This window comes from Enterobacter sp. 301B (genome assembly GCF_003850715.1).
Classification (GTDB): domain Bacteria; phylum Pseudomonadota; class Gammaproteobacteria; order Enterobacterales; family Enterobacteriaceae; genus Enterobacter; species Enterobacter intestinihominis.
The window spans coordinates 57,672-105,592 of sequence record NZ_PQTC01000017.1 but is presented as its reverse complement, the minus strand read 5'-3'; the positions used below and the strand labels follow the sequence as shown (position 1 = coordinate 105,592).

The window sequence follows — 47,921 nt, the reverse complement described above, 5'->3', positions numbered from 1 at the left end:
CGGGTCTGACGGCGCTTAGTGCTGAATTCACTATCGGCGAAGGTGAGTTGATGGCTCATGATGTCCCTCTGGGATGCGCTCCGGATGAATATGATGATCTCATATCAGGAACTTGTTCGCACCTTCCTTAGGGAAAGTGATCGGATAAATTACTTCAAGCGCCCCACCTGCCGGTATTCCGTTAACCCCAGCACATTGGATAATTATCCCGTTTGGAAGTTTGCAATAACCACTAACCCCGCTAAAAGCGTTAGCGAAAAAGCTCATATCCGGCAGCTGGTTGGCTGCCGTCCCAACTTCCCTTTTTGCCGCTTCCCCCAAACGAACGTTTAATACCCTATAGCCATCCAGTAAATAGAATTGGAGGTAGGAGTAACGTAAGTAAATCTGGCCTTAGTTGTAGACGTATTGCCAATATCGAATCCAGTAAAACGCATGGATGGATCGTTTGTAGACATTAAAGCGCTGAGATGTCTGAATGCAGTAGGGAATGCAATTGGGAAAGAAATGTCAGTGGTTCCTACTGCCCCAGATGTGCCGTTGACGTTAAGCGCCCCCCATTGAATGATCAGCCCAGTCGGTAATTTTTGATACCCATTGAAACCTAAAGAACCGGCAAAGTTGCTCATATCAGGAAGCTGGTTTGCACCATTGCCGACCCCCCGTTTAGCTGCTTCCCCCAAACGAAGGTTTTTTCTTCACCACGGTCATGATTGTCCGTGTTGGCCATTCTCTGCAGTACAGTCAGAAATGACCATGCTCGATAAAATGGTGGCATCATTCACCACTTTTTTATGGGCGAAAAATCATGCAAATCGGTTACGTGAGGGTGTCAACAAATGACCAAAACACGGCTTTACAACGAAATGCGCTGGAGTGCGCAGGATGTGAGCTGATATTTGAGGACAAAATGAGCGGAAAAACCTCAGATCGGCCAGGGCTAAAGAAGGTCCTGCGCACACTCTCAGAAGGTGACACGCTGGTAGTTTGGAAGCTGGACAGATTAGGCAGGAGTATGCGGCATCTTGTTACTCTGATTGAAGACCTGCGAGGGAGAGGAGTAAATTTCCGCAGCCTGACAGATAGCATTGATACATCAACTCCGATGGGGCGTTTCTTTTTCCATGTTATGGGTGCCCTGGCAGAAATGGAGCGAGAGCTGATCGTAGAGCGAACCCGTGCCGGGCTGGCTGTAGCGCGTGCGCAAGGGAGGATTGGTGGCCGACGGCCAAAGCTATCAGAGGATGAGTGGGCGCAGATTGGCCGGTTGCTGGCTGCCGGAGAAACGCGAAAACGCGTTGCTCTGATTTTTGATGTGGGTATATCAACGCTGTACCGCAAATTTCCCGCGTCTGCCGTGGCGCCATTGTCTGAACGCTCAGACACTCCTGTATAAATGAACATGATTTCTCATTTATGTAACCTGAAATCAGGCACATAAGAGAGGCAAGGCTATGCAAAAAGCAGTTATTGGCGCGGCAACTATTTACTGTGGTGACAGCCTGGAAATTTTGCGCGAACTCACTGGCGAATTTGATGCAGTAATTACTGATCCGCCTTATTCCAGCGGTGGCATGACACGCAGTGATCGGCAGGCCAAACCCTCCGGGAAGTATGTAGGCAATAACAACTACCATGAGTTTTTCGGCGATAACAGAGACGTGCGCTCCTGGGCGTTCTGGATGACGCAGTGGATGAGTCAGGTTAACCGCCTGGTTAAGTCAGGCGGCTATGCCATGGTTTTCACTGACTGGCGGCAGCTTCCAACGCTTACTGACGTTTTCCAGGCTGGCGGTTTTGTGTGGCGGGGGCTGATTCCGTGGGATAAAACGCTTTCAACCCGTGCGCCTCATACCGGTTATTTTCGTCATCAGTGCGAATACGTGGTTTGGGGAAGTAACGGACCATTGCCTAAAAGTCTGCATGGTGGACCCTGGCCGGGTATGGTGACTCGTCGGGTTATTCCGTCTCAAAAACTCCATATGACCGGCAAACCGATTGAGCTTATGGAGAGCCTGGTTGCTCCCGTTCCTCCTGGCGGCCATATTCTTGATCCATTTATGGGGAGTGCATCAACTGGCGTTGCCGCGCTGAGGAAGGGATATAAATTTACCGGGATTGAAATGAGCCAGCAGTATTTTGATATCTCATGCGAACGCCTGGAAAAAGAAAACGCAGATATCCGCGCGGGCGTATTGTGTGATTAAGGGAACAATGCCGCGTAGCTGTCTGCGCGGCCCATTCAATTCACCATAGGGCGAAACCTAAACACCGGAGGGTTCGCCGTATGGCTCAGGATTATCACCACGGTGTGCGCGTCGTTGAGGTCAACGATGGCACCCGCCCCATTTCAACAGTAAGCACGGCAATTGTCGGTATGGTCTGTACCGGCGATGATGCAGATGCGTCCGTGTTCCCCCTCAATAAACCGGTCCTGCTCACCGACGTGCTGACCGCCAGCGGTAAAGCAGGCGAGTCCGGCACGCTGGCCCGCTCGCTGGATGCAATTGCCGACCAGGCTAAACCCGTGACCGTTGTTGTGCGCGTTGCACAGGGTGAAACCGAAGCGGAAACAACTTCCAACATTATCGGCGGCGTGACAACTGACGGTAAAAAAACGGGCATGAAAGCGCTGTTATCTGCGCAGTCCCAGCTCGGCGTTAAGCCGCGCATACTTGGCGTGCCGGGGCATGACACGCAGGCGGTTGCCACTGAGCTGCTGAGCGTGGCGCAGAGTCTGCGCGGCTTCGCCTATCTGTCAGCCTACGGCTGCAAAACGGTAGAGGAGGCCATTGCCTACCGCGCTAATTTCAGCCAGCGCGAGGGGATGCTGATCTGGCCTGATTTCATCAGTTTTGACACCGTGCTGAACGCTGACGCAACGGCTTACGCCTCAGCCCGTGCGCTTGGCCTGCGTGCCAAAATTGACGAACAGACCGGCTGGCACAAATCCCTGTCCAACGTAGGCGTGAACGGCGTCACCGGCATTTCTGCTGATGTGTTCTGGGATTTGCAGGACCCGGCAACCGATGCGGGGCTGCTGAACCAGAATGATGTCACCACGCTGATCCGCAAAGACGGTTTCCGCTTCTGGGGTTCCCGCTGCCTCAGTGACGATCCTCTGTTTGCCTTTGAAAACTACACCCGCACCGCTCAGGTACTGGCTGACACCATCGCAGAAGCGCACATGTGGGCGGTGGATGGCGTGCTTAACCCGTCGCTGGCCCGCGACATTATCGAAGGTATTCGCGCCAAACTGCGCAACCTGAAAACGCAGGGCTACATCATCGGCGCCGACTGCTGGCTGGATGAGTCCGTAAACGATAAAGATTCCCTGAAAGCCGGGAAGCTCACTATCGATTACGACTATACGCCGGTACCGCCTCTGGAAAACCTGATGCTGCGCCAGCGCATCACCGATCAGTATCTGCTGGATTTCTCCAGCCAGGTAAGCGCGTAAGGGGACAATATGGCTTTACCACGCAAGTTAAAACACCTGAACCTGTTTAACGACGGGAATAACTATCAGGGGATCGTTGAGTCCCTGACCCTGCCTAAATTCGGCCGCAAGTTTGAAAAGTATCGCGGCGGCGGTATGCCCGGTTCGGCTGATGTTGATCTGGGGCTGGATGATGGCGCGCTGGACACGGAATTTTCAATTGGTGGCACTGAACTGCTGTTATTCAAACAGATGGGTAAAGCCACTGTTGACGGTATCCAGCTGCGTTTCACCGGCTCCATTCAGCGTGACGATACCGGCGAAGTGCAGGCCGTTGAGCTGGTTGTGCGCGGGCGACATAAAGAAGTCGATTCCGGCGAATGGAAAACCGGCGAGAGCAACACCACAAAAGTCAGCAGCACCAACAGCTACGCGAAGCTGACCATTAACGGCGAGGTGCTCTATGAGGTTGATGTGATCAACATGATTGAAATCGTTGATGGCGTGGACCTGATGGAAGAACACCGCAACGCCCTGGGCCTCTGATCTACTTTAAAGGCGCGGGCAGCCGCGCCAGTACCTTATTAACAGGAAATGACAATGAGCGAACAACTGACTGAAAAAACCGTACAGCTGGACACCCCAATCAAACGCGGTAAAACCGAAATTGCCGAAATTGTGCTGCGCAAGCCGCAGTCCGGCGCGCTGCGTGGCACCCGTCTGCAGGCGATCATGGATATGGACGTCGGCGCGATGATGACGATTATTCCCCGCATCTCCACGCCCGCGCTGACCGCTCAGGAAATGGCTGAAATGGACCCCGCAGATCTCACCGCGCTGTCGGTTGAGGTGGTCACTTTTTTGTTGAAGAAATCGGTGCTTGCCGGTTTGCCGACAGCCTGACGGTAGAAGACCTGGTGGCTGATATCGCCACCATTTTTCACTGGCCGCCGTCCGTCACTGACGTTATGCCGCTGACCGAAGTGCTGGAGTGGCGGCATAAAGCGATTCAGAGAAGCGGGGCCAGCGATGAGTGACACTAACCTGCGTTTGCAGGTAATTCTAAATGCGGTTGATAAGCTCACCCGCCCATTCAGATCAGCGCAGGCCAGCTCTAAAGAGCTGGCTACCGCCATTCAGCAAAGCCGCGCAAGATTAAAAGAACTGGACGCCCAGGCGGGCCGTATTGACGGTTTCCGCAAGGCAAGCGCGCAGCTCGCCGTCACCGGCAACAGTCTTAAAGCCGCACGAGAAGAAGCGGCGAAACTTGCCACGCAGTTCTCGGCCACTAACCGCCCGACGGCGGCGCAGGCTCGTCTGCTTGAGCAGGCAAAAAACCGCGTTAACGAGCTGCAGAGCAAATATAACGGCCTGCGTCAGTCGGTGCAGCGTCAGCGTCTTGCGCTCAATGAGGCCGGGCTGGACACCAAAAAGCTGAGCAGTGCACAGCGGGAGCTGCGGCAGAATGCCGACGAAACCCGGCAGGCCCTGGACCGACAGCAGAAATCCCTTAAACGCCTGGGCGAGCAGCAGGCCCGAATGAACGCCGTCCGCGATCAGTATTCCCGGCGTCTTGAGGTGCGGGATCGTATCGCGGGCGCCGGAGCAACGACTACTGCCGCCGGGCTGGCAATGGGCGCGCCGGTGATGGCAGCCGTTAAAAGCTATGCCAGCATGGAAGATGCGATGAAAGGCGTGGCAAAGCAGGTTAACGGGCTGCGGGACGACAACGGCAACCGCACAAAACAGTTTTACGATATGCAGGATGCCATCAAGGCCGCCAGTGAACAGCTGCCGATGGAGAATGGCGCAATTGATTATGCCGCGCTGGTTGAAGGTGGCGCTCGCATGGGCGTGACAAACCAGAACGATTCTTACGAAGACCAGAAGCGTGACCTGCTGGCCTTTGCATCCACTGCAGCAAAGGCCGCAACGGCATTCGAGCTGCCCGCTGATGAGCTGGCGGAGGGGCTGGGTAAAATCGCGCAGCTGTATAAAGTGCCGACCCGAAATATTGAACAGCTTGGCGATGCCCTGAACTACCTGGACGATAACGCCATGTCTAAGGGCGGCGATATCATCAATGTGCTGCAGCGTATGGGCGGCGTGGCTGACCGGCTTGATTTCCGCAAGGCGGCCGCGCTGGGTTCCACCTTCCTGTCTCTGGGCGCCGCGCCTGAAATTGCCGCCAGCGCATCAAATGCGATGGTGCGCGAACTGTCGATTGCAACCATGCAGAGCAAGCGGTTCATGGAAGGTATGGATCTGCTGAAACTCAATCCAGAAGAGATTGAAAAGCAGATGACAAAGGACGCAATGGGGACCATTCAGCGCGTGCTGGAGAAGGTCAACAAACTGCCGCAGGACAAGCGCCTGTCCGCCATGACGATGATATTTGGCAAGGAGTTTGGCGATGATGCGGCGAAGCTTGCAAACAACCTGCCGGAGCTGCAGCGACAGCTGAAACTTACCTCAGGCTCTGAGGCTAACGGCTCCATGCAGAAAGAATCCGATATCAATAAGGATTCACTTTCCGCGCAGTGGTTGCTTGTTAAAACGGGCGCGCAGAATGCTTTCAGTAGCCTGGGTGAAACCCTGCGCCAGCCGCTGATGGATATCATGGGGTACGTCAAAAGCGTTACCGGGGCACTGCGTCGATGGGTTGAGGCTAACCCGCAGCTGGCGGGCACGCTGATGAAAGTGGCGGCGGCCGCTGCTGCGATCACCGTTGTACTCGGCACGCTGGCGGTAGCCGTGGCTGCCGTGCTGGGGCCACTGGCGGTGATCCGTTTAGGCCTGTCCGTGCTGGGTGTAAAAACACTCCCCTCCGTTATGTCTGCAGTGACCCGCACCGGCGGTGCGCTGTCCTGGCTGGCGAATGCGCCGCTTTCCCTGTTGCGCCGTGGCATGGCGGCATCCGGTAGCAGCACCGGATTGCTGACGACTCCCCTAAACTCCCTGCGACGTTCTGCCGGGCTGGCTGGCAATGCGCTGAAAGCGCTGGCCGGTGCACCGCTTGCTGTTCTTCGCAGCGGAATGTCTGGTATTCGCAACATTATCGGCATGGTAATGAATCCGTTGACCGCGTTGCGCGGGGGATTATCCGCAGCCGGTGGCGTGCTGCGTTTTCTGGCGTCCGGCCCGCTGGCCCTCCTTCGCGTTGCGCTGTACGGGATTTCTGGATTGCTGGGCGCCCTGCTTAGTCCGATAGGTCTGGTCGTGGCGGCGCTGGCTGGCGTGGCGCTGGTTGTCTGGAAATACTGGCAGCCGATAAGCGCATTTTTAGGCGGAGTGGTTGAAGGATTCAAAGCTGCAGCTGCGCCTATCAGTGCGGCGTTTGAGCCACTGCAGCCTGTTTTCCAGTGGATAGGTGACAAGGTCCAGGCGTTATGGGGCTGGTTTACTGATCTGCTGACGCCGGTTAAATCCACCTCTGCAGAACTGCAAAGCGCAGCGTCGATGGGGCGGCAGTTTGGCGAAGCGCTGGCGGCAGGGCTGAACATGGTCATGCACCCGCTGGATTCGCTTAAATCGGGCGTGTCCTGGCTGCTTGAAAAACTCGGCATTGTCAGCAAGGAGGCGGCCAAAGCGAAGCTTCCTGAACAGGTCACGCGGCAGCAGCCAGCTACGGTCAACAGAGACGGTAAAGTGGTGCTGCCGCCTGGCGGATTCCCGACGATGGGTTTTGCTGGAATGTACGACAGCGGCGGTACCATTCCGCGCGGCCAGTTCGGCATCGTGGGCGAGAATGGCCCAGAGATTGTTAACGGACCCGCCAATGTCACCGGCAGGAAACGGACTGCTGATCTGGCGAGGGTGGCGGCAACGCTCAATCCTTCCCGGACGGAACCGGCCAGCGCTAAACAACGTCCTGAACGCGGGATAGTTCTGCCGCCTGATAGTGTGAACGGTCCGGCAAATATTCCGGTAATCAATAGCACTACTGAACTGGTGAAACTGGCGGCAACAGTAAGCCCCGTTCGTGATGTAACAGCCAGCCCGGAGCAACGGCCTGAAAGCAGGTTAATACTGCCTCCTGAGATTGTTAACGCCCCGGTAAAACTTCCTGGTCGAGATCGTGCTGCGGAGCTGGCTGATATCGCTGCTGCCGTCATGCCAGCACCGGCCATTAAGGAAATCACGGATAACAGGACTGACCCGATGGCTATGCGCCAGAAGGTGTTCGCTTCCGTGGTCGCTGGCGTAATGGGCCTGGCAGCTGCCCCGGCAGAAGCCGCACCACTTCATCCGTACAGTGTGCCTGTCAGGACGCAACCGGCGCCGTCTCCGAAGGAAGAGAGACAGCCGCAGGTAATTAAGTACGAGATAAGCGCGCCAATTCATATTGTCGCGCAGCCAGGGCAAAGCGCGCAGGATATCGCCCGCGAGGTGGCCCGGCAGCTTGATGAGCGTGAGCGCAGGGCCAGGGCAAAAACACGCAGTAATTTCAGTGATCGAGGGGGTTACGAATAATGATGATGGTGCTGGGGTTGTACGTATTCATGCTGCGAACAGTGCCCTATCAGGAGCTGCAGTATCAGCGCAGCTGGCGGCACGCAGCCAACAGCCGGGTTAACCGGCGCCCGTCAACGCAGTTTCTTGGACCGGATAACGATACGCTTACTCTGTCCGGTGTCCTGCTGCCGGAGATTACCGGCGGCAGGTTGTCTTTGCTGGCGCTGGAGCAGATGGCGGAGCTGGGAAAAGCCTGGCCTCTGATTGAGGGGAGCGGGACGATTTACGGCATGTTTGTGATCGAGAGTCTGAGCCAGACAAAAACAGAATTTTTTGAGAGCGGTATGCCCCGGCGCATCGAATTTTCGCTGAGCCTGAAACGGGTGGATGAGTCGCTGTCTGATATGTTCGGCAGCCTCAGCGACCAGCTCAGTAATTTGCAGGAATCTGCCACCTCTGCAATAGGCAATATGAAAAATACGGTTGGAGGGTTACTGCAGTGAATTTCAGCTCTGATCTCCTGAACCTGAACAGCAAAACTCCCGGTTTCAGTATCATCATTGAAGGTAAAGATGTGACTACCGTGCTGGATGCGCGCCTGATAAGTCTGACGCTGACGGATAACCGGGGCTTTGAAGCGGACCAGCTTGATCTGGAACTGGACGACTCGGACGGGCTAATCGTTCTGCCTCGTCGGGGGGCCATTATTCAGTTTGCGCTGGGGTGGAAAGGTCAGCCGCTTTTTCCGAAAGGGGCGTTTACTGTCGATGAGATTGAGCACAGCGGCGCGCCTGACCGTCTCACAATCCGCGCGCGTAGTGCAGATTTCCGTGAAACCCTGAATACGCGGCGTGAAAAGTCCTGGCACCAGACAACGGTGGGCGAAGTTGTGAAGGAAATCGCGGGCAGGCATAAATTAAAGATGGCGCTGGGAAAGGACCTGTTGGACAAGCCTGTCGATCATCTTGACCAGACTAATGAAAGCGACGCCAGCTTTTTGATGAAGCTGGCGCGGCAGTATGGGGCGATAGCCTCAGTTAAGGACGGCAATCTGTTGTTTATCCGCCAGGGGCAGGGCAGAACGGCAAGCGGTAAGCCGCTGCCGGTTATCACCATAACCCGCCAGGCCGGTGACGGTCATCGTTTTACTCTGGCTGATCGCGATGCCTATACGGGGGTAATTGCCAGCTGGCTCCATACCCGTGAGCCAAAGAAAAAAGAGACTGCAAAGGTTAGGCGCCGTCGAAAAAAAACCACTGCGGCAAAGGAGCCGGAAGCAAAACAGGGAGATTACCTGGTTGGAACGGATGAAAACGTGCTTGTACTCAACAGAACTTATGCAAACCGCAGCAATGCAGAGCGAGCGGCAAAGATGCAGTGGGAGCGCCTGCAGCGCGGGGTGGCAACATTCTCCCTGCAGCTCGCAGAGGGAAGGGCTGATCTGTATACCGAAATGCCGGTGAAGGTGAGCGGCTTTAAACAGCCCATTGATGATGCCGAATGGACCATTACCACCCTGACGCATAGTGTCAATGCAGATAATGGTTTCACTACGACTCTGGAGCTTGAGGTAAAGATAGATGATTTAGAAATGGAATGATAATGTTCACAAAATGGATGTTCGTGTATCATTATGGGATTGCGGGTAATGACTTGGGGAGAAACGGATATGATGAATTGTCCGAAATGCGGACACGCGGCACATACTCGCAGTAGCTTTCGTGTATCAGATAATACGAAAGAGCGTTATTGCCAGTGCCAAAACATAAACTGTGGAACCACTTTTGTTACTCATGAAACCGTAGTGCGCTTTATCGTAACTCCCGGACAGGTCGATCATGTGCCTCCGCACCCTCTAAACAGTGGTCAGGGACACATGAATTTTTGACAAACTAACCCGCTTCGGCGGGTTTTTTATTGGTGGCAGCTTATTTCCTGCTGCCATTTTGCTGCCAATGATGAAACTATAAACAAAAAAGCCACTCATGTGAGTGGCTTAATTATATGATTCTAAAGCTAAAATTTGGTGGCCCCTGCTGGACTTGAACCAGCGACCAAGCGATTATGAGTCGCCTGCTCTAACCACTGAGCTAAGGGGCCGTGGCGGTGAATTATAAAGTAACTCCCCTCATCAATCCAGCCATTCACACCTGCCTGCTGTTTTTATAAACAACGCATAATCAATCCTTTATACTTATCTTAAGATGCATAGACAGGAGTAGAGATGATCAACGATATTCTGGCCCCTGGCCTGCGGGTGGTGTTCTGCGGAATCAACCCGGGCAAGTCCTCGGCGCACACCGGTTTTCACTTTGCTCATCCGGGAAATCGCTTCTGGAAGGTGATCCACCAGGCCGGTTTTACCGACAAACAGCTTAAGCCGGAAGAAGAGCAGCAGCTGCTGGATACGCGCTGTGGCATCACCATTCTGGTCGAGCGTCCAACGGTGCAGGCGAGCGAAGTAAATCTGCATGAGCTGCGTACTGGCGGGCGGGAACTGGTGAAGAAGATTGAAGACTACCAGCCCGCGGCGCTGGCGATCCTCGGCAAGCAGGCCTACGAGCAGGCGTTCAGCCAGCGCGGTGCGAAGTGGGGTAAGCAGAACATTACCATTGGCGTAACGCAGGTTTGGGTGTTGCCGAATCCGAGCGGGCTGAACAGGGCGACGCTGGACAAGCTGGTGGAGGCGTATCGGGAACTTGATGAGGCGCTGGTGGTGAGGGGGCTTTAGCTCCTCTGCGGCCTGATGCCCTCACCCTGGTCCTCTCCCACAGGGAGAGGGAATAAACAAAAAAAAAGCTCCCGATTGGGAGCTTTTTGCGGTTTACATGGGTTAGTCGTCCAGGAAGCTACGCAGTACTTCAGAGCGGCTCGGATGGCGCAGCTTACGCAGCGCCTTCGCTTCGATCTGACGGATACGTTCGCGGGTCACGTCAAACTGTTTACCCACTTCTTCCAGCGTGTGGTCGGTGTTCATATCGATACCGAAACGCATACGCAGCACTTTCGCTTCACGGGCGGTCAGGCCAGCCAGCACGTCGTGCGTAGCGGCACGCAGGCTCTCGGTGGTGGCAGAGTCCAGCGGCAGCTCGAGGGTAGTATCCTCGATGAAATCACCCAGATGCGAATCTTCATCATCACCGATTGGTGTTTCCATGGAGATTGGCTCTTTAGCGATTTTCAGCACTTTACGGATCTTGTCTTCCGGCATCAGCATGCGTTCAGCCAGCTCTTCCGGCGTCGGCTCGCGACCCATCTCCTGCAACATCTGGCGAGAAATACGGTTGAGCTTGTTGATGGTCTCAATCATATGCACCGGAATACGAATGGTACGCGCCTGGTCTGCGATAGAGCGGGTGATCGCCTGACGGATCCACCAGGTAGCATAGGTGGAGAACTTGTAACCACGACGGTATTCAAACTTATCTACCGCTTTCATCAGACCGATGTTGCCTTCCTGAATCAGATCCAGGAACTGCAGGCCACGGTTGGTGTATTTCTTGGCGATAGAGATAACCAGACGTAAGTTCGCTTCAACCATCTCTTTCTTAGCACGGCGGGCTTTCGCTTCACCGATAGACATACGACGGTTGATGTCTTTCACCTGCTCGATGGTCAGGCCGGTCTCTTCTTCAATCTGATGCAGCTTTTGCAGGCCGCGCTGTACGTCTTCTTTCACGTCGTGCAGCTTTTCAGACCACGGCTTGTTCATCGCGATAGCGGCGTTGAACCAGGTTTCGCTGGTTTCATTGCCGGTGAAGAGGGTGATGAAATTCTTCTTCGGCATTTTGCACTGTTCAACACACAGCTTCATGATGATACGTTCCTGGGTACGTACGCGATCCATCATCACGCGCATGCTGTTCACCAGGTAGTCGAACTGTTTTGGCACCAGGCGGAACTGTTTAAACACTTCCGACAGCTTCAGGATCTCTTCCTGAGCGGCAGCATGGCTGCGGCCTTTCGCTTTGATGGTGTCACGCGTCACTTCGTACTGAGTACGCAGCTCGGCAAACTTCTCGCGCGCCAGTTCAGGGTCGATGCTGTTGTCGTCGTCGCTGCTGTCGTCGTCTTCTTCTTCATCTTCGTCTTCGTCGTCATCCATCTCTTCCTGAGACAGCTCAGAACCGACGTGAGTGGCGGTTGGCGCCATATCTTCTTCAGCGTTCGGGTCGACAAAGCCAGTGATCAGATCGGACAGACGCGCTTCTTCCGCTTCAACGCGATCGTACTGCTCCAGCAGATAGGTAATCGCTTCCGGGTATTCGGCAACAGAGCACTGAACCTGGTTGATCCCGTCTTCGATGCGTTTTGCGATGTCAATTTCGCCTTCGCGGGTCAACAGTTCAACGGTACCCATTTCACGCATGTACATGCGGACCGGGTCAGTGGTACGCCCGATTTCAGATTCCACGCTGGACAGTACCTGTGCAGCAGCTTCTTCCGCATCTTCGTCAGTGTTGTTGGAGGTTTCAGCCAGCAACAGATCATCGGCATCCGGTGCTTCTTCCATCACCTGAATGCCCATGTCATTGATCATTTGGATGATATCTTCGATCTGATCTGAATCGACGATATCTTCCGGCAGATGGTCATTGACCTCGGCATAGGTCAGATAGCCTTGCTCCTTACCGCGTTGGACAAGAAGTTTCAGCTGTGACTGCGGGTTTTGCTCCATAAGACGGTATCCACACTTAATTCGTTTGATTGGTGTCGGCGATAGGGCTGCCAACCTTTAAAGCGAGGGCGTACTTATATTTTTGCCGCTGCCTCTCAGTGCGGCTGCCGGGGGCTTCCCGATCGATATTCGGCACTTAAGCCGTTAAATTTTTTATTTCTTCGCCAGTTCCTGGTTAATCATCCAGAGCTCCCGGCGTTCTTCGCTGCTTAAGCCATGGGTGCGCTCGCGAGCTATCAACTCTTCCTGGCGCAACTCAAGCATCGAATCAAACATATGGTTGAGTGAGTCGGTGAACGTTTTTTCTGCGATATCCTTATCTGCTATATCGTCCCACATCGACAGTTTTTCAAGGGTAGCGGCCTCTTTTGTGCCGCGATAATGCTCTAAAAGTTGTCCGGTGGTCAGACCTGGCTGAGACAAACAAGTGTTGACCAATTCTGAAAATAAGCCAAGTCCGGGCAATTTTTCGTGGTTCAAACCCGCCAGTGACGGCACTTGCGGAGCAAGTTCGGGGTTTTGCACCAGCAACCCTATCAGTATACGCATGGTTGTGCGTTTTAGCTGAGGCGCGGGGCGTACCGTGCCGTTTTCAGCCTGTTTAGGCATTAAACGTTCAAGCTGGCTGTCATCCAGAATGCCGAGCTTGTTGCCTAACTCCTGACGCAGATAGATGCGCAGCGTTTCGCCGGGCACCTGGCTGATTAACGGCAACGCCAGCGTGCTGAGCTGCGCGCGCCCGTCAGGGGTACTCAAATCCACCTGCGGCATCAGGCTGTTAAACAGAAACGTGGAGAGCGGCTGTGCCTGCTCCATCCGCGCTTCAAATGCCGCTTTGCCCTCTTTACGCACCAGCGTATCCGGGTCTTCACCGTCGGGCAGGAACATAAAGCGTAGCTGACGCCCGTCGGTCATATACGGCAACGCGGTTTCCAGCGCTCGCCAGGCGGCGTCGCGTCCTGCGCGGTCACCGTCGTAACAGCAAATCACGTTGTTGGTGACGCGGAACAGCAACTGGATATGGTCCGCCGTGGTGGACGTTCCCAGCGACGCAACGGCATAGTTAATGTCGTACTGCGCCAGCGCAACAACATCCATATAGCCTTCGACGACCAGAAGACGCGGAGGTTCCGCATTATCCTGCTGTGCCTCATAAAGACCGTAAAGCTGGCGGCCCTTATGGAAAATATCGGTTTCCGGGGAGTTAAGGTATTTCGGCAGGGCATCACCCAGCACGCGACCACCAAAACCTATCACCCGGCCACGCTTGTCGCGGATCGGGAACATCACCCGTTCACGGAAGCGGTCGTAGCTTCGTCCCTGGTCGTTGGTGACCAGCATGCCTGCGTCGATGAGGGATTTACGATCTTCGCTATTGCCGCCAAAACGCTTTAACACGTTGTCCCAGCCGGGCGGGGCGTAACCAATAGCGAAACGCGCAATCACATCGTCGCTCAGTCCGCGCTTGTTCAGATACTGACGCGCAGGCTCAGCCGCAGAGTGCTTAAGAGACTGTTGGTAAAACGAATTCAGGCCATCCATCAACTGATATAGCGTTTGCCGCTGATGGCGCTCGATCTGACTTGGCCCACTGCCTGCTTCATACGGCACTTCAAGGTTATGCATCGCCGCCAGCTCTTCGACGGTTTCAACGAACTCGAGCTTATCGTAGTTCATCAAAAAATCGACGGCATTACCGTGTGCGCCACAGCCGAAGCAATGGTAGAACTGCTTTTCACCGTTTACGGTGAAAGAGGGGGTTTTTTCGTTATGGAACGGACAGCACGCATGGTAGTTCTTGCCCTGCTTTTTTAGCTTCACCCGCGCGTCGATGAGATCGACGATGTCGGTTCTGGCAAGCAGGTCATTGATGAAAACGCGTGGGATTCTTCCGGCCATATGCCCCAAAAATTTAAGCGACTTATAAACGAAAACAAGCCGCGCATTCCTTCCGGAAGCACGGCCTTACGACTACAACTCTGTCTGTCAATTGAGGGCTGTGGCCCTCAACAGATTAGTACAGACGAGTACGGCGTGCGTTTTCGCGAGCCAGTTTCTTCGCGTGACGTTTCACAGCGGAAGCTTTAGCGCGCTTACGTTCGGTCGTTGGTTTTTCATAAAACTCACGACGACGAACTTCAGCCAGAACACCTGCTTTCTCGCATGAACGTTTGAAGCGACGCAGTGCTACGTCGAACGGCTCGTTTTCACGTACTTTAATTACCGGCATGTAACTCTCACCTTTAATAAATTCGGTTTGCCGCTGGCATCAACGCCAGCTTATTTCAAAATGGTGCGGAATTTTACTGCAAATGCTGCTGCTTTGTAAAGCACCGATGCGATTTTGAAAGGGACTTTTATAAGGGGGAAGAGTATACACGAGGCTTCTTCCTGGGGCGAACAAAGTTTTACATCAACCCGCCCAGGCTCTACACTGCGCGGTATTGAAACGAGGTAAAACAAGTCATGCGTGTACTGGGTATTGAAACATCCTGCGATGAAACCGGCATCGCGATTTACGACGACGAAAAAGGGCTTCTGGCCAACCAACTGTATAGTCAGGTGAAATTGCACGCTGACTACGGCGGCGTCGTGCCTGAACTGGCCTCTCGTGACCACGTGCGTAAAACGGTTCCCCTGATTCAGGCGGCACTGAAAGAGGCCGGGTTAAGTGCAAAAGATATTGATGCCGTGGCCTATACTGCAGGACCGGGCCTGGTTGGCGCGCTGCTGGTCGGCGCAACGGTAGGGCGTTCGCTGGCCTTCGCGTGGGACGTTCCGGCCATTCCGGTTCACCATATGGAAGGACATCTTCTGGCTCCGATGCTGGAAGCCAATCCGCCAGCGTTCCCGTTTGTGGCGCTGCTGGTCTCCGGCGGTCATACGCAGCTGATTAGCGTAACGGGCATTGGCAAGTATGAGCTGCTGGGCGAATCAATCGACGACGCGGCCGGTGAAGCCTTCGACAAAACTGCCAAGCTGCTGGGCCTGGATTATCCTGGCGGCCCGATGCTGTCGAAAATGGCCGCGCAGGGAACGGAAGGGCGCTTTGTCTTCCCGCGTCCGATGACCGATCGTCCGGGGCTGGATTTTAGTTTCTCCGGTCTGAAAACCTTCGCGGCGAACACCATTCGCAATAACGACGACAGCGAGCAGACGCGTGCCGACATCGCCCGCGCGTTCGAAGATGCGGTGGTGGATACGCTGATGATCAAGTGCAAGCGTGCGCTGGATCAGACGGGCTTTAAGCGCCTGGTGATGGCCGGTGGCGTGAGCGCCAACCGTACGCTGCGCGCGAAGCTTGCCGAAATGATGCAAAAGCGTCGTGGGGAAGTGTTCTACGCGCGTCCGGAATTTTGTACCGATAACGGGGCGATGATCGCCTACGCCGGGATGGTGCGCCTGAACGCTGGCGCCACGGCTGACCTGAGCGTGTCCGTGCGTCCGCGCTGGCCGCTGGCGGAGCTGCCTGAGGCGTAAGTCTTTTGCCCGGTGGCGCTGCGCTTACCGGGTCTGCAAAAATCGTAGGCCGGGTCAGGCGAAGCCGCCACCCGGCAATAAACCGCACTACATCCGCAGCATCCCTTTCTCTTCCAGAAACGCAATAATCGTCGCCAGCCCGTCACCCGCCTTCAGGTTGGTAAAGGTCCACGGACGCTCGCCGCGCATGCGATTAGTGTCGCGCTCCATTACCTCCAGCGACGCCCCCACGTACGGCGCGAGGTCGGTTTTATTGATCACCAGAAAATCGGATTTGGTGATCCCCGGCCCGCCCTTGCGCGGGATTTTTTCCCCCTCGGCCACGTCGATCACGTAGATGGTGAGGTCCGCCAGCTCCGGGCTGAAGGTCGCGCTCAGGTTATCCCCGCCGCTTTCGACGAAGATCAGATCCAGATTGCCGAACTTCTCGCTCAAGGCTTCCACCGCTGCCAGGTTCATTGAGGCATCTTCGCGGATGGCGGTGTGCGGACAGCCGCCCGTTTCCACCCCTACGATGCGCTCTGGCTCAAGCGCACCCGCCTCGGTCAGGATGCGCTGATCCTCTTTGGTGTAGATATCGTTAGTCACCACCGCAAGATGATAGGTGTCGCGCATCGCCTTGCAGAGCGCTTCCAGCAGGGCGGTTTTGCCCGACCCTACCGGGCCGCCCACGCCAACGCGCAGGGGATGTTTGTAATCAGCCATATTGACTCCTCAGGAACGGAATAGTCGTGAATATTGGGTTTCGTGGCGTGCGGAGGCGATGGCGGACAGCGGTGTAGCTGCCCCCAGCGCGTCGTCGCCACGTAAAAATGCCTGTTCAAACCCGGCGGCAAAATGGTCGCTCAGGTCGATAATCAGCTGTTGTGCGGCCTGCTGCCCAAACGGCACCAGCTTGACGCCCGCCATCACCGCGCTCTCAATCCAGCTGTAGCCGAGGCTCAGCGCCAGCTCGCGCGCGCTAATGCCCCAGCGCACGCCGAGCCACGCCATACCGCCGAGCTGGCTCTGCATCAACAGCGGCAGCCATTCTGCCGGGCAGGCGGGTTCCCAGCTTTTAACCAGGCGCGTAAAGGCCGCGCCGCGGTTGCGTTCTTCCTCGCGCAGTTCGCGCGTTTCCCGACAGGCGAGGAGGTATGCCGTCCAGCGTTTTGCTGCCGCGACGTCCTGCTGCTCGCAGGCACAGTACAGGCGGATAAACAGCGGCAGGTCGACGCAGAAAAAGCTCTGCTCCATCTGCTGGATCTGCCAGCGCCTGAAGGCCTCAGCGTCCGTGATCCACCCGGCCTCGACAGCCCACTCCAGCCCCTGTGACCAGGTATACGATCCGACCGGCAGGCTACTGCTGGAGAGCTGCATCAGGCGCAGCCGCTGGCGGGCATGCTCCATCAGCTCATCAACGCCAGCAGGGCAGAGACGATCAGCCCGCCGCCGAAGGTTTTACGCAGGCCGTCGTGACGGCGCAGCAGCAGCCCTGCCGCGAAGCTGGCGCACAGCACCGTGGCACTGGCTAACATAAATCCGCTGGTAAAGAGCCAGAAGCAGTGGCCGGACATCTCCACGCCGTGCGCCCAGCCGTGGAACATCGCCAGGGCTGGCACTGCCAGCAGCAGGCGATTTTCAGTCTTAAACATCATCACGCCGCAGACCGCCAGCGAGGCGATAATCAGCATCTCCATGCCGCTAAAGCCGCCGAGCAGGCTGCCCGCAACGGCGCCAGCAAGCATCATGCCGAGCGTTGCTAACGGCAGCAGCAGCTTGCGGCCGCTCAGGGCGGACAGCACGCCAGCCCCCGTCAGCATCAGCAGGTGATCCAGCCCGGTCAGCGGATGGAGAAAACCTGCCTGAAAGCTGTCGGTCCCGTGACCGGGATGGGCAAGCGCCGGAACGGAAAAGGCCAGCAGAAACAACGGCAAATACTTACGCATGATGAGTCCTTAATGTGAATGAGCGTGGGAGTGGTCATGGCTGTGGGCATCGCTGGTGTAAGCGCCCGCTTCCGGTTCAAAGGGCAGGCTGGCGAAGGTCACCTCCAGCCCGAACTGACGTAGCATGTCGTCGAGAACGTGATCGTGGTGGTAGCGCAGTTCGCCGGGCATGATTTGCAGCGGCACGTGGCGGTTGCCCAGGTGATAACAGGCGCGGGCGAGCAGGAACGGGTCGGCGCAGCGCACCACGGAAACCGACTCCGGGGCGGCGATCACTTCGATCACTTCGCTGCCGTCGTCGGTAGTCAGCAGGTCGCCCCCGCGCAGCAGCAGGCCGCGCGGCAGCATTAGCCCGGCTTCGCGGCCGTCGTTCAGCGCCACGCGGGCGCGGCTTTTTACCCGCACGTCAATCGGCAGCGTAACGCTGGCGGTGACGGGGTGCGCGTGGTCCAGGCGTTGGGTTAAATAAATCATCATCACTCCTCAAAACAGAAAATAGCGTTGCGCCATCGGCAAAACTTCTGCCGGTTCGCTGGTGATCAATTCGCCGTCGACGCGAACCTCATAGGTTTGCGAGTCAACGGTGATATTCGGCTGTAAATCGTTGTGGATCATGTCGGCCTTTTTCACCGTCCGGCAGCCTTTCACCACCGCAGTGGCGCTTTGCAATCCGAGCCGCTGCGGAATGCCGCTGGCATCAGCGGCCTGCGAGACAAACGTCAGCCGCGTGGCGTGGCGTGCGGCACCAAGTGCACCAAACATCGGGCGGTAATGCACCGGCTGCGGCGTGGGGATCGAGGCGTTGATGTCGCCCATCGGCGCGCAGGCGATCATCCCGCCTTTGACGATGGTGGCCGGTTTGACGCCAAAGAAAGCGGGGGACCAGACCACCAGATCCGCCAGCTTGCCCACCTCAATAGAACCGACCTCATGGGCGATGCCGTGGGTAAGAGCCGGATTAATGGTGTATTTGGCGACATAGCGCTTCACGCGGAAGTTGTCGTTCTCGCCGGTCTCTTCCGGCAGTGCGCCGCGCTGCACCTTCATGCGGTGCGCCACCTGCCAGGTGCGGATAATCACTTCCCCCACGCGGCCCATGGCCTGTGAATCTGACGAGGTGAGCGAGAACGCGCCGATATCGTGCAGCACGTCTTCGGCGGCGATGGTTTCCCGACGAATACGGGATTCCGCAAACGCCACGTCCTCGGCGATATCCGGGTCGAGATGGTGACAGACCATCAGCATGTCCAGGTGCTCGTCGATGGTATTCACCGTGTAGGGCAGCGTCGGGTTGGTGGAGGAGGGCAAAATATTCGGGTGCGCGCAGGCGGTGATGATATCCGGCGCATGGCCGCCGCCCGCCCCTTCGGTGTGGAAGGTGTGGATGGTGCGCCCGGCGATGGCAGCCAGCGTGTCTTCGACAAAACCGGACTCGTTCAGCGTGTCGCTGTGTAGCGCCACCTGAATATCCATCTCTTCAGCGACCTCCAGCGAGCAGTTGATTGCCGCAGGCGTCGCGCCCCAGTCTTCGTGGATCTTAAGCCCGATGGCGCCAGCCGCGATCTGCTCGCGCAGCGCGTCCGGGTTTGAACCGTTCCCTTTGCCCAGCAGGCCAATATTCACCGGCAGCGTATCGGCGGCCTGCAACATGCGGGCGATATACCACGGCCCCGGCGTGCAGGTGGTGGCGTTTGTACCTGCCGCAGGGCCGGTGCCGCCGCCGATCATGGTGGTGACGCCGGAGACCAGCGCCTCTTCCGCCTGCTGCGGACAGATCCAGTGGATATGGGTGTCGATCCCGCCAGGGGTGACGATCTTCCCTTCGGCGGCGATCACTTCCGTTGCCGCGCCAATCGGGATCGTCACGCCGGGCTGAATGTCCGGGTTTCCGGCTTTGCCGACGGCGAAGATCCGCCCATCTTTTATGCCGATATCCGCTTTCACAATCCCCCAGTGATCGACAATCAGCGCGTTGGTGAGCACCAGATCCACGCAGTCGTCGGCGGTCATCTGCCCCTGTCCCATGCCGTCGCGGATCACTTTTCCGCCGCCGAATTTAACCTCTTCGCCGTAGATCGTGAGATCGTCCTCCACTTCGATCCACAGCTCGCTGTCGGCCAGCCGCACTTTATCCCCGGTAGTGGGGCCGAACATATCGGCATACGCCTGGCGTGAAATCTCAGCCATGTTTCACCTCGCCCATGACCTCGCCGCGAAAACCGAAAATGCGCTGCGCGCCCGTCACCTGCACCAGCGTCACTTCCCGCTTCTGGCCGGGTTCGAAGCGCACGGCAGTGCCGGCCGGGATGTTGAGTCGGTAGCCTCGGGTGGCTTCGCGATCGAATTTCAACGCCGGGTTGACCTCGTAAAAGTGGTAATGCGAGCCGACCTGGATCGGCCTGTCGCCGTGGTTTTCCACGATCACACTTCGGGTTTCGCGCCCGACGTTGAGCGCAATGTTGCCGGACTGGATCCGGTATTCGCCTGGGATCATCACGCGCTCCTTACACGATCGGATTGTGGACGGTGACGAGCTTGGATCCATCCGGGAAGGTGGCTTCCACCTGGATATCCGGGATCATCTCCGGCACGCCCTCCATCACCTGATCGCGCGTCAGGACGTGGCGGCCGGCTTCCATCAGCGAGGCGACGGTTTCGCCATCGCGCGCGCCTTCCATAATAAAGGCGCTGATCAGCGCGACCGATTCCGGGTAGTTGAGCTTTACCCCGCGCGCGAGGCGGCGTTCGGCAACCAGCGCGGCGGTGAACAGCAACAGCTTGTCTTTTTCTCTGGGAGTCAGTTCCATAGCGTTTCTCTTATGTCTGCCAGATACGCGGCGAACAGGCGGTTTTGGGGGTTAAAAGCGGGCGAAGCGACTGCCAGATATCGCGCATCACCCGCTGGCAAATGAGGTTGTCGTGGGAGAGAAAACGCACCGACAGCAGGTCGTCGGTGAGCGTCGCCCCGCCAAAGTTTTCCAGTGGGGCGAGCCGCTCGCGCACTTTATCAAGATGAGCTTCCCGGGCCGGGTAGAACAGCAGCGTGCCGACCCACGGATGGCCTGCGACGGGCGACAGATCGCCATCGTTAAGATGCAGTCGCTCAATCAAACGCGGCTCGCCATCCACCCACACCTCAAGGCGGCTCTCCAGCGTGCCGTGGCTGAAGGATTCGTTTATCACCGGACGGCCCAGACAGTACAGCTCCCACGCCAGCAGCGTGCTGGTGGCCTTAAGATGGAAGACGGAACGCAGCGCGGCGTTAGCGCCGGGGAAAACTATGGTGTCCTGCGGCAGCCACTCCAGCGTGGCCTCTTCGTCGAGGTAAAAATGCTGATTCAGACAGGCCAGCGGGCCGCTGCTGCGATAGAACTTGCTGGCGCCGGGCATGGTGATGAGGGCATGGCTTTTGGCGTCGAGCCGCACGGAAATATCCAGCGTATCCCCGCCCACAATCCCGCCTGGCGGATGCAGCAGGTAAAGGTGACAGGTTTCCCCTTCGGGATAAAACGGGCGCTGAACGGTGAGCGGCCCGGTGTGACGCGCGAAATGGAGGAGGGTTTTCTCAGGGGTATAACAAAACTGGAGGGCAAGCGTGGCCTGCCAGCCTTTGTATGAATTATCAGTGACCTGAGTTGCTAACATGGTGCTTCCATTTCCACACTATCGGGGTACGTTTCAGTATGCCCTGGCGGAAATGAAGGCTGTCATATGAGTCGCTTATGGATAAAAAAACCGGTTCATGTGAGCCGGTTTCAGTAATGTAGGCCGGGTAAGCGCAGCGTCACCCGGCAAGAAAGGTTAACGATAATCCTCTGCATCCACATCATACCCCGACGGCTCCCAACGGATCGCCAGCAGCGATACCAGGCCGATAAACGGCGCCAGCGCAATCACCCAGAACACGGCGGTATCCAGCGACGCGACCAGTAGCGGGAACAGAAACAGTGACAGCGTTGAACTGCTGCGCATCAGCGTCTGGTTAAGCCCCACGCCCACGCCGCGCAGCGAGGTCGGGTAGCTCAAGGAGGCAAACGTCATGGTATGCGCACCCGGACCAAAACCCTGGCCAAACAGGAACAGCGCCAGCATCGCGACGGCGACCACGCCTTCCGTGGCCCCGTCAGGGCGGCCAATCAGCGCCAGACCGAGCAGCGCCACCAGCTGGCAGGCGTAACCCGCCAGTGACATCCGCCACGCGCCGAAGCGCGGAACATAGCGCACTGCCAGCAGCCCGCCGACAAACGCGAACAGCAGGTTAAGCGCCAGCGAGATCAGAATGGTGGTCAGCATCGACTGCACAAAGAAGCTGGAGATGATCACCGGCAGGCCAAAGGCTACGGCGTTATAGGCGAACGAGGAGACGACCGACAGCAGCGTGGCGAGCGTGGTACGCCGCAGATAGATACCGCGGAACAGGTTCAGGTAGTTCGACCATTTTGCCTTATTGACCACCGGCGCGGGCTGGTCAAGCGCATCCTGTGGCACGTGGGCATTAATGTTGTACGACTGCCGCAGGATGGACGCCGCCTCTTTCAGATTGCCCTGATTCGCCGCCCAGACCGGGGATTCGCTCATATAACGGCTGCGGATGGCGATAATCACCAGCGCGGGCACCGCGCCGAAGCCAAGGATCAGACGCCAGAGCCAGTCGCTGTGGCCTTCCGGCAGCACGGCGTAGAAGAAGAGCACCAGAAGATAAGAGATGCTGATGGCCGCATACCAGGTGGGGCACCACATTGCCACGCTGGAGGCTTTATTCCCCGGGCCTTTCAGCCTGGCGAACTCGCTGAGAAACGCCATCGCCACGGGAAGGTCGATCCCGACGCCAAGACCCATCACAAAGCGCGCGCCCGCCAGCACATATTCGTTCGGAGCCAGCGCACAGGCGATGGCGGCGACGACAAAGAACACCATGTCGGCCATAAAGACGCGGTAGCGCCCGATTTTATCCGTAAGATAGCCGCCGAGCAGCGCCCCGACAATGGCACCAAAGGTAATGGCTGAAGCCACCATGCCGGTACCAGCGGGCGTCAGGTTAAATTCGCGGGTGATGTCTTTGATGCCGAATGCCAGCGCGCCGAGATCGTAGGCATCGAGAAAAATTCCCCCGAGCGCGATACCGACCACGATGCGGGCATTGGCCCGGCCCTGAGAGCCGTCATTAACGAGACGTGAAACGTCCGATGCGCTGCGTACCCACTTGATGTCGCCATCCGGGGTGTTTCCTGCCGTTGGGAGGGGAGTTGTGTCTGTGATTTCTGCCATTTTCTTTTTGTGTGGTTGTGTCGTGTCTCTAACAGTTACCACAGGCAGAAGGTGACAAAAATCACATTTGGTTATAAGGCATAACGAACGGTTTACTGAGCGTCTTTCTTTTTACGCTTGAGCTTCGTCCAGATCTTGGTTTCCTGGCGACGCCACAGGCGCTGAATGTTGTCATGATGACGCAGCAGGATCAGGCACGAGAGCATCGATACCGGGAAGGTAAACTGCGGTTTGAACCACCAGACATAAAACGGAGCGATCAGCGCGCTGACGATGGCGCCCAGCGATGAATAGCCGCTCAGCAGGATGGTCAGCAGCCAGGTGCCCGCCATCACGCCAGTGAGATCCCAGCCGATCGGCGCAATCGCGCCAAACGCGGTTGCAACGCCTTTACCGCCTTTAAAACCAAAGAAAACGGGCCAGATATGGCCGACGCAGGCGGCGATAGCAATCAGCCCCAGCCAGAAGGGTGTGACGCCCAGCGCATACGCACCCCAGACGGGGAGCATTCCTTTCAGAACATCAAAAATCAAAACCGCTACGGCTGCTCCCTTGCCGCCAATTCGTAGTACATTGGTCGCCCCCGGATTCCCGGAACCACTTTCACGCGGGTCAGGCAACCCGGCGATGCGGCAGACCAGAATGGCGCTGGAGATTGAGCCGCAAAGGTAGGCGAGGATAATCATTCCAGGCGCGATTGCACTCATAACGCTGTTCCGTTTTGAAAATGTATCTGTATTCTCAGCATCTGTGGATAATACGCATAATTCGCCGGAAGTGGTATCCGGTTTAGCCAAAAAGCAGGCAGGTCGTGATGGATATTGTATTTATAGAGCAACTTTCGGTAATCACCACAATTGGTGTTTACGACTGGGAACAGACCATCGAGCAGAAACTGGTGTTCGATATCGAAATGGGCTGGGATAACCGCAAGTCAGCAAAAAGCGATGATGTGAATGACTGTCTGAGCTACGCCGACATCAGTGAAGCGGTAGTTGGCCACGTGGAAGGGCAACGATTTGCGCTGGTGGAACGCGTGGCGGAAGAGGTAGCGGACCTGCTACTGAGCAAATTTAACTCCCCGTGGGTGCGCATCAAACTAAGCAAGCCGGGCGCGGTGGCGCGCGCCGCCAATGTGGGCGTGATTATCGAGCGTGGCACAAATCTGAAAGGAAAAGATTTAACGTCATAATAGCTAAACCATTTTAGGTTATATCGGTCTTAAAGCTGTATCTTTCACGGTTGTCCGCGTGGGACACCGTTTTTTTATATCTTTTTAGGGGTTTATAGATGAGCGATATGCACTCGCTGCTGGTGGCGGCAATTCTGGGTGTGGTCGAAGGATTGACGGAGTTTTTGCCGGTGTCCAGTACGGGCCATATGATTATCGTTGGCCATCTCCTGGGCTTTGAAGGCGATACCGCAAAGACGTTTGAGGTGGTGATTCAGTTGGGCTCTATTCTGGCGGTGGTCGTCATGTTCTGGCGTCGTCTGTTTGGTCTGATCGGCATCCACTTCGGGCGTTTGCCGCAGCGTGAAGGAGAGGGCAAAGGGCGCCTGACGCTGATTCATATTCTGCTCGGGATGATCCCGGCGGTGGTGCTGGGGCTGGTGTTCCACGACACCATTAAATCGCTCTTCAACCCGATTAACGTGATGTACGCGCTGGTTGTCGGCGGCTTCCTGCTGATTGCCGCCGAAGTGCTGAAGCCAAAAACCCCGCGTGCAGAAGGTCTGGACGATATGACGTATCGCCAGGCGTTTATGATTGGCTGCTTCCAGTGTCTGGCGCTGTGGCCGGGCTTCTCCCGTTCAGGGGCAACCATTTCCGGCGGGATGCTGATGGGCGTGAGCCGTTACGCGGCGTCTGAGTTCTCGTTCCTGCTGGCGGTACCGATGATGATGGGCGCCACCGCACTGGATCTCTACAAAAGCATTGGCTTCCTGACCGTAGGCGACATTCCGATGTTCGCCGTGGGCTTTATCACCGCCTTTATCGTGGCGCTGATTGCCATCAAAACCTTCCTGCAACTGATTAAGCGTATCTCGTTTATTCCGTTCGCGATCTACCGCTTTATCGTCGCGGCTGCCGTGTACGTGGTCTTCTTCTGATGACCGACCGCCCTCAGTCTTTCGGCTGAGGGCAACGTTTTTCCTTCCACGCCGCAACCGCATCAATCCGCCGTTTCGTCAGCTCTTCGCGGATCTCCGGGCCTTTAAACCCTGCCTCCACCACCTCTTTCGTTGGCACCGCTTTTGCGATTTCCCACGCCTCGCGCAGCAAACGACCCTGCGGATAATCGGACGCTTCAAACCCGGTACGACCGCGCACGTCCGCTTCGCTGGTCAGCGCAATTTGCTCCACGCGCTGCGGCTTGCGCCAGGCGTCGATGTTATCGAACAGCCTGACGATGGTGGCGGGTTTCAGGATCGGAAAGGTGTGGATCAGGTCGTGGAACTCGGCGACCAGTTTTGCCAGATCGCGAATGTCATTCGGCACGCGCAGGCGCTGGCAAAGCCCTTCAACCAGCTTTACGCCAGCCGGACCGTGCCCGTGGTGGCGTGGCCACAACTCCTTTGGCGTTAAACCTTTGCCGAGGTCATGGCAGAGGGTGGAAAAGCGCACGTCCACTTCAGGGCTGAGCATAGCGGCCATGCTAAGCGTCATCAGGGTGTGAATGCCGGTATCAATTTCCGGGTGCCATTTCGCCGGGGCGGGCACGCCAAACAGCGCGTCTATTTCCGGGAACAGCACTTTCAGCGCCCCGCAGTCGCGCAGAACCTGGAAAAAGACCTGTGGGTTGCGGGTGGTCAGGGCGTTTTCGGTCTCTTTCCAGACGCGTTCTGGCGTCAGGTGTTCCAGCTCGCCCGCGTCGGTCATGGCCGTCATCAGCGCCATCGTCTCGTCGGCGATACGGAAGCTCAGATGGGCATAACGGGCGGCAAAACGCGCCACGCGCAGTACGCGAAGCGGATCTTCAGAAAAGGCGGGGGAAATATGGCGTAAAAGACGATCGCGCAGATCGTTCTGGCCGCCGTAGGCGTCGATGATATGTCCGTTTTCGTCCTGCGCCAGGGCGTTAATGGTGAGATCGCGGCGCAGTAAGTCCTGCTCCAGCGTGACATCCGGCGCGGCATAGCAGGTGAAGCCGGTATAACCGGAACCCGATTTCCGTTCGGTACGCGCCAGGGCGTACTCTTCGCGGCTTTTCGGATGGAGGAACACAGGAAAATCGCGGCCTACCTGCTGGTAGCCCGCGTCAATCATCGATTCGGGCGTGGCACCGACCACGACCCAATCTTTATCTTTGACCGGCAGACCTAATAACGCATCACGTACCGCACCACCGACCAGATAACTCTTCACGCCAACACTCCCGTTTTCTCTTTTCGCAAGATGATACGTAAGTGTGGCAGAGAAGACGAGTTAGTTCATCCAGCGGTCTTTACGTTTACGGCTTGGGATAAGGTGAGGAAGCACCAGACCCAGCACCAGACCGACGCCCAGTACGCCGCCGCCATACATAAACCACTGCATGATGATGGTGCGTTGTTTGTCATCCAGCTGTAGATTAGCGGCGTTTACTTTCTTCTGTGCGACGATCAGCTCATTTTTCAGCTTCTGATTTTCGTCTTTCAGACCGGCGATCACGCTGTCGCTTTGCGCCACTTTCTGCTGCATCTCTGCGGTGCGCTGGTTCCAGGTACCGTCAATGTTGTTCAGCTTATCGGTCAGGGTTTTCACCTGATTTTCCAGATCCGGCACGCGGGTGCGCAGGCTCGGCACCGTGCTCAGCTCTTTCAGCGGGATCCATGAGGTGCGGCCAGAGCTGTCACGAACCTGACCGTAATTGGTGTCTGCATTGGTTTGCAGCAGAGTCACTTCCTCGCCGGCATTTACCGTACCCACGAGGCGATAATTGTCTCCAGGGCCGCTGCGTACCCAGGTATTCAGTTCATCAGAAACGTAACGTTTCTCTTCAGCGTGGACCGCGGTTGCGGCGCTAAAAGCGAGTAAAGTAAGTCCAATCAGGCGTAATTTAAGCATATCAGTCGTTATTTTCATAAAAAGTGGAACGATAGTAGTGGTATCAGTGTCGCTACGCAAAGGATTCATCATCAATCGGAATCATCTGTGTCATGATTTCCACCGCTTTAAACTTTTACGCCCGTCAAATTGCTCATTGCGTGGCAATTTGGCGCAAAATACTATGTACTGACAAACAAATGGCGAGGAAGTTCGCCTTCATCGACGCGTCTGTGACGCACGCAAAAGTACAAGGCTATGGCACAAGAGATCGAATTAAAGTTTATCGTCGAAAAAGACAGCGCTGACGCGCTCCGCCAGCATCTGAACACGCTGTCCGGCGAGCACCATGAACCCGTACAGCTGCTCAACATCTATTACGAAACGCCGGACAACTGGCTGCGCAACCACGATATGGGCCTGCGCATCCGTGGTGCGAACGGGCGCTACGAGATGACGATGAAAATCGCCGGTCGCGTGGTGGGCGGTTTGCACCAGCGTCCGGAATACAATATCGACATCAGTAAGCCAGAACTTGAGCTGGATCGTTTTCCGGCGGAAGTGTGGCCGGAAGGGACGCTGCCCGCAACGCTGTCGGCAGAGGCGCAACCGCTTTTCAGCACCGATTTCTGGCGCGAGAAATGGCTGGTGACGGAAGGCAAGAGCCGCATTGAGATTGCGTTTGATCGAGGTGAAATTAAGGCTGGTGAAGAGCAGGAGCCGATCTGCGAATTGGAACTCGAACTGCTGGAAGGTGAGGCGAGCGACGTGCTGAAGCTGGCGCACAAGCTGGTGAACCAGCCTGGCCTGCGTCAGGGCAGCCTGAGTAAAGCGGCACGCGGCTATCACCTGGCCGCCGGGAATGCGCCGCGCGTGCTGCGAGAAACCCCGATTCTGCGCGTTGTGCCGAAAGCCTCCGTTGAGCAGGGCATGGAAGCGGCGCTGGAGCTGGCGCTCTCTCAGTGGCAGTACCACGAGGAGCTGTGGGCGCGTAACGTGAAAAATGCCAAAAAACAGGTGCTCGCTGCTATGGGGCTGGTGCGTCACACCCTGGCACTGTTCGGCGGTATTGTACCGCGTAAAGCCAGTGCTCACTTACGTGATCTGCTCACTCAAACCGAAACGCTGATGCTTTCTGACGTGTCGGCACAAACGGCGATCTACAGCCCGCAAAACGCCAGCGCGAAACTGGCGTTGACCGAATTTCTGGTGACGCGCGGCTGGCGCATTTTCCTCGATGCGAAAGGGCAGACTAAAATCGCGGAAAACTTCAAACGTTTTGCGGATATCCACCTCTCCCGTCACGCGGCCGAGCTGCGAACCACCTTCGCGCATCCGCTGGGCGATCAGTATGGCGATCAGCTTCCCCGCCTGGCGCGTAACATCGACAGCATGTTGCTGCTGTCAGGTGCGTATGAGGGCGTGAAGGCGCAGGCCTGGCTGGAGAACTGGCAGGGGCTTAAGCATGCCATCGAGACCCGTCAGCAGATTGAGATCGAGCATTTCCGCAACGAGGCCATTTCGCAGGATCCGTACTGGCTGCACAGCGGAAAACGTTAATTCTGGCAAGGAACCCCTGATATGCCGCTTTCTTCGCAGTTACAGCAGCACTGGCAGACCGTTTGTGAACGCCTGCCTGAGTCGTTACCCGCGTCATCGTTAAGCGAGCAGGCGAAAAGCGTGCTCACGTTCAGTGATTTTGTGCAGGAGAGCGTCAGCGCTAACCCGGACTGGCTGGCAGCGCTGGAAAGCGCGCCGCCGCAGGCTGACGAGTGGCGGCATTATGCTGGCTGGCTGCAAACCGCGCTGGCAGAGGTGGCAGATGAACCCACGCTGATGCGCGTTCTGCGTCAGTTCCGCCGCCGGGTGATGGTACGCATTGCCTGGGCGCAGGCGCTGGAGCTGGTGAGTGAAGAGAGCACCTTGCAGCAGTTGAGCGAGCTGGCGCAGACGCTGATCGTCGCCGCGCGGGACTGGCTCTACGCCGCCTGCTGTAAAGAGTGGGGCACGCCGTGCAGCGAAGACGGGGTTCCGCAACCGCTGTTGATACTGGGGATGGGCAAGCTGGGCGGCTGCGAGCTCAATTTTTCCTCAGACATCGACCTGATTTTTGCCTGGCCGGAGAACGGCACCACGCGCGGCGGTCGTCGCGAGCTGGACAACGCCCAGTTCTTTACCCGCCTCGGCCAGCGGCTGATTAAGGCGCTGGATCAGCCCACCCAGGATGGTTTTGTCTACCGCGTGGACATGCGTCTGCGTCCGTTTGGCGACAGCGGGCCACTGGTGCTGAGCTTTGCCGCGCTGGAAGATTATTACCAGGAGCAGGGGCGCGACTGGGAGCGTTACGCGATGGTCAAAGCGCGGATCATGGGCGACAGCGACGATGCCTACGCCAACGAGCTGCGCGCCATGCTGCGCCCGTTCGTGTTCCGCCGCTACATTGACTTCAGCGTGATCCAGTCCCTGCGAAATATGAAAGGGATGATTGCCCGCGAGGTGCGTCGCCGTGGCCTGAAGGACAACATCAAGCTCGGCGCGGGCGGTATTCGTGAGATCGAATTTATCGTCCAGGTCTTCCAGCTGATACGCGGCGGGCGCGAACCTTCTCTGCAATCCCGTTCGCTGCTGCCAACGCTCAGCGCTATCGATCAGCTGCATCTGCTGCCGGAAGGCGACGCGCAAACGCTGCGTGACGCTTATCTCTTCCTGCGTCGTCTGGAAAATTTGCTGCAAAGTATCAACGACGAACAGACCCAGACGTTACCGGGCGATGAGCTGAACCGGGCGCGTCTGGCCTGGGGGATGCGGGTGGATGACTGGGCGGCGCTGACGGAACGGCTGGAAGCGCATATGGCGGGCGTGCGCCGCATCTTTAACGATCTGATCGGCGACGACGAAAGTGAATCGCAGGACGATGCGCTCTCCGAGCACTGGCGCGAACTGTGGCAGGACGCGCTTCAGGAAGATGACACCACGCCGGTGCTGGCGCACTTAAGCGACGATGCCCGCCATCGCGTGGTGGCGTTGATTGCTGATTTCCGTCTCGAACTGAACAAACGCGCCATTGGCCCGCGCGGTCGTCAGGTGCTGGATCATCTGATGCCGCATCTGCTGAGCGATGTCTGCTCCCGCGAGGATGCGCCGGTGCCGCTGTCGCGCATGATGCCGCTCCTGAGCGGGATCGTCACGCGTACCACCTACCTTGAACTGTTAAGTGAGTTTCCCGGCGCGCTGAAGCATCTGATTTCCCTTTGCGCCGCCTCCCCGATGGTGGCGAACAAGCTGGCGCGTTATCCGCTGCTGCTCGACGAACTGCTCGACCCGAATACGCTCTATCAGCCGACGGCGACGGATGCTTACCGCGACGAGCTGCGTCAGTATCTGCTGCGCGTGCCGGAAGAGGACGAAGAGCAACAGCTTGAGGCGCTGCGTCAGTTTAAGCAGGCACAGATGTTGCGCGTGGCGGCGGCAGATATCGCCGGTACTCTGCCGGTAATGAAAGTGAGCGATCACTTAACCTGGCTGGCGGAAGCGATCATCGACGCGGTAGTCCACCAGGCGTGGGTGCAGATGGTGGCCCGCTACGGGCAGCCGAAGCACCTTGCTGACCGTGAAGGCCGCGGTTTTGCGGTGGTGGGTTACGGCAAGCTGGGCGGCTGGGAGCTGGGCTACAGCTCCGATCTGGATCTGATTTTCCTCCACGACTGTCCGGTTGACGTGATGACCGACGGTGAGCGTGAAATCGACGGGCGGCAGTTCTACCTGCGCCTGGCCCAGCGCATCATGCACCTGTTCAGCACTCGCACCTCATCCGGCATTCTGTATGAAGTGGATGCGCGTCTGCGCCCGTCCGGCGCGGCAGGCATGCTGGTTACCTCCACGGAGGCTTTTGCCGACTATCAGAAGAACGAAGCCTGGACGTGGGAGCATCAGGCGCTGGTGCGCGCCCGCGTGGTGTACGGCGATCCGCAGCTCAAAACGCAGTTCGATGCGATCCGCAAGGCGGTCATGACGACCCCGCGCGAAGGCTGTACGCTGCAAACCGAAGTGCGGGAAATGCGTGAGAAAATGCGCGCGCACCTTGGCAACAAACATCGCGATCGCTTTGATATCAAAGCTGATGAGGGCGGGATTACCGATATTGAGTTTATCACTCAGTATCTGGTGCTGTTGCACGCGCACGATAAGCCGAAGCTGACCCGCTGGTCGGATAACGTGCGCATACTGGAACTGCTGGCGCAGAACGACATTATGGATGAGCAGGAGGCGCAGGCATTAACCCGCGCCTACACCACGCTGCGTGACGAGCTGCACCATCTGGCCTTACAGGAACAGCCGGGCCATGTGGCGCTGGACGGTTTCACCGATGAACGCGCGCAGGTGACCGCAAGCTGGCAGAAGTGGCTGGTGGAACCGTGCGTAACAAAACAAGTGTGATATTATCGCGCGCAAATTGTGAATCTTTCTGGAGTCAGGAATGAAAGTAACACTGCCAGAGTTTGAACGTGCTGGAGTTATGGTTGTCGGGGATGTGATGCTGGATCGCTACTGGTATGGGCCGACCAGCCGTATCTCTCCGGAAGCGCCGGTGCCGGTAGTTAAGGTCGACACCATTGAAGAACGTCCAGGCGGCGCGGCAAACGTGGCGATGAACATAGCCTCGCTGGGCGCGCATTCGCGTCTGGTGGGCCTGACCGGCATTGACGATGCGGCGCGTGCGCTGAGCCAGTCGCTGGCGGACGTGAACGTGAAGTGCGACTTCGTTTCTGTTCCGACCCACCCAACCATCACCAAGCTGCGCGTGCTGTCGCGTAACCAGCAGCTGATCCGCCTCGACTTTGAAGAAGGGTTCGAAGGCGTTGATCCTGAGCCGCTGCATGAGCGCATTAGCCAGGCGCTGGGCAATATCGGCGCGCTGGTGCTGTCTGATTATGCCAAAGGTGCGCTGGCGAGCGTGCAGACCATGATCCAGCTGGCGCGCAAAGCCAGCGTTCCGGTGCTGATCGACCCGAAAGGCACCGATTTCGAGCGCTATCGCGGCGCAACCCTGCTGACGCCCAACCTCTCTGAGTTCGAAGCGGTGGCGGGCAAGTGCAAAACTGAAGAAGAGCTGGTTGAGCGCGGCATGAAAATCATCGCTGATTTCGAGCTGTCTGCGCTGCTGGTGACCCGTTCAGAACAGGGCATGACGCTGCTGCAACCGGGCAAGGTGCCGCTGCATATGCCAACCCAGGCGCAGGAAGTGTACGACGTGACCGGTGCCGGTGATACGGTGATCGGCGTGCTGGCAGCGACGCTGGCGGCGGGGAACTCCCTGGAAGAAGCGTGCTACTTCGCGAATGCCGCGGCGGGCGTGGTCGTCGGTAAACTCGGAACCTCCACCGTTTCGCCAATCGAGCTGGAAAATGCGGTGCGTGGGCGTGCGGATACCGGCTTTGGCGTCATGACCGAAGACGAGCTGAAAGTGGCCGTTGCCGCCGCGCGCAAACGCGGTGAAAAAGTGGTGATGACGAACGGCGTGTTCGACATCCTGCATGCGGGTCATGTCTCGTATCTGGCGAATGCGCGCAAGCTGGGCGACCGCCTGATTGTGGCGGTCAACAGCGATGCCTCAACCAAACGACTGAAGGGTGAAACGCGTCCGGTGAACCCGCTGGAGCAGCGCATGATAGTGCTCGGCGCGCTGGAAGCGGTGGACTGGGTGGTCTCATTTGAAGAAGACACCCCGCAGCGCCTGATTGCCGGAATTCTGCCTGACCTGCTGGTGAAGGGCGGTGATTACAAGCCAGAGCAAATCGCAGGTAGCGAAGAGGTCTGGGCGAATGGCGGTGAAGTGATGGTGCTCAACTTTGAGGACGGGTGTTCAACCACCAACATCATTAAGAAGATCCAGAAAGACAGTCAGTAAAAAACGGGCCAGTTGGCCCGTTTTTTTATGTCGGGTGGCGGCTGCGCCTTACCCGACCTACGCGTTCATGTAGGCCCGGTAAGGCGTAGCCGCCACCGGGCACAACAGACCGCACTATGCCTGGTCATCCACCGGTGGAATAGCTGGCGCTGGCTTCACCTCTTCCGGCGCATTGCGGCTCTCCAGCTCGCTCAGACGCTGTTCCAGCAGCGCCAGCTTCTCGCGGGTGCGCAGCAGCACCTGCGTCTGCACGTCAAACTCTTCGCGGCTGACTAAATCAAGGCGAACCAACTGTGCCTGCAACGTCTGGCGAATTTTCTTCTCAACGTCATCACCAAACTCACGAATACCTTTCGGCATGGACTCATGAACCTGACGCGCGATCTGCTCAATTTTCTTTGGGTCAATCATTGTCGTTTCCCTTGATGAAAAGGTGTTAGTGCCTATTGTAGCGCGTCATGCCGCGGGTTAAACAAAATTGTTTGAAGCTTATGCATTGCCCAGGGTAATCAATAGCGTTATAGTTATCTCGCTTATTCTCAGGGCGGGGCGAAATTCCCCACCGGCGGTAAATCAGCTTAACGCTGAAAGCCCGCGAGCGCTTTGGGTGAATTCTCAAAGGTCAGCAGATCCGGTGTAATTCCGGGGCCGACGGTTAGAGTCCGGATGGGAGAGAGTAACGATCCAGTCGGGCAAGGCCCGCTCACGTTATTTTTTTGCCGCTTGTACGGCGCTCCTAAGACTGCCCTGATTCTGGTAACCATAAAGTTAATGAGGTTTTTTTACCATGAATCAGACGCTACTTTCCTCTTTTGGCACTTCAACTCAACGTGTTGAACATGCACTGGATGCACTGCGCGAAGGCCGCGGTGTGATGGTGCTTGACGATGAAAACCGTGAAAACGAAGGCGACATGATTTTTGCCGCCGAGAACATGACCGTTGAGCAGATGGCGCTGACCATCCGTCACGGTAGCGGCATCGTATGCCTGTGCATCACCGAAGACCGTCGCCAGCAGCTTGATCTGCCGATGATGGTTGAAAACAACACAAGCGCCTTTGGTACCGGCTTCACCGTGACCATTGAAGCGGCACATGGCGTCACCACCGGGGTGTCGGCGGCTGACCGCCTGACTACCGTGCGTGCAGCGATTGCTGATGGTGCAAAACCCTCCGATCTGCACCGCCCTGGTCATGTCTTCCCGCTGCGCGCGCAGCCGGGCGGCGTGCTGACCCGTGGTGGTCATACCGAAGCGACCATCGATCTGGTGACGCTGGCTGGCTTCAAACCCGCAGGCGTGCTGTGCGAACTGACCAACGATGATGGCACCATGGCGCGCGCGCCGGAGTGCATCACCTTTGCGCGTCTGCACAATATGCCAGTGGTGACGATTGAAGATCTGGTTGAATACCGCCGGGCGCATGAGCGTAAAGCCAGCTGAACATGCTGATGTGAAAAAGCCGGGGAAACCCGGCTTTTTTGTTTCTAGTGGTAGTTAATTTTGAACAGTACCACGGTTTCAAACGGCCCGGACTGAATCGCTTTTCCTTCATCCCGCGAAAGTTCAGCCGTGTAGTTTTGCTCAAGATTCATCATATCGCCCGTAAAATCGGCGTATTCCTTGTACTGGTTGAATGTGTAAGGCTCCGTTCCGTTAAGAATACGCAGCTTTAACCCATTCCCTATCAGTACCGCGGTGTCGTCTGCGCTGAGCGTTTCGGTTGTGTAAAATGACGAGTCCATCTTAAATCCGTCCGAGCACTGGGCATCCTGCACTTTGGTGGTTCGAATTGAAAACGTGCGAATACGCTTCTGCTGATTCACAATGTCGCGCGCACTGAAGGTGCCGAAGTCGATCTCCTGATTCTCAGGGTAAATGCTAAACGTCGCCCCGCAATCCAGTACCGTAATGTTTTGCAGCCCGTTGATGTGATACTTCAGGTTCTTCGCGTCGGCCATCTGATTAACGCCACCCTTACCGTCAAATTGCACAACGATGTAATCGCTGAGCGAACTGACATAGCCATGCGGCGGCACAGCCTTTATTCTCACGAAAAGTCGTAATCGGGCGACGAACGTGCGCGAAATATGGATATCATCCGGATTACCAGAGCAAATGCGATTCTCCCACCCCATCTGGCGGATTTGAGCAGGGGTGTAAATAGTGATGTTATTGTTGTCCAGACACTGGCGGGTATCCACGCCGTTGGGCTGACCTGTAGCATCGTAATCTATACCTTCATAGGTGACGCCCAGCTCATAATAGGGATCGGTTGCGACAGGATAAGGATTTACCCAGGCAAAGACATCTTCCGGCTTAAAATTGCTCGAGACGTTGTTGTCACACGTCACCGGAATCCTAATGTCATCAGACTCCCATATTTTTTGGCCAATTTGGGCGTTGCTGGGTATGGCAAAGGGGGAGATCGTTTTTGTCTCCTCGACGGAACCGCCAGAGCCACCCAGATAACAGTTAAGCGCCATCGCATCTTCCAAAGGTAGCGCTGAAAGCAGCAATGTAAGCAGGACACTAGCGAGCTTTCGCATCTTTATCGATTTTCCGTTCGGTAAGTTTACATTGCGCCGTTCCGGTGCACTGCACGTCGACTTTTTTCAGGGCACCGTAATCGTCGATATAGCCGATGCTGTAATAACTACCGTGGTAATCGCCGGTAGACGCGGTTGCCGTGGCGAAAGGCGCAATCATCAGACTGTCAAAACCCGGCAGCATGGTTTTAGCATTTTTGCTCAGCCACGCCAGCGTGATGTAGTACGGCGTAGGGTTGTGGACCGTGAGCCCATCCGCGTTGGCGGAAATTTCCATTCGCATTTCAGTCAGTTCGCCGGATTTTTTGCTAATCGCTTCTGGACGCCAGAACAGCTTAATTCGGCTCTGCATTGCTACCTGCATCACGCTGCGCTCCTCGCTGGCGCTGGTGTTTTTTGGCGGTACTTCACGCAGGTTGAAATAAAACAGCGATTCCCTGTCTCCTGGCAGCTGGCGAGTAGCGGCTTGTTTAACAATCCTTATCTGCGACGAGGTGCCCGCTTCGATACGTTGAATGGGGGGAAGCGCCATAAAGTGCGTATCTTCTTTTTGTCCCTTTTCATCTTCAATCCAGGAGAGCGCCAGATAAGGCAGCACCTTGCTCTGATTGTCCACTTTCAGGCTGCTGGCCTTGTCGCTTTCTGGAAAAACAATGCGCGTGCGGTCCAGATTAATGGCTGCGTGGGTAGCAAATGCTGTGCTGGTTAGCATCAGGCACAGGCTTTTAAACGGCGTTAATTTCATGATGATTTCTTACTGACACGGCAGTATCAACTGCATACTGTTTTCTAAGTGAGAAGGTAACGAGAAGCGACACTGTTGGTTGTCGCCCCATGTCACGCGAAACTGCTGTTCTGGCTCAACGGCGGCCAGCCAGACGCGGCCTTCATCGGCCACCATCCCAACCTGCAAATTGCTTGCTTCCAGGCGAACAATCGCCCCGAGAGGTGGCGCTCCTGATGACATTCGCAGAACGCCTGTCACGTCCTTACCTGCGCGCGTGGCAATCTGACGATAACCAATGGCTCCCTCAGTCCAGGTTGAGGTCACGACGCGGTTGTCTACGTCCACGCCATCAGGGAGGTTGTTCAGATTGACCTGCACGCTGGAGGGGGAATAGCTGGAGAATGACGGTAAAACGCCGATGCCAAAACGGTTGGTCTCATCTCGCGACATGTTCAGCGGGATATTGCCTACCCCGTCGGTGCTGACCATCACACGAGGTTCATTACCGTAGCTGCGCCGGTGCAGCGCGGCGCCTTTCGCCGTTGAGGTGAAGGAACCACTCCAGCTCGCGCTGAGGGAGTTATATTCGTCAGCTTTATAGCTGCCTGAGAGATTGAGATCGCCGTACGTAGAATAATGCTGATAATTCCCGCTGACCTGCGCGCCGGAATCTGGCTTTCCGCTCTCCGCGCCTGCGGAAACGCCCCAGGTATTATTGCGATCCGACGTGTCATACCACGACACGTTATGACTCAGCGTGTCGCTGTTACGCAGGTCATAGTTAAGACGATGATCGGGATCGAGCGGTACGCTGAGCGAGAGATAGAACTGAGTATCGTCACTTTCGTCTTCCTCATCGTAATGCGTTTTACTCCAGGACAGGGTTACGCCGAGGTTCTTCCAGCGGCCCATATCAAAGTTGTAGCCCGCCGTGATGCTGCCGGTCGTGGAAGGTGAATCATTCCACCATGTCTGACGCAGCATGTTGACGTACAGGTTCAGGGATAACGCTGAAATGTACTGGCTTGCCGTCACGCTCAGGGTTTGTTTCTCCGACTGGCGGTCACCGTCGTCATAATCAAGGTAGCGGGCGTAGCTCAAAAACTGGGGGTCTGAGTAGCGGTAGCTGGCAAGCGTAAGCTGACTGCCGGTGGTATCGAAACGCTTGCTGTAGTTAATGCGATAGCTGTAACCCGTCTGACTGCGCTGGTGTGGCAGCTGGCTGGTGGCCTGCGTGACGTCAAAAGAGAGCGCCCCCAGCCAGGCCATATTCTGGCCGATCCCGGCAGCGACGGAACGATAACCGTCGCCATCAGTCAGCGTGCCGCCATACAGGGAGGTATGTGACAGCATGCCCCAGGAAAATTCGCCGCTCATGAAGGCGTTATCTTCAACGTCATGGGAGGCACCCTGGCGCGCTTTACCCGCCGCGAACTTGTAGCGAACCTGACCCTTGCGCGTTAAAAACGGCACGGACTCGGCAGAGACCTGGAAGGTGCTGACGCGGCCGTCCTCTTCCGTGACTTTGACGTCCAGCGTGCCCTGAACCGACTGGTTAAGATCCTGAATAACAAACGGGCCTGGTGGCACTTTACTTTGGTAAATCACGCGATCGGCAAGGCTTACAGTCACCGTGGCGTTGGTTTGCGCTATCCCGGTAATCTGCGGGGCATAGCCGCGCAGCGACCATGGCAGCATACGTTCTTCGCTGATTAGCGATGCGCCGGTATAGGTAAAGGCGTCAAAAATTGCGGACTGGAAATCCGTTTCACCCAGCGTCAGTTTCGCTCCGATTGAGGGCAGAGGGCGGAACATATATACGCGTGAAAAACGGCCATCCTGCTCTGAGCCTGCTTCAGTATCGCTTCGCGTGTACTGGTAATCGCTTCGCAGGCGCCACGCGCCCATGTTCGCACCGACGGTGCCATAGGTATTGGCGTTGTTATTGCTGCTGCCGCTATTGGGCTGATAATGGCTGGCAAAAAGATTGTAATCCAGCAGTACGCCCGGCACGCCGTTGTCCCAGGTGGATGGCGGCATCCAGTCCACCGCACGGTATTGCAGCCATGCCTGGGGGATCGTCACATTCAGGGATTGGCTATCTTGCTCAAACGTAAATCTGATGTCTGGTCTGGCGGCGAAATCAACGCATCCCTCTTTTTCTGGCAAAGCGTGACGAACCTCATCCTGTAACGCAAATGTATCGGCCAGTTCGTGAGGAATACACACTTGAACTGCATTATTTATTTCTCTCCAGCGAAGGAGCCAGCCATTTGCCAGCGGAATATCATTAACTGAAACGGTAACGAAATAGCTTCCCGGCGTAACCGATATTTGATCTTTAAAACGTGATAAATCGACGCTGCCGCGCTGATCTTTATCAATGGCATTTATATTAAATTCAGTGGCAGAGGTAAGTCTCGTCATTAACAGGGATGCAATGATGATTATCCATTGTAATTTGTATGTCATCATCCTGTTACTCGAATATATAAAGGATGCCGACCGGCATGAATTACCAGTCGGCTAATACTGTTACGTAACAGAACTATTTGTACAACAGGACGTAGTTAGCCGTGGCTTCAACCTGGCCTGCCGTCGCAGTTTTACCCGTGGGGACTTCCATAACCGCTTTGAAATGCAGCGTCTGGGTGGTTGATCCTGCCAGCAACTCAACCTCGTTGGATTCTCCCAGCGTGATAGCAGCCTCCGCATTATCCAGCAGACGTACACCCACGTTCTGCGCACCACTTGCATAGGTGTTACTCATCAGGCTGGTGTCTGTCGCGTCTGTCGCTGCGCTGGTGAAGGTGACATCCACTTTGGTAATTGGCGTGTCGGTTTCGTCTGCCGGATCGTCAAGCTGGCAGTTTTCCAGATTAATATCGACCGGAACCGGCGTGGATTTTTTGTTGGCGTTGATAACGGCCGTAGTCACTTCACCCAGATCGACTTCTTTATCAACGCTGTCTGGTGCGATGCTGCACGGTGCGTCAATAACAACACCTTTGAATTTGATTTTGCCAGAGCCTTGATCTTCAGCAAAAGCAGAACCCGACACAATGCCAGCCATAGCCGCTGCTAACAGTAATTTCTTACCCATATACATGGAAATATCCTTTTTCAGAGTGATTCATAATGTGAATATTAATTTCAGAATACTTGCAAAGTATACGGATTGGGGTGGGAATACGCGATTAACGTGACTTAAATATATTTGTAGGTGCTTTTAATTAATATTTTCAGGCTATCTTAAGAGACGCCTTTTTTTGAAATTCTAATGGGTTTATATTTGGTGGGTTATTATAGGGTAAATATATAGGATTGTTATTTTGAATAATATAATGCCTCCGTATGAAACGGAGGCATTAATTCTTAACCAATACCTGCCGTTTGTAGCAGAACCAGACTCATCCCCATCACTGACATTCCACACAGCACGCCGTAGCTTGGGTTATTGTTGGGATCGATCTCTTTTGCCAGCGGCATCAGCTCATCGACAGAGAGCGCGACCATAATTCCGGCCACGGCAGCCATAATTGCAGCCATTACAACCGGGGATACGAGGCTACCGAGGATCAGCCACGCCAGCACGCCGCCGAGAATTTCAGCCATCCCGGAGATACCCGCCCAAAAGACAGCTGTACGTTTTGAACCCGTGGCGGCATAAACGGGCCCGGCAACGGCAAGTCCTTCAGGAACATTGTGCAAAGCAACGGCCAGCGCGACACCAAAACCCATTTCCAGGTTGCTGCTGGCCGTGACATAGGTGGCGATACCTTCCGGAAAGTTATGCAGGCTGATACCCAGCGTCAGCAGAATGGCCGTGCGTTTGATATTGCCAGGGATGGGGGCAACGCTTTTTTGCATTAGATCCTGCGGGTGCGCGTGAGGAAGGATACGGTCGAGTGCAAAATAACCCAGCAGGCCAATGATAAACATGCCATAGCCCAGAACAGGCGACATCCCTTCGGCGTGAAGCGCGGCGGGCAGCATCTCCATCAGCGAGATAAGCAGCATAATCCCGGCGGCGAAACCCAGCGAGAAGGCCAGCAGGCGATTAGAGGGTTTTTGACCGAGTACCCCAAGGAACGCACCGATAAAGGTCGCGGCGCCCGCAAGTAAGGTCAAAATCAAAGGTACTGACATGCATTCTCCTTAAGCGATATCTGGCATTCAAATTTCCTGATGATGATCTTCACGGTTATCTACGTTCATCTTCACCTGAATGCGCGTAATGTAGGCCCATCACTTTGTCACTTCCTCTAAGGATATCACCATGTCTCCTTCTCGTATGCCAGCACTGTTTTTAGGCCATGGCAGCCCCATGAACGTTCTGGAAGATAACGTCTATACCCGCGCCTGGTGTCAACTGGGTAAGACGTTACCGCGTCCGAAGGCAATTGTGGTGGTCTCTGCGCACTGGTTTACCCGGGGTACCGGCGTGACGGCCATGGAAGCGCCAAAAACGATCCATGATTTTGGCGGTTTTCCGCAGGCGCTGTACGATACGCATTATCCGGCCCCCGGTTCGCCTGAGCTGGCGCAAACGCTGGTGGATTTGCTGGCACCTTTCCCGGTCACCCTGGATAAAGAGGCCTGGGGCTTTGACCATGGCTCGTGGGGCGTGCTGATTAAGATGTATCCTGATGCGGATATCCCGATGGTGCAACTGAGTATCGACAGCACCAAACCGGCTGCCTGGCATATGGAGATAGGGCGTAAGCTGGCTTCGCTTCGTGATGAGGGCATCATGCTGATTGCCAGTGGCAACGTGGTACACAATCTGCGTACGGTACGCTGGCACGGTGAAAATACGCCGTACCCTTGGGCAACAGCCTTTAATGACTATGTAAAAGACAACCTGACCTGGCAAGGGCCGGTCGAACGGCACCCTTTGGTGAACTATCTGGATCACGACGGCGGTTCGCTCTCTAACCCGACGCCGGAACACTTCTTGCCATTGCTGTATGTATTAGGCGCATGGGACGGTCAGGAGGTTATTACAACACCGGTCGACGGTATTGAGATGGGGAGCTTGAGTATGCTGTCGGTGCAGGTGGGGTAAAACATGCCCGGTGGCGCTGCGCTTACCGGGCCTACGCTCGACATGTAGGCCGGGTAAGGCGAAGCCGCCACCCGGCAAGTCTTATTCAATAAAAATATGCGGGTAGAAACGCGAAAGATCCTGCGTAATCAGCGCGCGATCTTCGCGAATACCAATCCCGGCAGGCTGATCGTTAATAAGCCAGCTGCCGATCAGCGTATAGCTGTCGCCAAACTTCGGCAGTTGATAAAACGCCTGGACGATCATCCCTTCCTCACCGTACGGCCCTTCAACCGCTTCCAGCGTTTTACCGTTTTCGATAATCGAGACGTTCGCGCCTTCACGGGAGAAGATTGGCTTAACGACGTATTTCTCCATCGGCGGGAAATCATCTTCGGCAAAGTAAGCAGGCAGCAGGTTCGGGTGGTTCGGGAACATCTCCCACAGCATCGGCAGCAGGGCTTTATTGGAGATAATGCTCTTCCAGGCTGGTTCCAGCCAGCGCACACCGGCGTCTTCCAGCTTGGTAGAAAACATTTCGCGCAGCATGTATTCCCACGGGTAGAGCTTGAACAGGTTGCTGATCACCTGATCCTGCGTGTCCGTAAACTGACCTTTTTCACCTAAACCGATCTCTTCGATATAGAGGAATTCCGTCGCCACTTCCGCTTCGGCTGCGCAGTCCTGCAAATACTGAACCGTACCGCGATCTTCTTCGGTATCGCGACAGCAGGCGAGGTGCAACAGGTTGAAACCGTGCTGTTCACGCAGTTCGGCGAAACGCTCAATCAGTTTTTCCTGAAGGCTGTTGAACTGGTCGCTGCCTTCCGGCAAGTTTCCGGCATTCGCCTGATCTTCCAGCCAGATCCACTGGAAGAACGCGGCTTCGTACAGGGAGGTTGGCGTATCTGCGTTGTTTTCTAAAAGCTTCGGTTCACCCACGCCATCCCATGCCAAATCGAGGCGAGAGTAGAGCGAAGGCTGGTTCGTTTTCCAGGACTGACGAACAAAGCTCCAGGTGTGCTTCGGAATGCGGAATTTGGTCATCAGCTCATCGCTGTCGATGACTTTCTCTACCACCTTCAGGCACATCTGGTGCAGTTCTGCGGTCACCTCTTCAAGCTTTTCGACCTGCGCGAGCGTGAGCTTATAGTAAGCGTCTTCACACCAGTACGGCTCGCCGTACATGGTGTGAAAGTTGAAACCGTATTCGGTGGCTTTTTCGCGCCAGTCCGGGCGCTCGACAATACTGACTCGTTCCATGATCAGCCGCCCATTGAGCGAGTCGAAGAGCCGGTCGCACTACGCTGCATGGTGGTTTGTTTCGCCACAGACTCACCGAAGCCGCCACGGGTAATGGTGCTGGTAGTGGCTGGTTTCGGTGCCATCGCGGTTTTCGGTACGGTCATCGTACGGCCAGGCGTTGCCGCACCGTAACCCTTGCCGGTGGCATCGGTGTATTTACCGTACGCCGGGCTGTTTGGGTTTTTAGAACTAAACAGCGGTTGCTGCTGGTAGCCCGCGCCGCCGCTCATCAGACGGCCCATCATATAACCCGCCATCAGAGGCATCCAGAAGCTACCGCTGGACTGTGCCTGCGCCTGGTTTTCCGGCGCCATACCTGCCTGAGCAGGAGCCTGCTGGCACTGGCCTTCGCCGAATTCGGCTACACAGTCTTCGCGTGAGGCATATTTCGGCGCGGTACGTTCTGCCTCTTTCAGGGCGTTGTTATAGGCCGTCGTACACTCGGCGGCTTTACCGGTTGCGCTCGCACAATCGTCAGCGTTTTGATAGAGCGACACCGTTTCGTCGCTTTGCTCACAGCCTGCCAGCATAAAGACGGCGGTGACCGCCAGCGCGACAGGTGTCAGGTGGCGTGCGTTCCAGCTTTTGCGGAACGACGCGTGATTCATCGTTTTTGTCCGTTTCATATTTGTCTTCCAGGACCCAGGGGTATTAACGCTCAGGATAGAGGATGAGTGGTTGAAAATGAAGCGAAGAGGGGCGAAATCCGGGGGATCTTTACGTTGGCTTACGTTCGGGGGGGATTAATGTGCTCCCTCAGCCCTGTGGGAGAGGGCTGGGGTGAGGGCATCAGGCCGCACTGGGCCTGATGACACACTTAGTTGCGGAACGGATTCGTGCCGCTGCTGGCAGGTGAGGTGCTGCGTGCTGCCGCTGGCTGTGCAACCGGGGCGCTGCCGTTAGCGTTGAAGTTATCAACCGCGGCATCCTGCTCTGGATTTTCCGGCGCCACGCTGTCAGGCGACGTGGATACCGGTTTACCCAGCGTACTGTTCAGCATTTGCAGATCCTGCTCGTTCAGCGTACCCAGCGCCTGCTTGATGTTCAGCTGGTTAATCAGGTACTGGTAACGTGCGCTGGAGAGCTGCTGTTTCGCGTTATACAGCGTGGTCGTTGCGTCTAACACGTCAACGATGGTACGCGTACCGACGGAGTAGCCTGCTTCCATCGCGTCCAGAGAGCTTTGCGCAGAGACAACGGCCTGTTTGTAGGCGTTGATGCTACTGATAGAGGCATTGACGTTGTTAAAGGAAGAACGCACGGTCTGCACCACGTTGCGGTGCGCGCTTTCCAGCTGCTCGCTGGCACCCACAAAGTTGTATTGCGCCTGTTTCACCTGAGAGTTAACCATCCCGCCCTGGTACAGCGGCAGAGAGAAGCTAAGGCCCACTTTGTTCTGGCCAACGTTGCTGTCGTCATAGGCCTGAGACGTCGTTTTAGACCCGCTGTAGCTGGTATCCGATACGCCGGTAGAGGCGCTCAGGCTCAGGGTTGGCAGGTGACCATCCTGTGCAAGGCGGATCTGCTCGCGTGCCAGATCCTGGCTCAGGCGCGCCTGCAATAAGGTCAGGTTACGGTTTTCCGCTTCTTTCAGCAGAGCATTAACCGCCTGCGGTTTGTCCGTTTTGAAACTGTCCACGTTCAGAGAGGCCAGCTCAGGATAGTAGTTACCGGTGACCTGACGCAGTGCTTCCAGTGCGTTGTCGAGGTTGTTACGTGCGGTCACTTCGTTTGCCAGTACGGTATCGTACTGTGAACGGGCGTTCTGCACGTCAGTGATCGCAACCAGACCCACATTAAAACGCTGGGTGGTTTGATCTAACTGACGGTAAATCGCCTGTTTCTGCGCTTCGGTATAGGAGAGCGCGTCAATCGCGCTCAGTACCTGGAAATAGGCGGTCGCGGTATTCAGGATCAGCGTTTGCTGATCGGTCTGATAGGTGACATCCTGAATGCCTGCGCTCTTTTCCTGCAAACTCAGTTCACGCCATTTGGACATGTCGAACAGGGTCTGTGTAAGCTGTAAAGAGGCGCTGGTGGCATTCGAGTCGATGCCATTGTTATCGCGAAAACCGTTAGTGTAGGTATAATCTGCACCTAAGCCTAACTGCGGCAGCAGTGGACTACGTGCTTCGTTAATCTTTTCAAACGCAGCATCACGATCGGCCGCTGATTTACGTAAATCAGGGTTGCCCAGACGTGCCTGCTGGTAGACCTGTAACAGGTTCTCTGCCTGGCTCATTGCACTGAAGCCCGTCAGGCTCAGGCCGATAAGGATGGGGAGCAATTTCTTCATTTGCATTCCTTGTTGTGAAGCAGTATTAGCGCTGATCTAATTAAAAATAATTGCCGATTCTAACAGAATCATCCACACCAAAAGGTTGGCGTAACGTGCCATCTGGCGGTAATTTGCTCCAATCTACCATATAGCCATACAAACGGCAGCCAAACAGCCTTGAAATTCACAATTTCATCACCATTGCTACCAGGACTCGACCGATGCAAAAACCAGAAAACGTGCCTGTCACCTTCGCCAAAAACGATGTAGAAATTATTGCACGAGAAACGCTTTATAGCGGTTTTTTTTCAATGGAACTTTACCGTTTCAGGCATCGCCTGTTTAACGGTGAAATGAGCGGTGAAATCAAACGCGAAATTTTTGAGCGCGGGCATGCGGCAGTCTTGCTACCCTTTGACCCAGTGCGTGATGAAGTCGTGCTGGTCGAGCAGGTCCGTATTGCGGCGTATGATACCAGCGAAACGCCGTGGTTGCTGGAGATGGTGGCCGGGATGATCGAGGAGGGTGAGTCGGTCGAAGACGTCGCTCGCCGCGAGGCGCTGGAAGAGGCAGGCCTGGCGATCGGTCGGACGAAACCGGTGTTGAGCTACCTGGCAAGTCCGGGGGGAACAACGGAACGCTCATCTATTATGGTGGGCGAAGTGGACGCCACGACAGCGAAAGGGATCCACGGTCTGGCAGATGAAAACGAAGATATTCGGGTTCATGTGGTGAGTCGGGAGCAGGCTTACCAATGGGTAGAAGAGGGTTTAATCGACAACGCAGCGTCTGTCATCGCCTTGCAATGGCTGCAACTGCATCATCAGAATTTACGAAACGAGTGGAAAAAATGAAGCGCTATACACCTGACTTCCCAGAAATGATGCGCCTGTGCGAAACCAATTTCGCCCAGCTGCGCCGCCTGCTGCCGCGAAACGACGCGCCCGGCGAAACGGTAAGCTATCAGGTGAGCAACGCGCAGTATCGGTTAACGATAACAGAATCAACGCGCTACACTACGCTGGTGGAGATTGAGCAAACGGCGCCGAGCATCAGCTACTGGAGCCTGCCGTCGATGACGGTACGTCTTTATCATGATGCGATGGTCGCTGAAGTGTGTTCAAGCCAGCAGATCTTTCGCTTCAAAGCGCGGTATGATTATCCGAATAAAAAGTTGCATCAACGCGACGAAAAGCATCAAATTAACCAGTTTTTAGCCGACTGGCTAAGATATTGTTTAGCACATGGAGCAATGGCGATTCCGGTTTGTTAGCGTCATAAACCTACCTAAGGACACCATTTGGAAAGCCTGTTGAACCTGACTGTTGCTGGTGGGGCGCCAGTCAGGATATTACAAATCACCGACACCCACCTTTTTGCCGAAAAGCATGAGACGCTTCTGGGCGTGAACACCTGGGAGAGTTATCAGGCGGTTCTTGACGCGATCCATGCTGAAAAGCGGCCATGCGATCTGATCGTCGCGACAGGCGATCTGGCGCAGGATCAATCCTCCGCAGCCTATCAGCATTTCGCCGAAGGAATTGCGAGCTTTAGTGTGCCTTGCGTCTGGCTACCGGGCAATCACGATTTTCAGCCCGCCATGTACAGTTCGCTTCAGGAGGCGGGGATTTCGCCGGCAAAATGTGTCTTTACGGGGGACCAGTGGCAAATTCTGCTCCTCGACAGTCAGGTGTTTGGCGTTCCGCACGGTGAGTTGAGCGACTATCAGCTTGACTGGCTGGAGACAAAACTGGCCGCCGAACCGAATCGTAATACGCTGCTGTTACTGCATCATCATCCGCTGCCGGCGGGCTGTAGCTGGCTTGATCAGCACAGCTTACGCAACTCTGCGGCGCTGGATAGCGTGCTGGCGAAATTCCCGCGCGTGAAAAATTTGCTGTGTGGGCACATTCACCAGGAACAGGATCTCGACTGGAACGGTCGCCGCCTGCTCGCGACGCCGTCCACCTGCGTTCAGTTCAAGCCCCATTGCGCTAACTTCACGCTGGACACCATCGCACCGGGCTGGCGATGGCTGGACCTGCATGCCGACGGCTCGCTGACCACCGAAGTGTGCCGTCTGGCTGGCGCGCAGTTCCGCCCGGATACCGCTTCAGAAGGCTATTGATGTCGACGCTCCTCTATCTGCACGGGTTCAACAGTTCTCCGCGTTCCGCAAAGGCGACGCAGTTTCGCCAGTGGCTGAGCGAACATCATCCGCACGTGGAGATGATTATTCCGCAGCTGCCCCCTTATCCGGCGGACGCGGCAGAAATGCTGGAATCGATTGTGCTTGAACACGGCGGCGAATCGTTTGGCGTTGTCGGCTCGTCCCTCGGCGGCTACTACGCCACCTGGCTGTCGCAATGCTTTATGGTGCCCGCTGTCGTCGTTAACCCGGCGGTCCGGCCATTTGAGCTGTTAAGGGACTTTCTTGGCGAAAACGAGAACCCCTACACCGGCCAACAATATGTGCTAGAGTCACGCCATATTTACGATCTCAAAGTTATGCAGGTCGACCCGCTTGAAGCGCCCGATCTTATCTGGCTGCTGCAACAGACGGGAGATGAAGTGCTGGATTACCGCCAGGCAGTGGCGTATTACGCATCCTGCCGCCAGACTGTAGAAGAGGGCGGAAACCATGCTTTCACGGGCTTTGAAGATCATTTCACCCAGATTGTCGATTTTCTTGGACTGCACAGCCACTGACAATCAATGCGAATTGCTAGCTTAAATCATGACGCAAACCTATAACGCTGATGCCATTGAGGTACTCACCGGGCTTGAGCCGGTTCGCCGCCGCCCGGGGATGTACACCGATACGACGCGCCCAA

Annotated in this window: 48 protein-coding genes, 1 tRNA gene, 1 pseudogene and 1 riboswitch (1 of these 51 only partly in view); of the genes and pseudogenes, 24 read left to right on the top strand and 26 right to left on the bottom strand. The window is 56.1% G+C overall.

Features of this window, described 5'->3' with window-relative positions; translation table 11 throughout:
- Positions 1-329: 329 nt before the first annotated feature.
- Positions 330-683, bottom strand: coding sequence for a hypothetical protein (locus C3451_RS18050; protein WP_081396745.1), 354 nt, complete (start codon positions 681-683; stop codon positions 330-332).
- 125 nt (positions 684-808) lie between these two features.
- Here C3451_RS18050 and C3451_RS18045 point away from each other — a divergent pair, with 125 nt between their 5' ends.
- The 10 genes from C3451_RS18045 (at position 809) to C3451_RS18000 (ending at position 9,782) form a co-directional block, all read left to right on the top strand.
- Positions 809-1,396, top strand: a complete 588-nt coding sequence (locus C3451_RS18045) for a recombinase family protein (RefSeq protein WP_047726000.1) — start codon at positions 809-811, stop codon at positions 1,394-1,396.
- A 58-nt stretch (positions 1,397-1,454) separates the two neighbouring features.
- On the top strand, positions 1,455-2,207 hold the full coding sequence (locus tag C3451_RS18040; protein WP_015386375.1) for a DNA methyltransferase: 753 nt from the start codon (positions 1,455-1,457) through the stop codon (positions 2,205-2,207).
- Between the two features lie 80 nt (positions 2,208-2,287).
- On the top strand, positions 2,288-3,460 hold the full coding sequence (locus C3451_RS18035; protein ID WP_032634572.1) for a phage tail sheath protein: 1,173 nt from the start codon (positions 2,288-2,290) through the stop codon (positions 3,458-3,460).
- 9 nt (positions 3,461-3,469) lie between these two features.
- Positions 3,470-3,985 carry a phage major tail tube protein gene (locus tag C3451_RS18030; RefSeq protein WP_007848874.1) on the top strand — a complete coding sequence of 172 codons (516 nt, stop codon included), beginning with the start codon at positions 3,470-3,472 and terminating at the stop codon, positions 3,983-3,985.
- A gap of 54 nt (positions 3,986-4,039) precedes the next feature.
- Positions 4,040-4,342 (top strand): phage tail assembly protein, encoded by a 303-nt coding sequence (locus tag C3451_RS18025; protein ID WP_007848877.1) that lies wholly within the window; start codon positions 4,040-4,042, stop codon positions 4,340-4,342.
- Between the two features lie 14 nt (positions 4,343-4,356).
- Entirely contained in the window at positions 4,357-4,476 is a 120-nt protein-coding gene (locus tag C3451_RS18020; protein WP_007848878.1) for a GpE family phage tail protein, read from the top strand.
- Positions 4,469-7,912: a phage tail tape measure protein gene (locus C3451_RS18015; protein ID WP_124304366.1), complete on the top strand. Its 3,444-nt coding sequence runs from the start codon at positions 4,469-4,471 to the stop codon at positions 7,910-7,912. The genes C3451_RS18020 and C3451_RS18015 overlap by 8 nt, the downstream gene beginning before the upstream one ends.
- A complete protein-coding gene (locus tag C3451_RS18010; RefSeq protein WP_014884887.1) occupies positions 7,912-8,397 on the top strand; it encodes a phage tail protein in 486 nt (161 codons plus the stop codon). Before C3451_RS18015 ends, C3451_RS18010 begins: the two co-directional genes overlap by 1 nt.
- A complete protein-coding gene (locus C3451_RS18005; RefSeq protein WP_124304365.1) occupies positions 8,394-9,494 on the top strand; it encodes a phage late control D family protein in 1,101 nt (366 codons plus the stop codon). Before C3451_RS18010 ends, C3451_RS18005 begins: the two co-directional genes overlap by 4 nt.
- 69 nt (positions 9,495-9,563) lie before the next feature.
- Positions 9,564-9,782, top strand: coding sequence for a DNA-binding transcriptional regulator (locus C3451_RS18000; protein WP_015386379.1), 219 nt, complete (start codon positions 9,564-9,566; stop codon positions 9,780-9,782).
- A 136-nt stretch (positions 9,783-9,918) separates the two neighbouring features.
- Here the strand turns inward: C3451_RS18000 and C3451_RS17995 are convergent.
- A tRNA-Ile gene (locus C3451_RS17995) sits at positions 9,919-9,994 on the bottom strand.
- A 124-nt stretch (positions 9,995-10,118) separates the two neighbouring features.
- Here C3451_RS17995 and mug point away from each other — a divergent pair.
- On the top strand, positions 10,119-10,625 hold the full coding sequence (mug, locus tag C3451_RS17990; RefSeq protein ID WP_124304364.1) for a G/U mismatch-specific DNA glycosylase: 507 nt from the start codon (positions 10,119-10,121) through the stop codon (positions 10,623-10,625).
- Positions 10,626-10,727: 102 nt separating this feature from the next.
- On the opposite strand, the gene rpoD is transcribed toward mug, so the two are convergent.
- From rpoD to rpsU, 3 genes and pseudogenes are all read right to left on the bottom strand, one after another.
- Positions 10,728-12,572, bottom strand: coding sequence for an RNA polymerase sigma factor RpoD (gene rpoD / locus C3451_RS17985; protein ID WP_006812010.1), 1,845 nt, complete (start codon positions 12,570-12,572; stop codon positions 10,728-10,730).
- 95 nt (positions 12,573-12,667) lie between these two features.
- Positions 12,668-14,471 (bottom strand): annotated as a pseudogene (dnaG, locus tag C3451_RS17980) (DNA primase).
- 115 nt (positions 14,472-14,586) lie between these two features.
- Positions 14,587-14,802 (bottom strand): 30S ribosomal protein S21, encoded by a 216-nt coding sequence (gene rpsU, locus C3451_RS17975; protein WP_001144069.1) that lies wholly within the window; start codon positions 14,800-14,802, stop codon positions 14,587-14,589.
- Positions 14,803-15,038: 236 nt separating this feature from the next.
- Here rpsU and tsaD point away from each other — a divergent pair, with 236 nt between their 5' ends.
- Positions 15,039-16,052 (top strand): tRNA (adenosine(37)-N6)-threonylcarbamoyltransferase complex transferase subunit TsaD, encoded by a 1,014-nt coding sequence (gene tsaD / locus C3451_RS17970; protein ID WP_022649449.1) that lies wholly within the window; start codon positions 15,039-15,041, stop codon positions 16,050-16,052.
- Between the two features lie 87 nt (positions 16,053-16,139).
- On the opposite strand, the gene ureG is transcribed toward tsaD, so the two are convergent.
- The 10 genes from ureG to plsY all read right to left on the bottom strand — a co-directional run bounded on the left by ureG (position 16,140) and on the right by plsY (position 23,955).
- A complete protein-coding gene (ureG, locus tag C3451_RS17965; RefSeq protein WP_023298635.1) occupies positions 16,140-16,757 on the bottom strand; it encodes an urease accessory protein UreG in 618 nt (205 codons plus the stop codon).
- Between the two features lie 9 nt (positions 16,758-16,766).
- Complete coding sequence (locus tag C3451_RS17960; protein ID WP_032626324.1) at positions 16,767-17,441, bottom strand: urease accessory protein UreF; 675 nt, start codon at positions 17,439-17,441, stop codon at positions 16,767-16,769.
- Positions 17,441-17,980 carry a HupE/UreJ family protein gene (locus tag C3451_RS17955; protein WP_045622951.1) on the bottom strand — a complete coding sequence of 180 codons (540 nt, stop codon included), beginning with the start codon at positions 17,978-17,980 and terminating at the stop codon, positions 17,441-17,443. Before C3451_RS17955 ends, C3451_RS17960 begins: the two co-directional genes overlap by 1 nt.
- 9 nt (positions 17,981-17,989) lie before the next feature.
- Positions 17,990-18,454, bottom strand: a complete 465-nt coding sequence (ureE, locus tag C3451_RS17950; RefSeq protein ID WP_045622949.1) for an urease accessory protein UreE — start codon at positions 18,452-18,454, stop codon at positions 17,990-17,992.
- A gap of 9 nt (positions 18,455-18,463) precedes the next feature.
- Complete coding sequence (gene ureC / locus C3451_RS17945; protein WP_124304363.1) at positions 18,464-20,167, bottom strand: urease subunit alpha; 1,704 nt, start codon at positions 20,165-20,167, stop codon at positions 18,464-18,466.
- On the bottom strand, positions 20,160-20,474 hold the full coding sequence (locus C3451_RS17940) for an urease subunit beta (RefSeq protein WP_015571906.1): 315 nt from the start codon (positions 20,472-20,474) through the stop codon (positions 20,160-20,162). Before C3451_RS17940 ends, ureC begins: the two co-directional genes overlap by 8 nt.
- A gap of 10 nt (positions 20,475-20,484) precedes the next feature.
- Positions 20,485-20,787: an urease subunit gamma gene (locus C3451_RS17935; RefSeq protein ID WP_003862556.1), complete on the bottom strand. Its 303-nt coding sequence runs from the start codon at positions 20,785-20,787 to the stop codon at positions 20,485-20,487.
- Positions 20,788-20,797: 10 nt separating this feature from the next.
- Positions 20,798-21,625: an urease accessory protein UreD gene (locus C3451_RS17930; protein ID WP_045622947.1), complete on the bottom strand. Its 828-nt coding sequence runs from the start codon at positions 21,623-21,625 to the stop codon at positions 20,798-20,800.
- A gap of 156 nt (positions 21,626-21,781) precedes the next feature.
- A complete protein-coding gene (locus tag C3451_RS17925; RefSeq protein WP_023306976.1) occupies positions 21,782-23,248 on the bottom strand; it encodes an MFS transporter in 1,467 nt (488 codons plus the stop codon).
- 92 nt (positions 23,249-23,340) lie between these two features.
- Complete coding sequence (plsY, locus tag C3451_RS17920) at positions 23,341-23,955, bottom strand: glycerol-3-phosphate 1-O-acyltransferase PlsY (protein WP_022649440.1); 615 nt, start codon at positions 23,953-23,955, stop codon at positions 23,341-23,343.
- A gap of 107 nt (positions 23,956-24,062) precedes the next feature.
- Here plsY and folB point away from each other — a divergent pair, with 107 nt between their 5' ends.
- Entirely contained in the window at positions 24,063-24,440 is a 378-nt protein-coding gene (folB, locus tag C3451_RS17915) for a bifunctional dihydroneopterin aldolase/7,8-dihydroneopterin epimerase (protein WP_023298628.1), read from the top strand.
- Positions 24,441-24,538: 98 nt separating this feature from the next.
- Entirely contained in the window at positions 24,539-25,360 is an 822-nt protein-coding gene (gene bacA, locus C3451_RS17910) for an undecaprenyl-diphosphate phosphatase (protein WP_003862545.1), read from the top strand.
- Between the two features lie 13 nt (positions 25,361-25,373).
- On the opposite strand, the gene C3451_RS17905 is transcribed toward bacA, so the two are convergent.
- Entirely contained in the window at positions 25,374-26,615 is a 1,242-nt protein-coding gene (locus tag C3451_RS17905; RefSeq protein WP_063139272.1) for a multifunctional CCA addition/repair protein, read from the bottom strand.
- 60 nt (positions 26,616-26,675) lie between these two features.
- Positions 26,676-27,296, bottom strand: coding sequence for a TIGR04211 family SH3 domain-containing protein (locus tag C3451_RS17900; protein WP_001303390.1), 621 nt, complete (start codon positions 27,294-27,296; stop codon positions 26,676-26,678).
- Positions 27,297-27,533: 237 nt separating this feature from the next.
- Here C3451_RS17900 and C3451_RS17895 point away from each other — a divergent pair, with 237 nt between their 5' ends.
- Genes C3451_RS17895 through hldE form a run of 3 tightly spaced genes read left to right on the top strand, consistent with a single transcriptional unit; the run spans position 27,534 to position 33,183 of the window.
- Positions 27,534-28,835 (top strand): inorganic triphosphatase, encoded by a 1,302-nt coding sequence (locus C3451_RS17895; protein ID WP_045622945.1) that lies wholly within the window; start codon positions 27,534-27,536, stop codon positions 28,833-28,835.
- A gap of 21 nt (positions 28,836-28,856) precedes the next feature.
- Positions 28,857-31,712 (top strand): bifunctional [glutamate--ammonia ligase]-adenylyl-L-tyrosine phosphorylase/[glutamate--ammonia-ligase] adenylyltransferase, encoded by a 2,856-nt coding sequence (gene glnE / locus C3451_RS17890; protein WP_022649435.1) that lies wholly within the window; start codon positions 28,857-28,859, stop codon positions 31,710-31,712.
- Between the two features lie 40 nt (positions 31,713-31,752).
- A complete protein-coding gene (gene hldE, locus C3451_RS17885) occupies positions 31,753-33,183 on the top strand; it encodes a bifunctional D-glycero-beta-D-manno-heptose-7-phosphate kinase/D-glycero-beta-D-manno-heptose 1-phosphate adenylyltransferase HldE (protein WP_045622943.1) in 1,431 nt (476 codons plus the stop codon).
- A gap of 114 nt (positions 33,184-33,297) precedes the next feature.
- On the opposite strand, the gene ubiK is transcribed toward hldE, so the two are convergent.
- Positions 33,298-33,594 (bottom strand): ubiquinone biosynthesis accessory factor UbiK, encoded by a 297-nt coding sequence (gene ubiK / locus C3451_RS17880; RefSeq protein ID WP_000566823.1) that lies wholly within the window; start codon positions 33,592-33,594, stop codon positions 33,298-33,300.
- A 120-nt stretch (positions 33,595-33,714) separates the two neighbouring features.
- Positions 33,715-33,865, top strand: a riboswitch (FMN riboswitch).
- Positions 33,866-33,970: 105 nt separating this feature from the next.
- Here ubiK and ribB point away from each other — a divergent pair.
- Positions 33,971-34,624: a 3,4-dihydroxy-2-butanone-4-phosphate synthase gene (gene ribB / locus C3451_RS17875; protein WP_003862538.1), complete on the top strand. Its 654-nt coding sequence runs from the start codon at positions 33,971-33,973 to the stop codon at positions 34,622-34,624.
- Between the two features lie 44 nt (positions 34,625-34,668).
- On the opposite strand, the gene C3451_RS17870 is transcribed toward ribB, so the two are convergent.
- From C3451_RS17870 to zupT, 5 genes are all read right to left on the bottom strand, one after another.
- Complete coding sequence (locus tag C3451_RS17870; RefSeq protein ID WP_032621917.1) at positions 34,669-35,730, bottom strand: type 1 fimbrial protein; 1,062 nt, start codon at positions 35,728-35,730, stop codon at positions 34,669-34,671.
- On the bottom strand, positions 35,714-36,475 hold the full coding sequence (locus tag C3451_RS17865; protein ID WP_022649433.1) for a molecular chaperone: 762 nt from the start codon (positions 36,473-36,475) through the stop codon (positions 35,714-35,716). The genes C3451_RS17870 and C3451_RS17865 overlap by 17 nt, the downstream gene beginning before the upstream one ends.
- A gap of 9 nt (positions 36,476-36,484) precedes the next feature.
- Positions 36,485-38,929: a fimbria/pilus outer membrane usher protein gene (locus tag C3451_RS17860; protein WP_045622941.1), complete on the bottom strand. Its 2,445-nt coding sequence runs from the start codon at positions 38,927-38,929 to the stop codon at positions 36,485-36,487.
- Between the two features lie 76 nt (positions 38,930-39,005).
- Positions 39,006-39,566, bottom strand: coding sequence for a fimbrial protein (locus C3451_RS17855; RefSeq protein WP_022649431.1), 561 nt, complete (start codon positions 39,564-39,566; stop codon positions 39,006-39,008).
- A gap of 266 nt (positions 39,567-39,832) precedes the next feature.
- Positions 39,833-40,606, bottom strand: coding sequence for a zinc transporter ZupT (zupT, locus tag C3451_RS17850; protein ID WP_023306970.1), 774 nt, complete (start codon positions 40,604-40,606; stop codon positions 39,833-39,835).
- 130 nt (positions 40,607-40,736) lie between these two features.
- Here zupT and ygiD point away from each other — a divergent pair, with 130 nt between their 5' ends.
- Positions 40,737-41,525: a 4,5-DOPA dioxygenase extradiol gene (ygiD, locus tag C3451_RS17845; RefSeq protein WP_045307992.1), complete on the top strand. Its 789-nt coding sequence runs from the start codon at positions 40,737-40,739 to the stop codon at positions 41,523-41,525.
- 81 nt (positions 41,526-41,606) lie between these two features.
- Here the strand turns inward: ygiD and C3451_RS17840 are convergent, their stop codons facing one another.
- The 3 genes from C3451_RS17840 to tolC all read right to left on the bottom strand — a co-directional run bounded on the left by C3451_RS17840 (position 41,607) and on the right by tolC (position 45,105).
- Positions 41,607-42,767 carry a glutathionylspermidine synthase family protein gene (locus tag C3451_RS17840; RefSeq protein ID WP_022649428.1) on the bottom strand — a complete coding sequence of 387 codons (1,161 nt, stop codon included), beginning with the start codon at positions 42,765-42,767 and terminating at the stop codon, positions 41,607-41,609.
- Positions 42,768-42,769: 2 nt separating this feature from the next.
- Positions 42,770-43,435 (bottom strand): DUF1190 family protein, encoded by a 666-nt coding sequence (locus C3451_RS17835; protein WP_006811983.1) that lies wholly within the window; start codon positions 43,433-43,435, stop codon positions 42,770-42,772.
- A 191-nt stretch (positions 43,436-43,626) separates the two neighbouring features.
- Positions 43,627-45,105 (bottom strand): outer membrane channel protein TolC, encoded by a 1,479-nt coding sequence (gene tolC, locus C3451_RS17830; RefSeq protein ID WP_022649426.1) that lies wholly within the window; start codon positions 45,103-45,105, stop codon positions 43,627-43,629.
- A gap of 203 nt (positions 45,106-45,308) precedes the next feature.
- On the opposite strand from tolC, the gene nudF reads away from it, so the two are divergent.
- The 5 genes in view from nudF to parE are tightly spaced (at most 28 nt apart) and all read left to right on the top strand, a layout consistent with a single transcriptional unit that may run on beyond the window.
- Positions 45,309-45,941 carry an ADP-ribose diphosphatase gene (gene nudF, locus C3451_RS17825; RefSeq protein WP_022649425.1) on the top strand — a complete coding sequence of 211 codons (633 nt, stop codon included), beginning with the start codon at positions 45,309-45,311 and terminating at the stop codon, positions 45,939-45,941.
- Positions 45,938-46,360 (top strand): DUF1249 family protein, encoded by a 423-nt coding sequence (locus C3451_RS17820; protein ID WP_003862516.1) that lies wholly within the window; start codon positions 45,938-45,940, stop codon positions 46,358-46,360. The genes nudF and C3451_RS17820 overlap by 4 nt, the downstream gene beginning before the upstream one ends.
- Positions 46,361-46,387: 27 nt before the next feature.
- Positions 46,388-47,215 carry a 3',5'-cyclic-AMP phosphodiesterase gene (gene cpdA, locus C3451_RS17815; RefSeq protein WP_023298619.1) on the top strand — a complete coding sequence of 276 codons (828 nt, stop codon included), beginning with the start codon at positions 46,388-46,390 and terminating at the stop codon, positions 47,213-47,215.
- Positions 47,215-47,796, top strand: a complete 582-nt coding sequence (gene yqiA, locus C3451_RS17810) for an esterase YqiA (RefSeq protein WP_022649423.1) — start codon at positions 47,215-47,217, stop codon at positions 47,794-47,796. Before cpdA ends, yqiA begins: the two co-directional genes overlap by 1 nt.
- A 28-nt stretch (positions 47,797-47,824) precedes the next feature.
- Positions 47,825-47,921: the beginning of a DNA topoisomerase IV subunit B gene (gene parE, locus C3451_RS17805; protein WP_023306966.1), read on the top strand. 1,796 nt of this gene lie beyond the right edge of the window; 97 of the gene's 1,893 nt are visible here — the first part of the coding sequence; its start codon is at positions 47,825-47,827; its stop codon lies off the right edge, out of view.

Coding starts and splice junctions, on each gene's coding strand:
- C3451_RS18045 (WP_047726000.1), top strand. CDS start 809: ATGCAAATCGGTTACGTGAGGGTGTCAACAAATGACCAAAACACGGCT.
- C3451_RS18040 (WP_015386375.1), top strand. CDS start 1,455: ATGCAAAAAGCAGTTATTGGCGCGGCAACTATTTACTGTGGTGACAGC.
- C3451_RS18035 (WP_032634572.1), top strand. CDS start 2,288: ATGGCTCAGGATTATCACCACGGTGTGCGCGTCGTTGAGGTCAACGAT.
- C3451_RS18030 (WP_007848874.1), top strand. CDS start 3,470: ATGGCTTTACCACGCAAGTTAAAACACCTGAACCTGTTTAACGACGGG.
- C3451_RS18025 (WP_007848877.1), top strand. CDS start 4,040: ATGAGCGAACAACTGACTGAAAAAACCGTACAGCTGGACACCCCAATC.
- C3451_RS18015 (WP_124304366.1), top strand. CDS start 4,469: ATGAGTGACACTAACCTGCGTTTGCAGGTAATTCTAAATGCGGTTGAT.
- C3451_RS18010 (WP_014884887.1), top strand. CDS start 7,912: ATGATGATGGTGCTGGGGTTGTACGTATTCATGCTGCGAACAGTGCCC.
- C3451_RS18000 (WP_015386379.1), top strand. CDS start 9,564: ATGATGAATTGTCCGAAATGCGGACACGCGGCACATACTCGCAGTAGC.
- mug (WP_124304364.1), top strand. CDS start 10,119: ATGATCAACGATATTCTGGCCCCTGGCCTGCGGGTGGTGTTCTGCGGA.
- rpoD (WP_006812010.1), bottom strand. CDS start 12,572: ATGGAGCAAAACCCGCAGTCACAGCTGAAACTTCTTGTCCAACGCGGT.
- rpsU (WP_001144069.1), bottom strand. CDS start 14,802: ATGCCGGTAATTAAAGTACGTGAAAACGAGCCGTTCGACGTAGCACTG.
- tsaD (WP_022649449.1), top strand. CDS start 15,039: ATGCGTGTACTGGGTATTGAAACATCCTGCGATGAAACCGGCATCGCG.
- ureG (WP_023298635.1), bottom strand. CDS start 16,757: ATGGCTGATTACAAACATCCCCTGCGCGTTGGCGTGGGCGGCCCGGTA.
- C3451_RS17960 (WP_032626324.1), bottom strand. CDS start 17,441: ATGGAGCATGCCCGCCAGCGGCTGCGCCTGATGCAGCTCTCCAGCAGT.
- C3451_RS17955 (WP_045622951.1), bottom strand. CDS start 17,980: ATGCGTAAGTATTTGCCGTTGTTTCTGCTGGCCTTTTCCGTTCCGGCG.
- ureE (WP_045622949.1), bottom strand. CDS start 18,454: ATGATTTATTTAACCCAACGCCTGGACCACGCGCACCCCGTCACCGCC.
- ureC (WP_124304363.1), bottom strand. CDS start 20,167: ATGGCTGAGATTTCACGCCAGGCGTATGCCGATATGTTCGGCCCCACT.
- C3451_RS17940 (WP_015571906.1), bottom strand. CDS start 20,474: ATGATCCCAGGCGAATACCGGATCCAGTCCGGCAACATTGCGCTCAAC.
- C3451_RS17935 (WP_003862556.1), bottom strand. CDS start 20,787: ATGGAACTGACTCCCAGAGAAAAAGACAAGCTGTTGCTGTTCACCGCC.
- C3451_RS17930 (WP_045622947.1), bottom strand. CDS start 21,625: ATGTTAGCAACTCAGGTCACTGATAATTCATACAAAGGCTGGCAGGCC.
- C3451_RS17925 (WP_023306976.1), bottom strand. CDS start 23,248: ATGGCAGAAATCACAGACACAACTCCCCTCCCAACGGCAGGAAACACC.
- plsY (WP_022649440.1), bottom strand. CDS start 23,955: ATGAGTGCAATCGCGCCTGGAATGATTATCCTCGCCTACCTTTGCGGC.
- folB (WP_023298628.1), top strand. CDS start 24,063: ATGGATATTGTATTTATAGAGCAACTTTCGGTAATCACCACAATTGGT.
- bacA (WP_003862545.1), top strand. CDS start 24,539: ATGAGCGATATGCACTCGCTGCTGGTGGCGGCAATTCTGGGTGTGGTC.
- C3451_RS17900 (WP_001303390.1), bottom strand. CDS start 27,296: ATGCTTAAATTACGCCTGATTGGACTTACTTTACTCGCTTTTAGCGCC.
- C3451_RS17895 (WP_045622945.1), top strand. CDS start 27,534: ATGGCACAAGAGATCGAATTAAAGTTTATCGTCGAAAAAGACAGCGCT.
- glnE (WP_022649435.1), top strand. CDS start 28,857: ATGCCGCTTTCTTCGCAGTTACAGCAGCACTGGCAGACCGTTTGTGAA.
- hldE (WP_045622943.1), top strand. CDS start 31,753: ATGAAAGTAACACTGCCAGAGTTTGAACGTGCTGGAGTTATGGTTGTC.
- ubiK (WP_000566823.1), bottom strand. CDS start 33,594: ATGATTGACCCAAAGAAAATTGAGCAGATCGCGCGTCAGGTTCATGAG.
- ribB (WP_003862538.1), top strand. CDS start 33,971: ATGAATCAGACGCTACTTTCCTCTTTTGGCACTTCAACTCAACGTGTT.
- C3451_RS17870 (WP_032621917.1), bottom strand. CDS start 35,730: ATGCGAAAGCTCGCTAGTGTCCTGCTTACATTGCTGCTTTCAGCGCTA.
- C3451_RS17865 (WP_022649433.1), bottom strand. CDS start 36,475: ATGAAATTAACGCCGTTTAAAAGCCTGTGCCTGATGCTAACCAGCACA.
- C3451_RS17860 (WP_045622941.1), bottom strand. CDS start 38,929: ATGACATACAAATTACAATGGATAATCATCATTGCATCCCTGTTAATG.
- C3451_RS17855 (WP_022649431.1), bottom strand. CDS start 39,566: ATGTATATGGGTAAGAAATTACTGTTAGCAGCGGCTATGGCTGGCATT.
- zupT (WP_023306970.1), bottom strand. CDS start 40,606: ATGTCAGTACCTTTGATTTTGACCTTACTTGCGGGCGCCGCGACCTTT.
- ygiD (WP_045307992.1), top strand. CDS start 40,737: ATGTCTCCTTCTCGTATGCCAGCACTGTTTTTAGGCCATGGCAGCCCC.
- C3451_RS17840 (WP_022649428.1), bottom strand. CDS start 42,767: ATGGAACGAGTCAGTATTGTCGAGCGCCCGGACTGGCGCGAAAAAGCC.
- C3451_RS17835 (WP_006811983.1), bottom strand. CDS start 43,435: ATGAAACGGACAAAAACGATGAATCACGCGTCGTTCCGCAAAAGCTGG.
- tolC (WP_022649426.1), bottom strand. CDS start 45,105: ATGAAGAAATTGCTCCCCATCCTTATCGGCCTGAGCCTGACGGGCTTC.
- nudF (WP_022649425.1), top strand. CDS start 45,309: ATGCAAAAACCAGAAAACGTGCCTGTCACCTTCGCCAAAAACGATGTA.
- C3451_RS17820 (WP_003862516.1), top strand. CDS start 45,938: ATGAAGCGCTATACACCTGACTTCCCAGAAATGATGCGCCTGTGCGAA.
- yqiA (WP_022649423.1), top strand. CDS start 47,215: ATGTCGACGCTCCTCTATCTGCACGGGTTCAACAGTTCTCCGCGTTCC.